The 57,671-nt window shown below is 39.2% G+C and carries 48 protein-coding genes and 17 tRNA genes (1 of these 65 cut by a window edge); 32 read left to right on the plus strand and 33 right to left on the minus strand.

Annotated features, from left to right (window positions below; translation table 11 throughout):
* The 5 genes in view from lnt to miaB are tightly spaced (at most 50 nt apart) and all read right to left on the minus strand, a layout consistent with a single transcriptional unit that may run on beyond the window.
* On the minus strand, window positions 1–1,072 hold the 5' portion of the coding sequence (gene lnt / locus I6E82_RS11665) for an apolipoprotein N-acyltransferase (RefSeq protein WP_197117984.1). Its footprint begins 491 nt before the window's first position; the window shows 1,072 of its 1,563 coding nt (coding positions 1–1,072); its start codon is at window positions 1,070–1,072; its stop codon lies off the left edge, out of view.
* Window positions 1,053–1,937 (minus strand): CNNM family magnesium/cobalt transport protein CorC, encoded by an 885-nt coding sequence (corC, locus tag I6E82_RS11670; RefSeq protein WP_007585597.1) that lies wholly within the window; start codon window positions 1,935–1,937, stop codon window positions 1,053–1,055. The genes lnt and corC overlap by 20 nt, the downstream gene beginning before the upstream one ends.
* Window positions 1,938–1,959: 22 nt before the next feature.
* The gene (gene ybeY, locus I6E82_RS11675; RefSeq protein WP_002958542.1) at window positions 1,960–2,418 is read right to left on the minus strand and encodes an rRNA maturation RNase YbeY; all 459 of its coding nucleotides are present in this window, start codon (window positions 2,416–2,418) and stop codon (window positions 1,960–1,962) included.
* Between the two features lie 4 nt (window positions 2,419–2,422).
* Entirely contained in the window at window positions 2,423–3,481 is a 1,059-nt protein-coding gene (locus I6E82_RS11680; RefSeq protein ID WP_007585598.1) for a PhoH family protein, read from the minus strand.
* Window positions 3,482–3,531: 50 nt separating this feature from the next.
* Window positions 3,532–4,980 (minus strand): tRNA (N6-isopentenyl adenosine(37)-C2)-methylthiotransferase MiaB, encoded by a 1,449-nt coding sequence (miaB, locus tag I6E82_RS11685; RefSeq protein ID WP_101216148.1) that lies wholly within the window; start codon window positions 4,978–4,980, stop codon window positions 3,532–3,534.
* A gap of 169 nt (window positions 4,981–5,149) precedes the next feature.
* On the opposite strand from miaB, the gene I6E82_RS11690 reads away from it, so the two are divergent.
* A complete protein-coding gene (locus I6E82_RS11690; protein ID WP_197117985.1) occupies window positions 5,150–6,406 on the plus strand; it encodes an FAD-dependent monooxygenase in 1,257 nt (418 codons plus the stop codon).
* Between the two features lie 154 nt (window positions 6,407–6,560).
* A complete protein-coding gene (locus tag I6E82_RS11695) occupies window positions 6,561–8,144 on the plus strand; it encodes a putative bifunctional diguanylate cyclase/phosphodiesterase (protein WP_007585601.1) in 1,584 nt (527 codons plus the stop codon).
* Window positions 8,145–8,185: 41 nt separating this feature from the next.
* On the opposite strand, the gene I6E82_RS11700 is transcribed toward I6E82_RS11695, so the two are convergent.
* From I6E82_RS11700 to lolB, 16 genes are all read right to left on the minus strand, one after another.
* Window positions 8,186–8,260: transfer RNA gene (locus I6E82_RS11700), tRNA-Gln, on the minus strand.
* 39 nt (window positions 8,261–8,299) lie between these two features.
* Window positions 8,300–8,384, minus strand: a tRNA-Leu gene (locus tag I6E82_RS11705).
* A 71-nt stretch (window positions 8,385–8,455) separates the two neighbouring features.
* A tRNA-Gln gene (locus I6E82_RS11710) sits at window positions 8,456–8,530 on the minus strand.
* Window positions 8,531–8,568: 38 nt separating this feature from the next.
* Window positions 8,569–8,653 (minus strand) — tRNA-Leu (locus I6E82_RS11715).
* A 71-nt stretch (window positions 8,654–8,724) separates the two neighbouring features.
* Window positions 8,725–8,799 (minus strand) — tRNA-Gln (locus I6E82_RS11720).
* A gap of 38 nt (window positions 8,800–8,837) precedes the next feature.
* A tRNA-Leu gene (locus tag I6E82_RS11725) sits at window positions 8,838–8,922 on the minus strand.
* A 90-nt stretch (window positions 8,923–9,012) separates the two neighbouring features.
* Window positions 9,013–9,089 (minus strand) — tRNA-Met (locus I6E82_RS11730).
* Window positions 9,090–9,094: 5 nt separating this feature from the next.
* Window positions 9,095–9,169: transfer RNA gene (locus I6E82_RS11735), tRNA-Gln, on the minus strand.
* A 39-nt stretch (window positions 9,170–9,208) separates the two neighbouring features.
* Window positions 9,209–9,293, minus strand: a tRNA-Leu gene (locus I6E82_RS11740).
* A gap of 47 nt (window positions 9,294–9,340) precedes the next feature.
* Window positions 9,341–9,417, minus strand: a tRNA-Met gene (locus I6E82_RS11745).
* 332 nt (window positions 9,418–9,749) lie between these two features.
* The gene (gene ychF / locus I6E82_RS11750; protein WP_007583951.1) at window positions 9,750–10,841 is read right to left on the minus strand and encodes a redox-regulated ATPase YchF; all 1,092 of its coding nucleotides are present in this window, start codon (window positions 10,839–10,841) and stop codon (window positions 9,750–9,752) included.
* 53 nt (window positions 10,842–10,894) lie between these two features.
* Window positions 10,895–11,479 (minus strand): aminoacyl-tRNA hydrolase, encoded by a 585-nt coding sequence (gene pth / locus I6E82_RS11755; RefSeq protein ID WP_007583954.1) that lies wholly within the window; start codon window positions 11,477–11,479, stop codon window positions 10,895–10,897.
* Between the two features lie 19 nt (window positions 11,480–11,498).
* On the minus strand, window positions 11,499–12,110 hold the full coding sequence (locus I6E82_RS11760; RefSeq protein ID WP_008171830.1) for a 50S ribosomal protein L25/general stress protein Ctc: 612 nt from the start codon (window positions 12,108–12,110) through the stop codon (window positions 11,499–11,501).
* A gap of 149 nt (window positions 12,111–12,259) precedes the next feature.
* Entirely contained in the window at window positions 12,260–13,207 is a 948-nt protein-coding gene (locus I6E82_RS11765) for a ribose-phosphate pyrophosphokinase (RefSeq protein ID WP_007583957.1), read from the minus strand.
* A gap of 88 nt (window positions 13,208–13,295) precedes the next feature.
* On the minus strand, window positions 13,296–14,153 hold the full coding sequence (gene ispE / locus I6E82_RS11770; protein WP_169061439.1) for a 4-(cytidine 5'-diphospho)-2-C-methyl-D-erythritol kinase: 858 nt from the start codon (window positions 14,151–14,153) through the stop codon (window positions 13,296–13,298).
* 2 nt (window positions 14,154–14,155) lie between these two features.
* Entirely contained in the window at window positions 14,156–14,743 is a 588-nt protein-coding gene (gene lolB / locus I6E82_RS11775) for a lipoprotein insertase outer membrane protein LolB (RefSeq protein ID WP_101164113.1), read from the minus strand.
* Window positions 14,744–14,826: 83 nt separating this feature from the next.
* On the opposite strand from lolB, the gene hemA reads away from it, so the two are divergent.
* From hemA to I6E82_RS11845, 14 genes are all read left to right on the plus strand, one after another.
* Complete coding sequence (gene hemA, locus I6E82_RS11780) at window positions 14,827–16,083, plus strand: glutamyl-tRNA reductase (RefSeq protein WP_010554718.1); 1,257 nt, start codon at window positions 14,827–14,829, stop codon at window positions 16,081–16,083.
* Window positions 16,084–16,090: 7 nt separating this feature from the next.
* Window positions 16,091–17,176: a peptide chain release factor 1 gene (gene prfA, locus I6E82_RS11785; protein ID WP_007583962.1), complete on the plus strand. Its 1,086-nt coding sequence runs from the start codon at window positions 16,091–16,093 to the stop codon at window positions 17,174–17,176.
* 2 nt (window positions 17,177–17,178) lie between these two features.
* Window positions 17,179–18,018, plus strand: a complete 840-nt coding sequence (prmC, locus tag I6E82_RS11790; RefSeq protein WP_010554719.1) for a peptide chain release factor N(5)-glutamine methyltransferase — start codon at window positions 17,179–17,181, stop codon at window positions 18,016–18,018.
* A 54-nt stretch (window positions 18,019–18,072) separates the two neighbouring features.
* On the plus strand, window positions 18,073–19,617 hold the full coding sequence (locus tag I6E82_RS11795; protein ID WP_197117986.1) for a response regulator: 1,545 nt from the start codon (window positions 18,073–18,075) through the stop codon (window positions 19,615–19,617).
* Window positions 19,618–19,646: 29 nt separating this feature from the next.
* Window positions 19,647–20,021 carry a SirB2 family protein gene (locus tag I6E82_RS11800; protein WP_007583965.1) on the plus strand — a complete coding sequence of 125 codons (375 nt, stop codon included), beginning with the start codon at window positions 19,647–19,649 and terminating at the stop codon, window positions 20,019–20,021.
* A 149-nt stretch (window positions 20,022–20,170) separates the two neighbouring features.
* Window positions 20,171–20,998, plus strand: coding sequence for a tetratricopeptide repeat protein (locus I6E82_RS11805; RefSeq protein WP_007583966.1), 828 nt, complete (start codon window positions 20,171–20,173; stop codon window positions 20,996–20,998).
* A gap of 14 nt (window positions 20,999–21,012) precedes the next feature.
* A complete protein-coding gene (locus I6E82_RS11810; RefSeq protein WP_007583967.1) occupies window positions 21,013–22,266 on the plus strand; it encodes a DUF819 family protein in 1,254 nt (417 codons plus the stop codon).
* Between the two features lie 9 nt (window positions 22,267–22,275).
* Window positions 22,276–23,130, plus strand: coding sequence for a 3-deoxy-8-phosphooctulonate synthase (kdsA, locus tag I6E82_RS11815; RefSeq protein ID WP_007583968.1), 855 nt, complete (start codon window positions 22,276–22,278; stop codon window positions 23,128–23,130).
* 121 nt (window positions 23,131–23,251) lie between these two features.
* On the plus strand, window positions 23,252–24,154 hold the full coding sequence (locus tag I6E82_RS11820; protein WP_002958561.1) for a transcriptional regulator GcvA: 903 nt from the start codon (window positions 23,252–23,254) through the stop codon (window positions 24,152–24,154).
* A 2-nt stretch (window positions 24,155–24,156) separates the two neighbouring features.
* A complete protein-coding gene (locus I6E82_RS11825; protein ID WP_197117987.1) occupies window positions 24,157–24,792 on the plus strand; it encodes an alpha/beta family hydrolase in 636 nt (211 codons plus the stop codon).
* A 19-nt stretch (window positions 24,793–24,811) separates the two neighbouring features.
* Entirely contained in the window at window positions 24,812–25,180 is a 369-nt protein-coding gene (locus I6E82_RS11830; RefSeq protein ID WP_024591610.1) for a DUF423 domain-containing protein, read from the plus strand.
* 17 nt (window positions 25,181–25,197) lie between these two features.
* Window positions 25,198–26,283, plus strand: a complete 1,086-nt coding sequence (rlmM, locus tag I6E82_RS11835) for a 23S rRNA (cytidine(2498)-2'-O)-methyltransferase RlmM (protein WP_007583974.1) — start codon at window positions 25,198–25,200, stop codon at window positions 26,281–26,283.
* A gap of 16 nt (window positions 26,284–26,299) precedes the next feature.
* Window positions 26,300–29,608, plus strand: coding sequence for a PKD domain-containing protein (locus I6E82_RS11840; protein ID WP_197117988.1), 3,309 nt, complete (start codon window positions 26,300–26,302; stop codon window positions 29,606–29,608).
* A 1-nt stretch (window position 29,609) separates the two neighbouring features.
* Window positions 29,610–30,131, plus strand: a complete 522-nt coding sequence (locus tag I6E82_RS11845; protein WP_197117989.1) for a hypothetical protein — start codon at window positions 29,610–29,612, stop codon at window positions 30,129–30,131.
* A 72-nt stretch (window positions 30,132–30,203) separates the two neighbouring features.
* Here I6E82_RS11845 and cysZ read toward each other — a convergent pair whose 3' ends face one another.
* A complete protein-coding gene (gene cysZ, locus I6E82_RS11850) occupies window positions 30,204–30,914 on the minus strand; it encodes a sulfate transporter CysZ (protein WP_010554723.1) in 711 nt (236 codons plus the stop codon).
* 313 nt (window positions 30,915–31,227) lie between these two features.
* Between cysZ and I6E82_RS11855 the strand changes: the two genes are divergently transcribed.
* From I6E82_RS11855 to speB, 6 genes are all read left to right on the plus strand, one after another.
* On the plus strand, window positions 31,228–33,480 hold the full coding sequence (locus I6E82_RS11855) for a sensor domain-containing phosphodiesterase (protein WP_024591606.1): 2,253 nt from the start codon (window positions 31,228–31,230) through the stop codon (window positions 33,478–33,480).
* 346 nt (window positions 33,481–33,826) lie between these two features.
* Complete coding sequence (locus I6E82_RS11860; RefSeq protein WP_024591605.1) at window positions 33,827–34,288, plus strand: GNAT family N-acetyltransferase; 462 nt, start codon at window positions 33,827–33,829, stop codon at window positions 34,286–34,288.
* A 233-nt stretch (window positions 34,289–34,521) separates the two neighbouring features.
* Complete coding sequence (locus I6E82_RS11865) at window positions 34,522–35,391, plus strand: MYG1 family protein (RefSeq protein ID WP_024591604.1); 870 nt, start codon at window positions 34,522–34,524, stop codon at window positions 35,389–35,391.
* A gap of 77 nt (window positions 35,392–35,468) precedes the next feature.
* Window positions 35,469–35,801, plus strand: a complete 333-nt coding sequence (locus I6E82_RS11870; RefSeq protein ID WP_007378102.1) for a YnfA family protein — start codon at window positions 35,469–35,471, stop codon at window positions 35,799–35,801.
* 672 nt (window positions 35,802–36,473) lie between these two features.
* Window positions 36,474–38,387, plus strand: a complete 1,914-nt coding sequence (gene speA, locus I6E82_RS11875) for a biosynthetic arginine decarboxylase (RefSeq protein WP_197101623.1) — start codon at window positions 36,474–36,476, stop codon at window positions 38,385–38,387.
* Window positions 38,388–38,390: 3 nt separating this feature from the next.
* Window positions 38,391–39,314 carry an agmatinase gene (speB, locus tag I6E82_RS11880; RefSeq protein WP_007583987.1) on the plus strand — a complete coding sequence of 308 codons (924 nt, stop codon included), beginning with the start codon at window positions 38,391–38,393 and terminating at the stop codon, window positions 39,312–39,314.
* A 55-nt stretch (window positions 39,315–39,369) separates the two neighbouring features.
* On the opposite strand, the gene I6E82_RS11885 is transcribed toward speB, so the two are convergent.
* Genes I6E82_RS11885 through I6E82_RS11895 form a run of 3 tightly spaced genes read right to left on the minus strand, consistent with a single transcriptional unit; the run spans window position 39,370 to window position 41,896 of the window.
* Window positions 39,370–39,768: a DoxX-like family protein gene (locus tag I6E82_RS11885; protein WP_197117990.1), complete on the minus strand. Its 399-nt coding sequence runs from the start codon at window positions 39,766–39,768 to the stop codon at window positions 39,370–39,372.
* The gene (locus I6E82_RS11890; RefSeq protein WP_010555376.1) at window positions 39,755–40,777 is read right to left on the minus strand and encodes a M48 family metallopeptidase; all 1,023 of its coding nucleotides are present in this window, start codon (window positions 40,775–40,777) and stop codon (window positions 39,755–39,757) included. The genes I6E82_RS11885 and I6E82_RS11890 overlap by 14 nt, the downstream gene beginning before the upstream one ends.
* Window positions 40,778–40,786: 9 nt before the next feature.
* Window positions 40,787–41,896, minus strand: coding sequence for a YjgN family protein (locus I6E82_RS11895; RefSeq protein ID WP_197117991.1), 1,110 nt, complete (start codon window positions 41,894–41,896; stop codon window positions 40,787–40,789).
* Window positions 41,897–42,290: 394 nt separating this feature from the next.
* Here I6E82_RS11895 and I6E82_RS11900 point away from each other — a divergent pair, with 394 nt between their 5' ends.
* The 10 genes from I6E82_RS11900 to msrB all read left to right on the plus strand — a co-directional run bounded on the left by I6E82_RS11900 (window position 42,291) and on the right by msrB (window position 54,184).
* The gene (locus I6E82_RS11900; RefSeq protein WP_008171772.1) at window positions 42,291–42,494 is read left to right on the plus strand and encodes a DUF1656 domain-containing protein; all 204 of its coding nucleotides are present in this window, start codon (window positions 42,291–42,293) and stop codon (window positions 42,492–42,494) included.
* Window positions 42,495–42,499: 5 nt separating this feature from the next.
* Entirely contained in the window at window positions 42,500–43,360 is an 861-nt protein-coding gene (locus I6E82_RS11905) for an efflux RND transporter periplasmic adaptor subunit (protein WP_165721408.1), read from the plus strand.
* Window positions 43,361–43,370: 10 nt separating this feature from the next.
* Window positions 43,371–45,407 carry an FUSC family protein gene (locus I6E82_RS11910; RefSeq protein WP_197117992.1) on the plus strand — a complete coding sequence of 679 codons (2,037 nt, stop codon included), beginning with the start codon at window positions 43,371–43,373 and terminating at the stop codon, window positions 45,405–45,407.
* 75 nt (window positions 45,408–45,482) lie between these two features.
* On the plus strand, window positions 45,483–46,214 hold the full coding sequence (locus tag I6E82_RS11915; RefSeq protein ID WP_024591598.1) for an RNA methyltransferase: 732 nt from the start codon (window positions 45,483–45,485) through the stop codon (window positions 46,212–46,214).
* A gap of 68 nt (window positions 46,215–46,282) precedes the next feature.
* A complete protein-coding gene (locus tag I6E82_RS11920; protein WP_197117993.1) occupies window positions 46,283–49,684 on the plus strand; it encodes a chromosome segregation SMC family protein in 3,402 nt (1,133 codons plus the stop codon).
* Between the two features lie 73 nt (window positions 49,685–49,757).
* Window positions 49,758–50,525: a cell division protein ZipA gene (gene zipA / locus I6E82_RS11925; protein WP_007584012.1), complete on the plus strand. Its 768-nt coding sequence runs from the start codon at window positions 49,758–49,760 to the stop codon at window positions 50,523–50,525.
* 80 nt (window positions 50,526–50,605) lie between these two features.
* Window positions 50,606–52,624, plus strand: a complete 2,019-nt coding sequence (gene ligA, locus I6E82_RS11930) for an NAD-dependent DNA ligase LigA (protein WP_197117994.1) — start codon at window positions 50,606–50,608, stop codon at window positions 52,622–52,624.
* A gap of 10 nt (window positions 52,625–52,634) precedes the next feature.
* The gene (locus I6E82_RS11935) at window positions 52,635–53,153 is read left to right on the plus strand and encodes a DUF2919 domain-containing protein (RefSeq protein WP_007584017.1); all 519 of its coding nucleotides are present in this window, start codon (window positions 52,635–52,637) and stop codon (window positions 53,151–53,153) included.
* Between the two features lie 2 nt (window positions 53,154–53,155).
* Window positions 53,156–53,596, plus strand: coding sequence for a hypothetical protein (locus I6E82_RS11940; RefSeq protein ID WP_197117995.1), 441 nt, complete (start codon window positions 53,156–53,158; stop codon window positions 53,594–53,596).
* Window positions 53,597–53,743: 147 nt separating this feature from the next.
* Window positions 53,744–54,184 carry a peptide-methionine (R)-S-oxide reductase MsrB gene (msrB, locus tag I6E82_RS11945; protein WP_197117996.1) on the plus strand — a complete coding sequence of 147 codons (441 nt, stop codon included), beginning with the start codon at window positions 53,744–53,746 and terminating at the stop codon, window positions 54,182–54,184.
* Window positions 54,185–54,188: 4 nt separating this feature from the next.
* On the opposite strand, the gene I6E82_RS11950 is transcribed toward msrB, so the two are convergent.
* From I6E82_RS11950 to I6E82_RS11985, 8 genes are all read right to left on the minus strand, one after another.
* Window positions 54,189–55,835 (minus strand): tetratricopeptide repeat-containing response regulator, encoded by a 1,647-nt coding sequence (locus tag I6E82_RS11950; RefSeq protein WP_197117997.1) that lies wholly within the window; start codon window positions 55,833–55,835, stop codon window positions 54,189–54,191.
* Between the two features lie 508 nt (window positions 55,836–56,343).
* Window positions 56,344–56,419: transfer RNA gene (locus I6E82_RS11955), tRNA-Val, on the minus strand.
* 62 nt (window positions 56,420–56,481) lie between these two features.
* Window positions 56,482–56,557 (minus strand) — tRNA-Val (locus I6E82_RS11960).
* A gap of 32 nt (window positions 56,558–56,589) precedes the next feature.
* Window positions 56,590–56,665: transfer RNA gene (locus I6E82_RS11965), tRNA-Val, on the minus strand.
* A gap of 49 nt (window positions 56,666–56,714) precedes the next feature.
* A tRNA-Val gene (locus tag I6E82_RS11970) sits at window positions 56,715–56,790 on the minus strand.
* A 153-nt stretch (window positions 56,791–56,943) separates the two neighbouring features.
* Window positions 56,944–57,019: transfer RNA gene (locus I6E82_RS11975), tRNA-Val, on the minus strand.
* A gap of 160 nt (window positions 57,020–57,179) precedes the next feature.
* A tRNA-Val gene (locus I6E82_RS11980) sits at window positions 57,180–57,255 on the minus strand.
* Between the two features lie 153 nt (window positions 57,256–57,408).
* A tRNA-Val gene (locus I6E82_RS11985) sits at window positions 57,409–57,484 on the minus strand.
* Window positions 57,485–57,671: the final 187 nt, after the last annotated feature.

A 57,671-nucleotide genomic window follows, 5' to 3' on the forward strand; every position in this document is an offset into this window, starting at 1 on the left:
GTAAATCTTGAAACGGTACAAATTCGCCAATAGGTAATAGCTGGTGTTTTTGATAGCGGTTTTTATCAAGGTAATGATAATGCCCGTGCTCGTCGCCGCGTTCTTTATTACCAACCACAATAAGCGTATTGAATATGTTTTTGGTGTCTCGCTGGTAGTCAACAATACCGGTTACAAGGGCGGTTTTATTAAACGAGGCAGCACTGTCTAAATTGGCTAGATAGGAATCAGCAAGCATTTCTATTTCAGGCACTGCGGCTTCGGGCCATACTATTAAGTCGGCATCCCAATGTGGGCGTGTCAGGTCTTGGTATTTGCTCATTGTGGTCCAAAACTCACTTGGCTCAAAGCGCAGGTGTTGCTGTATGTTGCCTTGTACGAGCAATACTGACATGTTTTTATCTGTGTAATGAATACTGCCAGTGGTGTTTGCACCTGTAAAAATAAGCGCAACAGCTGTAGCAGTAACCGCCGGGGTTTTAAAATCTTTTTGGGTAAGTTTATATAGTGCAAAGCCAATAGCGATACACACGAGGGTTAAGCCAAACTCGCCAATATAAGGGGCAAGCAGCCTTAAAGGTCCGTCGGTTTGCGTGTAGCCAAAACTTAACCACGGGAAACCGGTAAGTACGGTGCCACGTAAATACTCACTAACTGCAAAGCAGGCAATTAGTAATGCGCCAAAGCTTTTAGGACCAGTGGCAAAGCGTGTAGTTGCCCAAAAGGCAAGTGCGGGAAATAACGCTAAATAGGCGCACAAAAATGCCATTAACGAGAGTGACGCTATAAGCGGCATACCGCCAAAGGTGGCAATAGAAACATGTACCCAGCTTATACCAGCACCAAACCAGCCTAGGCCAAATATAAAGCCATATTTAGCAGCGGTTTTTGCGTGTGCTTTACCGGTATTATTGGGATTAACGCAAAAAATTATGGCACCAAGGCTAATAAATACAATGGGCCAAATTTCAAAGGGAGCATAGCCAAAAGTTAAAACAAGGCCCGCAACGAGTGCGAGCCATGCTTTTTTATCTTTTGCTAATAGGGTAAGTCTAGTTAGCAGTTTCTTCACTGTCGTTATCATCAGCCTTAGGAACGGTGACTTGCAGTTGCAAAATACGACGATTATCGGCGTTGGTTACTTTAAATTGGTAACCTTCTATGTCAATCGTTTCACCACGGCTTGGCATATGGCCAAATGCGTGCAGTACAGTTCCGCCAATAGTATCGGCTTCGTCTGTGCTGTAGCCTGTTTTAAAATGCTCGTTAAAGTCATCTACAGGTGTGAGTGCTTGCACTACGTGAACATGTTTAGCAAGTCGACGAATATCTTGATGTTCTTCTTCTTCGTCGTGCTCATCTTCGATTTCGCCAACAATTATTTCAAGAATATCTTCAATCGTTACTAAGCCCGATACGCCGCCGTATTCGTCAATAACAACAGCCATATGGTAGCGTTGCTGACGGAATTCGTTTAGCAATGTATCAACACGTTTGCTCTCAGGTACTACCATTGCTGGGCGTAAATAATCGCGTATTGATGGTAAATGCTCGTCTTTATTTAAGATCAGTGGCAATAAATCTTTAGCGAGTAAAAAACCTTCTACATGGTCTTTGTCTTCAATCACCACAGGAAAACGTGAGTGAGTTGAGTCAACCATCATTGGAATTAGCTCTTCAAGCGGGCTGTCGATCTCAAGAGTGATCATTTGTGAGCGCGGAACCATTATGTCTCGCACTTTAAGCTCAGACACGCCAAGCACACCTTCTATCATCTCTTTTGTTTCAGGATCGATTACGTCTCGTTCTTGCGCATCGGCAATAACTTCGACCAGCTCTTCTCTATTCTGGGGTTCCCCTTGCAACATTTGGGCTATTCTGCCCAACCACGTTTTGCCAGAAGAACCCTGGCTAGATTGCGAGTTACCGTCGCTCATTGCGTCTAATTGCTCCGTTAATTTAAATATCGTCCCGGTATGGGTCTGCTATGTTTAGCTCTGCAAGTAATTGCTTTTCGATGCTTTCCATCTCTAAAGCATCGTCACTCTTTATATGGTCAAATCCAAGCAAATGCAAGCATCCGTGAATAACCATGTGAGCAAAGTGGTCATGAAATGACTTCTCTTGCTCAATTGCTTCAGCTAATACAATGGCTGGGCAAATAATTAAATCACCAACCAAGGGAATATCTATTCCTGGTGGTGCTTCAAATTCGAACGACAGTACGTTGGTCGGTTTATTTTTACCGCGATAGTCGTTATTAAGTTGTTGCGATTGCGCTTCGTCGCTAATAACGATACTGAGTTCTGACTCGTCACGGTATTGGCTAAGGGCTTTGTCAGCCCACAGTGCAAATTGCTCTTCGCTTGGGAGGTTGTCAAACTCACAGGCTATTTGTAAATCAAGTTCGGTTGTCAAAGTATTACTCTTTAGTAGTAGGCTGTTGAAGAGCAGCGAGTGCGTCTTTTGCATTTTGCTTTTCAATGCGCTTTAGTCGCTCGCTTTCGTCGTTTCGCTCGTAGGCTTCAACTATGCGTGCTACAACAGGGTGGCGTACTACGTCTTGGGCTTTAAAGTAGTTAAAGCTAATTTCGTTTACGCCATCAAGTACTTCCATTGCATGGCGAAGGCCTGAGCGTGTTCCACGAGGTAAATCGACCTGTGTTATATCGCCTGTAATAACCGCTTTTGAGTTAAACCCTATACGGGTTAAAAACATTTTCATTTGCTCGGCGGTGGTATTTTGGCTTTCATCTAAAATAATAAAGGCATCGTTTAAAGTACGTCCGCGCATGTAAGCAAGCGGAGCGACTTCAATGATATTTTTTTCGATGAGCTTTTCTACTTTTTCAAAACCTAGCATTTCAAAAAGAGCATCGTAAAGAGGGCGCAGGTATGGGTCTATTTTTTGACTTAAATCGCCTGGTAAAAAGCCAAGCTTTTCGCCCGCTTCTACAGCAGGGCGCGTTAATAATATGCGGCGTATTTCTTGGCGCTCAAGGGCGTCAACGGCGGCAGCAACTGCAAGGTAGGTTTTACCAGTACCAGCAGGGCCAATACCAAAGGTAATGTCGTGGTTTAAAATATTAGCCACATAAACACCTTGGTTATCGTTACGTGGTTTAATAACACCACGGCGCGTTTTAATCACCATTTCTTTGCCGTAAGCGCTGCTTGATGCGTCTTGCTCTAGGGCTTTTGATTCGGTAATAGCTAAATGAACGGCTTCGGGTTCTATTTCGCCTAAAACACCACGAACTGGCTGAGTATCAACATAAAGGTTTTTTAAGATTTCTACAGCGCCGGCGCAGTTGTGTAGTTTACCGGTTACTTTAAAAAAGTTGTCACGGTGAATTATTTCAACAGCCAGGTGGCGTTCAATTTGTTTGATGTTTTCGTCAAACGGGCCACATAAAGAAGAAAGGCGTTTGTTATCGGCAGGTTCTAAATAAATCTCTAATGTTTTTAACTGATTACTCAAAATTGCTTCCTATAGTACTGCGCCAGCGTTAACTGGCGCTAATAGTATGACTAAGGAACGAAAGAAGCTACGCCAATTTCGTTAACAGTGTCTGGTTTTGGCTCTGCAGCTGCAGCTTTAGTTAAAATAGCTGAAGGCGCGATTTCACGTCGTAAGTTCATTTCTGATTCTGTACGAATTAAGTCACCACGTAAAGAGTTAGGTAGTGCTTCGGTAATACGTACGTCAACAAACTGTCCGATCACTGTGTGCGGGCCAACAAAATTTACTACACGGTTATTTTCGGTACGGCCACGTAATTCCATTGGGTTCTTTTTAGAAGGACCTTCAACAAGTATACGTTGCTCTGTATCGAACATTTGACGGCTAATTTGCTGCGCCATTTGTGTAATACGGTTTTGTAGTAAGTATAAGCGTTCTTTTTTCTCTTGCTCTGTTACGTCATCTGGTAAATCTGCCGCTGGCGTACCTGGGCGTGCACTGTAAATAAAGCTAAAGCTCATATCAAAACCAATGTCGCTAATAAGCTTCATGGTTGCTTCAAAGTCTTCTTTACTTTCGCCTGGGAAACCAATAATGAAATCTGACGACATGCTTAAGTTAGGACGAATTTTGCGTAACTTACGAATTGTCGATTTGTATTCAATTGCCGTATGGCCACGTTTCATTAGGTTTAATATACGGTCTGAACCACTTTGTACTGGTAGGTGTAAGTGATCTACAAGCTCTGGTACATCAGCGTAAACGTCAATGATGTCTGGCGTAAATTCTACCGGGTGCGATGTGGTGTAACGAATACGGTCAATACCATCAATAGCAGCAATAAGACGAATTAAATCAGAGAAGTAACATATTTCGCCATCGTGTGTGTCGCCGCGGTATGCGTTTACGTTTTGGCCTAGTAGGTTTACTTCACGTACGTTTTGCTCAGCAAGTTGTGCAATTTCAAGTAGTACGTCATCTACTGGGCGGCTAACTTCTTCGCCGCGAGTATACGGTACAACACAAAAAGTACAGTATTTAGAACAGCCTTCCATAATTGATACAAACGCAGATGGGCCATCCGCTTTTGGCTCTGGCAGGCGGTCAAACTTTTCAATCTCTGGGAATGAAATATCAACAACCGATGAGCCTTTGTTGCCTTGCACTTGTTTAATCATTTCTGGTAAACGATGCAATGTTTGCGGGCCAAAAATAACATCTACAAATGGTGCGCGTTGGCGAATAGAGTCACCTTCTTGTGAGGCAACACAACCACCTACACCAATTATTAAGTCTGGCTTGTCGTCTTTTAACAACTTCCAACGACCTAACTGGTGAAATACTTTTTCTTGTGCTTTTTCACGAATTGAACAGGTGTTAAGTAAGATTACGTCGGCATCTGTTGCATCATCAGTTAGCTGGTAGCCGTTGGTGGCATCTAAAAGTTCAGCCATTTTCTGAGAGTCGTATTCGTTCATCTGACAACCCCAGGTTTTAATATGCAGCTTTTTGCTCATTGAAATATTGCCTCGTGTTCAATTCGATAGTGGCACAAAAATGTGCTAGAAACAGGATTAAGGAGCAAGCATGCTCACTTAAAGGAGGCGTATTTTAGCTGGATACCCGCCCAGATCCAAGTATAGTTTTCATGTTTGTGATCTCAAATCAATACAGGGCGAGTTTAATGTGCTGTTAGGGATATCCTCTGGTATAAAACAAATTAATTTTGATACAATCAAAACAGACTCAAGTAATAATAAAATGATGAAAAACATGACCAAAAATAATGTGATAGTGGTTGGCGGGGGCATGGTTGGCGCGGCTATGGCGATAAAGCTGGCTCAGCAAGGCTTTGGCGTGCGCATAATTGAAAAACACCTAATAGACCCATCGCACATTCTTAGTAGCGATAAAGTGGATATTAGAGTGTCTGCTATTAATCGTTTTTCAGAAAATTTACTTGATGAATTAGGGGCAATGCCTCTTTTAAGGCAAAACCGCATAGCACCTTATCAACAATTAGAGGCTTTTGAGCGCGGTGGTGACAATTTATTATTTGATTGCGCCGACATAAACACGACACATTTAGGCCACTTGATTGAAAATAGTTTAATTCAAGCAAGCTTGTGGCAGCAATTTGGGCATTATAAGATTGAGGTTATTGAGCAATCATTGCCGGTAACTAAAATAGAGCAAACGGATGATTTAATTACGCTTGTGTATGGTGATCAAACCTATACGGCTGATTTAGTAATTGCCGCCGATGGTGGGCAATCGCAGCTGCGCGATAAGGCGAATATTGGTATTACGGGTTGGCAGTACCAACAGCATTGCATGGGGGTGTTAATTAAACTCGATGCACCGCAACAAATTAAAACATGGCAACAGTTTACACCAAGTGGGCCGTTAGCATTTTTACCAATGCAGGCACCGTACGCTAATTTAATTTGGTACGACGATGCAAATACATTGCAAGCATTTAAAGGGCTAAGCCCAACTCAGTTAAAAACGCACATACTGAATAAATTCCCAGAACTTGCTGGAGACTTTGAAATACAAACCCATGCAGTATTTCCGCTTACTCGCCAACATGCTAATAATTATTCGCAAGGGCGCATGGTTTTAGTGGGCGATGCAGCGCATACAATTAACCCACTTGCAGGGCAGGGCGTTAATTTAGGTTTTCAGGACGTAGTGGCACTTGCTGAGGTTTTAAACGAAGCAGGAGATATAGGTTGCCCACTAAAACTTAAAGAATACGAGCGAGCTCGCCGCAGGGCTAATTTATTAATGATGAGCATGATGGACGCGTGTTACTTTGGGTTTTCTAATCAAATTACGCCACTTAAATGGGCACGCAGCCAGTTTTTAAAAATGGCTAATAATACGGGGCCGATAAAAAACTGGGTTTTAAAATACGCAATTAGTGGTGATTTAGGCTAAATTTAAAGTAGATATTAGAAAGGCTCATTTATGAGCCTTTTTTTATGTCTGTTTTTAAGTCAGCAAATAGTGACTCGGCTATATTGAACACGGTTTTAATTTAACTGGTGTTACATCACTAAATCGCAATTTAATAACTTTAAAGAGCCTGTGTGTGGATAATTTTTTTACAGTAATAATTATTTTAGGTGCGCTACTGCTTGTTGCTAGCTTAAAAACAACCGTTAAAGTTTGCAAAAAAACATCGCAAAGAGCATGGAGTGTACTGCTATGCGCTATTATTTTTTTTATTATAGGGTATTGGTGGATACTCTATTATTTTTCAAACCACGACATTGCACCCGTCGTTATGAATATGGTGGCTATGTTGTTACTTGGCGGTGGTGGGTTTGTTTTTTTAGTTATTAAACTGAGCTTAAAAAGTATTCTTAAAATAGAGCAAGCAACGCAGTATCAAAAATATCAAACTGAGCACGATAACTTAACAACTCTACCTAACCGCGATAAATTTTTTAAATCTTTAAGTAAACAAGTTGAATATCCTTCCCCATTTTCACTATTTTATATCGACTTAAATAACTTTAAACAAATTAATGATGCGTTTGGGCATCAGTGTGGTGACCAACTCTTGGCTGCATTTGCCAATAAACTAAATAAAGAATTATGCGGCATTGCTAAGTTATATCGAATAGGTGGCGATGAGTTTGCTTTTTTATTGCATACCGATACAGATGAAAGCATGAATTATTGTGTAAACATTATAAACTCAGCCGTCAAAAGTCCGTTTTGTACGAATGAGCAAATGGTTAAAATACAATTAAGTATAGGCGTAAGCCGTTTTCCTGATGATAGCCGATTGCCCGATCAGCTATTAAAAAAAGCTGACTTGGCACTGCATGAAGCTAAAAAAACATTTCAACCTTTGGTAAATTACTCATCTGCAATAGGTAAACGAGCTGAGGACTTTTTTGATTTATCAGCCAAAATTAAAGTGGCATTACATAAAGATGAGTTTGAGCTTTATTTACAACCCATAATGGACTCTAAAGATCTGCAATTACATGGCCTAGAAGCGCTTATCCGATGGCCGCAAGATGATGGTAGCTTTATTAGTCCAGAAAAGTTTATAACCGTAGCTGAGCGTACAGGGCTTATTTTTCCTTTATCGAAATGGGTTGTACAAGAAGCCGTTAATCATATTAGAAAGCTCAAGCTATTTGGTTTCACCGGTACTATACATGTCAATTTATCGACTAAAGATATTGAAAGCAGCGAGTTTTACGATTTTATAATTAGTTTACTCGCAACCGACCCTACATTAAGCGACTCGTTAATTTTTGAAATTACAGAAGGTGCAATGATGACAAATATACCGGCTGCTAGAAAAATGATGCAACAGTTGAGTATGCGCGGGTTTAAATTTAGTGTTGATGACTTTGGTACTGGCTTTTCGTCACTGTCATTATTAAGAGAGCTGCCAATCAATCAAATAAAAATTGATCAGTCGTTTGTCAAAGATATGCTTACTAACTCGCCTGATTACGCCATTGTAGAATCTACATTGTTTTTAGCGAGTCGATTAAATTGCGATGTAGTTGCTGAAGGAATAGAAACTAAAGAGGTAGAACAGGCGTTGTTGAGTCTTAACTGTGATTATTTACAAGGGTATTTATATAGCAAACCAATAAATATAGATGAATTTATAAATGTTTATTTAAGTGCAGAAAAAGTAAGTTGAATTTAATGAGTATTGAGAAGTTTTAGACAGGGGAGTCAAATTGGCTGGGATACCAGGATTTGAACCTGGGAATGCCAGGATCAAAACCTGGTGCCTTACCGCTTGGCGATATCCCAACTATAAATTTGAATTAGTTTTAGTTCTTAATAAGAACATGGTGCGGAAGGAGAGACTTGAACTCTCACAACCTAAGTTACTGGAACCTAAATCCAGCGCGTCTACCAATTCCGCCACTCCCGCATCACTAAGTTGCTAATTTAAACTCTAAGCTAGAGCAATTCTTTTATCCAACTTTCCTTGGTAGAAGAAGTTGGCTGGGATACCAGGATTTGAACCTGGGAATGCCAGGATCAAAACCTGGTGCCTTACCGCTTGGCGATATCCCAACAAAGAATTCTTTATAATTTTAGTTCTTATAAGAACATGGTGCGGAAAGAGAGACTTGAACTCTCACAACCGAAGTTACTGGAACCTAAATCCAGCGCGTCTACCAATTCCGCCACTCCCGCATCAACAATTTGCCAATTTAAACTCTAAGCTAGAGCAATTCTTTTATCCAACTTTCCTTGGTAGAAGAAGTTGGCTGGGATACCAGGATTTGAACCTGGGAATGCCAGGATCAAAACCTGGTGCCTTACCGCTTGGCGATATCCCAACAAAGAATTAATGATAATTTTATTTCTTATCAAGAAATGGTGCGGAAAGAGAGACTTGAACTCTCACAACCGAAGTTACTGGAACCTAAATCCAGCGCGTCTACCAATTCCGCCACTCCCGCATCGTTTGTACAATAAAGTACAGGTAGTTATTTTAAACTCTTCATTGAGCTGCAATTTAACTCTTGCAGAGCCATTTCTAAAAGAAGAAATGGTGGCTAAGACGGGATTTGAACCTGTGACCCCATCATTATGAGTGATGTGCTCTAACCAGCTGAGCTACTTAGCCATTGTTGGCTGGGATACCAGGATTTGAACCTGGGAATGCCAGGATCAAAACCTGGTGCCTTACCGCTTGGCGATATCCCAACAATAACAATTGATAGTTTTAATTCTTATCAAGAATTATGGTGCGGAAGGAGAGACTTGAACTCTCACATCCTAAGATACTGGAACCTAAATCCAGCGCGTCTACCAATTCCGCCACTCCCGCACACAAGGTAGTTATTTTAAACTCTTCATTGAGCAACAAAAAAATAATGGTGGCTAAGACGGGATTTGAACCTGTGACCCCATCATTATGAGTGATGTGCTCTAACCAGCTGAGCTACTTAGCCATCTTTTTTTGTTAGCACTTCATCGCTGAGTGCGGGGCGTATTATGCTGATATGACCCAAATTCGTCAACACCTTTTTTGCAAAAAAACACTTAACTGTGTTTGTTTGCAGGAAAATTAAGCTAACAGGCTAAAATTTAATAAAAATGCTGTTTTTTTAGCTGCCTTTAAGGCGCGGAATCTTAATTAACCCTGTACTTCTTTAATTAAGCGATATTACAAAGATAGACTAGTTGAGGCTAATTATTATTTTTATAATGCTTAAATACAAAAAAGGCTCGTAAAAACGAGCCTTTAAAAATTATTACCAAGTGAAATTGGTTTAATTTGTACTTATACGTTGAACAAGAAGTTCATTACATCGCCATCTTTAACAATGTACTCTTTACCTTCTTGACGCATCTTACCTGCTTCTTTTGCGCCACTCTCACCTTTAAAGGCAACAAAGTCGTCAAAAGCAATAGTTTGCGCACGGATAAAGCCACGCTCGAAGTCGGTATGGATTTTACCCGCTGCTTGTGGTGCTGTTGCACCTACAGGGATTGTCCATGCGCGTACTTCTTTTACGCCAGCTGTGAAATAAGTTTGTAATTGTAGTAATTCATAACCACCACGAATAACAAGGTTAAGACCTGGCTCTTCTAGACCAAGATCAGCCATAAACTCTAGCTTGTCTTCGTCATCTAGTTCTGAAAGCTCAGACTCGATAGCGGCACATACAGGAACAACAATCGCATCTTCAGCTGCGGCAATAGCACGTACGCGGTCAAGGTATGGGTTATTTTCAAAACCATCTTCAGCAACGTTTGCAATATACATTGTTGGTTTAATCGTTAAGAAGTTAATAGAGCTGATTGCTGCTTTTTCTTCTTTAGTTAGTGCTAGACCACGTAAAGTTAAGCCTTCGTCAAGATGCACTTTTACTTTTTCAAGTACAGCATTTTGCTCTTTAGCGTCTTTATCGCCACCTTTTGCTTTTTTTGAATTACGGAAAAGGGCTTTTTCAGCGCTATCCATATCAGCAAGTACTAACTCAGTGTTGATTACGTCAATATCGTCAGCAGGGTCAATAGTGCCTGCTACGTGGATGATGTTTTCATCTTCAAAACAGCGAACTACGTGGCCAATTGCATCGGTTTCACGAATGTTAGCTAAAAACTGGTTACCAAGGCCTTCACCTTTAGATGCGCCTTTTACTAAGCCAGCAATGTCTACAAATTCCATACTGGTGGTAAGAACTCGTTGAGGATTAACTATTTTAGCAAGTTCGTCTAGACGAGGATCTGGCACAGGTACCACACCTGTATTAGGCTCAATGGTACAAAAAGGAAAGTTAGCGGCTTCAATACCCGCTTTAGTTAGTGCATTGAAAAGCGTTGATTTACCAACGTTAGGCAAGCCAACGATGCCACATTTAAAACCCATAGTAAGATACCTTGTTTAGAATTCGTTTAAACGGTGTACTTGGACCCAAGTTACTAGGGTTTAAACGAATGTAGTCTGTTTTGTGCTTTTAACACACCATCTTTTGCAAGTATTTCCATGCAACGAACTGCTTCATCAACAGCAGCATCCATTTTTTCTTGGTCTGCTTTGGCCGCTTTTCCAAGCACCCAACCAGTAACCATTTCACGATGCCCCGGATGACCTACACCAATGCGCAAGCGCATAAAGTCTTTTTGATTTGCCATTTTTGCAATAATGTCTTTTAAACCATTATGACCGCCATGCCCGCCGCCTTTTTTTAACTTGGCAACGCCTGGGTCTAAATCCAATTCGTCATGGGCAACTAAAATGTCCTCGACAGGGATTTTGAAAAAATTAGCTAAACTACCGACCGCTTTACCACTTAAATTCATGTAAGTAGTGGGGATCAATAATTTGAATTCTTGGCCTTGAATGATCACTTTGCCTGTAAGGCCGTGATATTTAGGATCGTATTTTAGGGTGCAGTTGTAGCGTGCAGCGATTTGCTCGATGAACCAAGCACCTGCATTGTGGCGTGTGTTTGCGTATTCGGGGCCTGGATTAGCCAGGCCCACAAGCATTTGAATAGAATTCAAGGTTGCGAGACCTTAAAAATTATTCTGCTGCTGCAGCGTCGTCTTCAACTGGAGCTGCTTTGTTTGCTTTGATAGTCAGGATAGACTGATCATGGCCTTCGCCTTTACCTAAATCTACAGAGCTAACGCCTTTAGGGAAAGTAAGGTCAGAAATATGAACAGAATCGCCAACAACAAACTTAGAAACATCTACTTCAATGAATTCTGGAAGTGCTTTTGGAAGACACGTAATTTCAACTTCAGTTAACTGGTGAACAACAGTTGCGCCAGCTTTAGTTACAATATCTTCACCGATGAAGTGAAGAGGAACTTTAGTTTGAAATTTATGAGTAGCATCTACACGTTGGAAATCAAGGTGAGTAAGCTTAGGCTTGAATGGGTGACGTTGGATATCTTTTAAGATTACTTCAACAGCTTCGCCATCTACGTTAAGCGTAAGGATATGCGTGTAAAAACCTTCGTCTTCTTGTGCTTTGATCATATCTTTATGAGCAAAAGTAAGAGATAAAGCTTCTTTGTCAGCTCCGTAAAGGATTGCAGGAACTTTGTCTTCGCGACGTAGGCGGCGGCTCGCACCAGTACCAGTTTCTACGCGAAGTTCAGCGTTATATGTATAAGTTTTGTTAGACATGATGTCTCCAGTTATTAAAATGTGTAGGGCCTTTGCGACCAAGGTCCCTAGCCAAAAGGCGCGCTATCATACCACCACGCCCAGACAAAATAAACATCGCTTACAAAAAAAGCGCCAAAAGGCGCTTTTATACTCAGGAATGTTTAATTTTAGTGTTCAAACATCGCTGAGATAGATTCTTCGTTACTAATACGACGAATAGTCTCTGCTAACATGTCAGCAAGCGTAAGTACCTTAATTTTATCAAGGGCTTTAAGCTCGTCAGATAGCGGAATTGAGTCAGTTACAATTACTTCGTCAATCATCGAGTCACGTAAGTTTTCTGCTGCTTTACCTGAAAGAATAGGGTGCGTTGCGTATGCAAATACGCGCTTAGCGCCATGTTCTTTAAGTGCTTCTGCGGCTTTACATAACGTACCACCGGTATCAATCATATCATCTACGATAATACAATCACGACCTTCAACGTCACCAATTATGTGCATTACTTGAGAAACGTTTGCTTGAGGGCGACGTTTATCAATGATTGCTAAATCGGTATCGTTTAGTAGTTTTGCAATTGCACGTGCGCGTACAACACCACCAATATCTGGAGATACAACAACGACGTCTTCAAAGTCGCGTTCTTTCATATCTTCAAGTAATACAGGGCTGCCAAATACGTTGTCTACTGGTACATCAAAGAAGCCTTGGATTTGTTCAGCGTGTAAATCAACCGTAAGAACACGGTCAACACCAACGCTTGATAAGAAATCGGCAACAACTTTAGCGGTAATTGGAACACGGGCAGAACGTACACGACGGTCTTGGCGCGCATAACCAAAATAAGGAATGACGGCAGTAATACGACCTGCAGATGCACGACGTAGAGCATCAACCATAACGATAAGTTCCATTAGGTTATCGTTTGTAGGGGCACAGGTTGATTGCAAGATAAAAACGTCCGAGCCACGAACATTTTCATTTATTTGAACACTGATCTCACCGTCGCTAAAACGGCCAACAACAGCATCGCCTAATTCAATATATAAACGTTTTGCAACTTTTTGAGCTAACTCAGGTGTTGCGTTACCAGCGAAGAGCTTCATGTCAGGCACGGTAGGGTTCCTCAGGCACTGAATATTTGGACTAACGGGCAATGATAAATACCACTGCGAGTTAACTTATGATTACTTGTACGTTACTTCATTGATCGAATATGGCGGTTAACTCCGTATGAGCAGGTGAGACATTTGCGCTTGAAGCCACAAAACCCTGCCAAGTATGGGGGAGATTTTCAAGTACATCTTGTGCTTGAACTTGACTAGCAAATTCGACAAAACAACATGAACCTGTTCCGGTCATCTTCGACGGTGCGTATTTTAGCAACCACTGGAGGGTTTTTTCAACCTCGGGGCAAAGCTTTTTAACTAAAGGCTCACAATCGTTGGTTAAAGTATGGTGTTTCCAATCGCCTATTATTTTTGGTGTGTCGCGTTTTAAATCTGGATGTGTAAATATTTTTGCGGTACTTACATGTTGGTTTGGGTGTACAACGCAGTACCATTTTTGTTCAAGTTCTACCTGGTGTAATTTCTCACCAATACCATGCGCTATGGCGCTTTGCCCTTGTATGAACACCGGAACATCAGCCCCTAATTTAAGTCCTAATTGGGCTAGAATTTCTAAATTTAGTTCTAATTTCCATAATTTATTTAGGGCTAATAAAGTACTTGCGGCGTCGGATGAACCACCTCCAACACCTCCGCCCATCGGTAAGCGTTTAATTAAATTTATTTTTACACCCAAAGAGGTTTTACAGTGTGTTTGTAATAATAAAGCCGCTTTATAGATGAGATTATCATTTAGGGGTATGTCTTTAGTATCACCACCGACAGAAATACCACCGTCTGTTGTTAGCTCAAAATGCAACTCATCACCAAAATTTAAAAAAGTAAATAAGGTTTCTAGTTCATGATAGCCATCTTCTCGGCGAGCATTAATATGTAAAAATAAATTGAGTTTTGCCGGGGCAATAAGTGAAAAAGAGGTTTTGTTATTCATACTTATTTAAACTGCCAATCGTAGAGTTGAATTTTTATTTTTATTTGTTGATGCTTTAACGTCAGTTTAGTTGGTAACCAGTAACCTGCGTTTTGTACGTAAGTGCCGTAATCTATTTGCCATTTCTTGCCTGTATTATCAAACCATAATACTTGCTTTGCACGGCCTAGTTCATCAACGACTAAACTTTGATCGTCAATGGTGCCCTTAAGCCAGTTATCGGCGTTATCAACAGGGAGCGTAAAACCCGTTAAACGCTTTAAAAGCTCTGCAGCATTAGTATCAAAGTACTCATCGCCGTCAAACTCTAATTCAGCACCATTTGCTGTTTGTTTAAGCGACAAAATACGAGTACCAATAAAAGTAGTCAGTATTAAATTATTGGAATTTGTTGTTTGCTGCCAATTTAAGTTTGCAGATTGACGCTCTTCTGGGCTTATAAACGCGAGTTTACCCTCGACCTGCCAAGTTTTTTGAGCAGCTAAACGTGGCTTCCAATCATCATAAAGTGTTGTTTTTGTATCAATTTGATGGGCACAGCCACCTAATAATAAAAAAAACATGAATAAAATCAAATATTGTCGAATCAAATGTTGTTCCTTACTTTCCATATTCCGCTGATTTTTGGTAAAATTACCGCCTTTGAAGTAGGGCTCAGCAATATTTGGCAAATATGACCATAATAGCACTAGGTATAAATCACAAAACCGCATCCGTAGAATTACGTGAAAAAGTGGCTTTTTCGCCTGAGCAAATTTCAGAGGCGTTGCAACAATTAAGTGGCCATGCCGACTTTAATGAAGCGGTTATTGTGTCTACCTGTAATCGAACCGAGATCTATTGTAGCCTCGCTCAGCAAAATTCCCAAACACTGTTAACGTGGCTTGCCAGTTTCCATGGTTTGGATGAACATGAACTGAGCAGCAATATATACTGCCATGAAGGTAATGACGCCATTAACCACTTAATGCGCGTAGCGTGTGGGTTGGATTCTCTTGTGTTAGGCGAGCCGCAAATTTTAGGGCAAATAAAGCAATCGTTTTTTAGTGCTAAAACCCACGATGCAATAGGGGTTACTTTTGATAGGTTGTTTCAAAAAACCTTTTCGGTAGCAAAACAAGTTCGCACTGAAACAAATATAGGCGCAAGTGCCGTGTCGGTTGCATTTGCGGCTGTTAATTTAGCAAAACATATTTATGGCAAGCTTGATCAAACCAATGTGTTATTGATTGGTGCTGGTGAAACCATTGAACTGGTTGCTAAACATTTATATCAAAATGAGCCTAAAAAAATAACGGTAGCTAATAGAACAATTGAACGTGCTCGCAGCCTTGCTGATGAAGTGTCGGCAGATGTTATCGCACTTGCACAGTTACCAGAACGTTTACATGAAGCCGATATAGTCATTAGTTCTACCGCCAGTACTTTACCTATTATTGGTAAAGGGGTGGTTGAGCAAGCGCTTAAGCAGCGCCGTCACAAGCCTATGCTATTTATAGATATTGCGGTTCCGCGCGATATAGAAAGCCAAGTAGGTGAGCTAGATGCTGCCTATTTATATTCCGTTGATGACTTACAAACCATTGTAAGCGAGAATATGGCAGCGCGTGAGCAAGCTGCACAGCAAGCGCAAATAATTATTACTGAACGCACCAAAGAATTTGCAATGTGGATGCGCTCACTCGATTCGGTAGATTTAATCCGCCATTATCGAAATGATGTACAAACAATTAAGTCAGAACTTGTAGAGCGTGCTGTTAGTCAGCTAAATACAGGTAAAGATGCAGAAAAAATTATATTAGAGCTCGCCAATAAATTAACCAATCGCTTAATGCACGCGCCTACCCGTGCAATACAAGACGCAGCGAAAAAAGGTGAAGTGGCGCAGCTAAACCAGTTGAAAAAAATGTTAGGTATTGATCAGGAATAACCGTTAAATGAAAGAGTCTGTTTATAATAAATTAGAAACCTTAGTAGAGCGTTACGAAGAAGTACAAGCGCTACTAAGCGACCCGTCGGTCATTAGTGATCAAAATCGTTTTCGTGGGCTTTCAAAAGAATACTCTGAGCTTGAAGAGATTGTAAAAACGTTTTTAACTTACAAAGAAACGCAAGATGATTTAGCCAGTGCAGAAGAAATGCTTAAAGATTCTGACCCTGAAATGCGTGAAATGGCGCAAGAAGAATATAAAGAAGCTAAAGCACAAATTTTGGTAATTGAAGATCAAATTCAAGTATTAATGTTGCCAAAAGATCCGCGAGATAATAACAACGTGTTTGTTGAAGTACGCGCTGGAACAGGCGGTGATGAAGCGGCTATTTTTGCTGGCGACTTATTCCGTATGTACAGCCGCTATGCAGAAACTAAAAAATGGAAAGTAGAAGTTGTGAGCACCAATGAAGGTGAGCACGGTGGTTACAAAGAAGTTATTGCAAATATTAGTGGCGAAGGCGTTTACGGTCAATTAAAGTTTGAATCAGGTGTACACCGCGTACAACGTGTGCCAGAAACTGAGTCACAAGGGCGAGTTCATACCTCTGCATGTACTGTTGCGGTAATGGCGGAAGTACCAGAGGCAGAAGCGATACAAATTAATACCGCAGATTTAAAAGTTGATACATTTCGTGCATCAGGCGCAGGTGGTCAGCACGTTAATAAAACAGATTCTGCTATTCGACTTACACATATACCTACCGGTGTTGTGGTTGAGTGTCAGGATCAACGTTCACAGCATAAAAACCGTGCTAAAGCGATGTCAGTACTTGCAGCACGTTTGCAACAGGCTGAAGATGAAAAGCGCCATGCGGCAGAAGCATCTGAACGTCGTGACTTAGTAGGTAGTGGCGATCGTTCTGAACGTATCCGTACTTATAACTACCCACAAGGTCGTATTACCGATCACCGTATTAACTTAACACTTTATCGTTTGAATGAAGTGGTAGCGGGTGATTTAAGCTGCGTTATTGACCCATTAATGCAAGAACATCAAGCTGACTTATTAGCGGCTATGGGCGACGAGTAATCGTGAGCCAAACTCTTGAACAAGCTATTGCTGCAGGCGCTAATTTATTAGCACCTAGCAGCGAAAGTGCTAAATTAGACGCACAAGTTTTACTTCTACATATTCTTCAAAAACCTCACAGTTACCTTTTTACTTGGCCAGAGCATGCGCTTAATGCCGAACAACAACAGCAATTTAATACCTTTTGCCAAAGACGTTTAAACGGTGAACCTGTTGCACATATTACGGGGCAACGTGAATTTTGGAGCTTATCGCTTGAAGTTAACGCAACAACTTTAATACCTCGACCAGATACCGAAACGTTAGTAGAACAAGCGCTTGAAGTGGCTGTACCTGCTACAGCTAAAGTGCTTGATTTAGGCACGGGTACTGGTGCAATAGCGCTGGCATTGGGTAGCGAAATGCCTAATTGGCAAATTATTGCAGTAGATAGAGTAAGCGATGCAGTTGCACTGGCTACACGTAACCAGCAGCGATTGGCAATTAATAATGTACACGTTAAGCAAAGCAACTGGTTTAGCGAGTTACATGGTGAGAAATTCAACCTAATTGTTACCAACCCGCCTTATATTGAAAGCAGTGATATACATTTAAATCAGGGCGATGTGCGCTTTGAGCCTTTGTCGGCATTAGTGGCTGATGATTGTGGAATGTCTGATATTAAACAAATAATTACACAATCACGTGACTATTTGTTATCTAGTGGCTATCTTTTAATAGAACACGGTTTTGAGCAAGGTGAAGCTGTTCGTCATTTTTTCAAAAAAATGGCATTTGTGAATATTAAAACAGTAAAAGACTTTGGTGATAATGACCGTGTAACGTTTGCACAGTGGCCCTAAAGAATAATAATTGCCTGCTAGTGCGTTAAATAATGCCATGAAGGAATTTCGACTATGATGGGTGATTTTTTATTTTCAGATGAGCCAGAAGAAGCAATCAATGAGATTGAACTCGGTACCTGGAAAGTATTAATCGTTGATGATGAACCTGAAGTTCATGCTGTTACAAAACTAGCGTTGAGTGATTTTGAGTTTCAAAATAAACGCTTAGAATTTATTAGTGCGTACTCAGGTGCTGAAGCAAAAGAGCTTGTGAAAGAGCATCCAGATGCAGCCATTGTACTACTTGATGTAGTAATGGAGACCGATGATGCCGGTTTGCAAGTTGCTAAGTTTATTCGTGAAGAAGCTAAAAATAATCATATTCGAATTATTTTAAGAACGGGTCAACCTGGTCAAGCACCTGAACGACAAGTAATTATTAATTATGATATTAACGATTACAAATCTAAAACAGAGCTAACGGCTCAAAAGTTATTTACTGTTATTATGTCGAGCCTGCGCTCGTATCGGGATATTATTTCGATTGAGCAGTCACGCGAAGGGCTTGAGAAAATAATTATAGCGTCCCGTGATATTTTTTCTGCGCATTCAATAGAGCACTTTATTGAAGGCGTTATGCAGCAGTTAACTTCTTTACTTGGTATTGCTGATCAAGCTATGTATGCAACTACTTTAGTTGCGCAAAATCCTGAAGCACAAAATAATAAAAAATTAATTGTTTGCTCGGGTACCGGTGACTTTGAAAAAAGTGAAGGTAAAGAGCTCGATGAGGTATTACAAGCTGAACAGTTAAGTGCATGTCATCAGGCGCTTAATGAAAAAAGCATTATTTATAAAGATAACTACTTATTTGCGTATTGTAGCAGTGAGTACAATCATAATTCGATGCTATTTATATCAGGTATTCCAAAGGATTTAACGGATACTCAGCGCCATTTAATTAAGATTTTTTCTCAAAATGTGCAACTTGCGTTTGAAAATGTACAACTTCAGTCTGAAATAGAAGCAACGCAACAAGAGCTTGTTTACAGGTTAAGTGAAGCGGTAGAGCAACGCTCAACAGAAACGGGTAATCATGTTAAGCGTGTAGCACATATTTGTCATATATTGGCACAAGGGTATGGCTTATCTAAGCATGATGCTGATTTAGTAAGGTTGGCGTCGCCTCTTCATGATGTAGGCAAAGTGGGCATTCCTGATGCGGTATTAAATAAACCAGCAAAGTTAGACGCCCAAGAATGGGAAGTGATGAAAACCCATACTGATAAAGGCTATACTATTTTAAAAGACTCGCCGCATGAGATTGTTAGTGCAGGCGCAATTATTGCAAAAGAGCATCATGAAAAATGGGATGGCTCTGGTTACCCACAAGGTTTAAGCGGAAACGCAATTAATGTATTTGGTCGTATAGTTGCACTTGCTGATGTATACGATGCACTTCGCCATAAACGATGCTATAAAGAACCTTGGACACTGCAAAACGTAGTTGATGAAATTAACGCTCAAGAAGGCACACACTTTGAACCAAAATTGGTTGAAGTATTTAACGAGAAGCTTGATGAGTTAGAAGCGGTTCTTAACCGTTTTCCTGATTAAATTTTTATAAAACAGAAGTACAGGGGCATATGGATTATTTAGCAGTAAAGCATTCACACATGGCAATTGCGATGTTGAGTGTGATTTTATTTTATGTTCGCGCATTTTCGCGAATGGGCAGTGGTAAATTAGCAAAAAATAAAGCGGTAATGATTGGTAGTCATAGTATAGATACTTTGCTATTAGTGTCTGCACTTACGCTTATATTTATGGCTAAAATTAACCCGTTTGAACAATATTGGCTATTAGAAAAAATAGTTTTAGTGGTTATATATATTGGTATTGGGGCTAAAAGCGCCAGACAAACTAAAATGACGGCTAAAGTTGCTTACGTTTTAGTTAACACTGCTGTTATTTTAGCGATAGGTTATTTAGCGACGTCTAAATCAGCTTTTTTGCTTTAAGTAATACCTGACTATTTGAGCTTTATAGTTGTTTTATAAAGCTCAAATACGACTCTCTCTCAGAAAGTATTCAAAAACATCTCTATATTGGTATATAGCTTTAAAGTTAGGTAAACTACGCCTTCGTTTTCTAAAATGTTGCAGTATTAATGACTACCCTCGGGTTTGACGAACACGATGAATCTTATCTTGATGATGCTTACGATGAATTTACACCTCCAGCGATTTACCGCTGTATTAAAGCAGAGTCAAAATGGGACCCTCAGATAGATTTAACACCATGTTATGAAACTTTAACTGACTTTGAACAGCAAATTTCAGCGCTGTGTTTAAAAGTGAGTGATGAGCACGATCGCTTCGAAAAATTATTAGATATGTTTTACAGCGATTGGCTATTTAGTGCCTCAGGCTTAAAAGTGCCAGAATACAAATTAAATACATTAAGCTATACGCTTTCTATGCGTAGTGGCTCACCAACAACGCTTGCAATTATACTTTGTCACTTTTTACAACAAGCTAACTTTGATGCAAATCTTAGTCTTACGCTGGGTGATGTTGGTGTTCATGTGGCGATAAGTGATGAAGAGGGCTACATAATTGAGCCAAGCAGCGGGCAACAAAGCTGGTATATCATCCCTGAAAACGCAGATGAAGATGATGGGCAAGAACAAGAGCCTTTAGAGTTAATTTTTGATGACGAAGTATATAAGCTATTTTTAGCTCAGCAAAAATGGTCTTTCATTAGCGAAAATAAATTTGGTCATGCTTTGACCTGTGTAGAGATGCTAATGGAGCTAATAGGCGACGACCCGTATGAGAGACGCGACAGAGGTTACTTATTAAATCAGCTCGGTTGCCCTAAAATGGCACGTGATGATTTACAGTTTTTTGTCGATGAGTGTCCGGACGATCCTGCAATAGAGATTATTCAACACCAAATAGAAGAACTAGAAGATAATAATAAAACGCACCATTAAGAATAGGAATAATTATGGTTGAAACTCAAAGCGCATTAATTACAAATGATGCCGTTGTGCTTGGTTTGCTTGCTATTATTTTGGGGTTTATTTTTAAAACCTCAAACAGTGAGCGTCCAGCTTTAAAACGATTTTATAAATACGTACCTGCTTTACTACTGTGTTACTTTTTACCTTCGTTATTAAATACCTTTGGTATTGTAGATGGTAATAAATCTAATGTTTATTATGTGGCTTCGCGCTACTTACTGCCTGCTTGTTTAATACTGCTTACCATTAGTATTGATTTAAAAGCTATTATTAACTTAGGCCCTAAAGCGCTCATTATGTTTTTAGTGGGTACATTGGGCATTGTTATTGGTGGGCCATTAGCTATTTTAGTCGTGAGTGCATTTGATCCAAGTATTGTTGGTGGTCATGGGCCCGATGCAGTATGGCGCGGTATGACAACCGTTGCGGGTAGCTGGATTGGCGGTGGTGCTAACCAAGCATCAATGAAAGAGATGTTTGAAGTTGGTGGTGATATATTTTCTGTAATGATTACAGTAGATGTAATCGTCGCGAATATTTGGATGGCTGTTTTATTGTTAATGGCAGCAAACCATAAAAAGATTGATGCAGCTACGGGTGCTGATACAAGCGCAATTGAAGATTTAAAAAAACGTGTTGAAGCCTATCACGCTGAACACGCACGTATTCCTACTCTTAACGATTATATGACGCTGCTTGCAATTGCATTTGGTATAACCGGTTTAGCGCATTTTTGTGCTGACTTTTTAGGTCCGTACTTTGGCACGACTTATGAGTGGGCAAAAGAATACAGCTTAAACAGTAAATTCTTTTGGCTAATTGTTATATCAACAACGATTGGCATAGGCTTATCGTTTACTAAAGTTAGACAAATAGAAGCGTTTGGCGCTTCAAAAGTAGCCTCTAGCTTTTTGTATATTTTAGTTGCATCGATTGGTTTGCATATGAATGTAACCGCTATTTTTAATAACCCAGGGTTATTTTTAGTTGGTGCCATTTGGATGTTAGTGCATGCAAGCATAATGTTAGTAGTAGCTAAACTAATTAAAGCACCGTTATTTTATATGGCTGTGGGCTCGCAGGCTAATGTGGGCGGCGCAGCGTCTGCACCTGTTGTAGCATCAGCGTTTCATCCGTCATTAGCGCCTGTTGGTGTTCTGTTAGCTGTACTGGGCTATGGTGTGGGTACTTATATGGCTTATATTTGTGGATTAATGATGCAAGCAGTTGCACCGTAAGGAATTTAAATGAAAGACCAAATTATTAAAATTAATGAAATTGAACTAGCAAACAACAAACCGTTTGTATTGTTTGGTGGTATTAACGTATTAGAATCTCGCGATTTAGCTATGCGTGTTGCAGAGCATTACGTAGAAGTTACGACGAAACTTAATATTCCTTATGTATTTAAAGCGTCATTTGATAAGGCTAACCGTTCTTCAATCAATTCGTACCGTGGTCCGGGTATGGAAGAAGGTTTAAAAATATTTGAAGAGATTAAAAAGACCTTCAACATACCGCTTATTACCGATGTACACGAACCGCATCAAGCAGCACCTGTTGCTGAAGTTGTTGATGTAATTCAGTTACCAGCCTTTTTAGCACGTCAAACAGATTTAGTTGTGGCGATGGCTAAAACAGGTGCAATTATTAACGTGAAAAAACCACAGTTTTTAGCGCCACATGAAATGCGCCATATCATTACTAAATTTAATGAAGCGGGTAATAATAATATCGCACTTTGTGAGCGTGGTTCTAGCTTTGGTTACAACAACCTAGTGGTTGATATGCTGGGTATGGATGACATGAAAGCAATGGCGCCTGTTATTTTTGATGCAACACATGCTCTTCAGCGCCCTGGTGGCCGAGCTGATTCTGCTGATGGTCGTCGTGCACAAGCAGCAGAGCTTGCACGCAGCGGTATGGCGCTGGGTATTGCAGGTTTATTTATTGAGGCGCATCCAAACCCTAACGAAGCTAAATGCGATGGCCCATGTGCGCTAGCGCTTAGTAAGTTAGAAGGATACTTAACGCAAATGAAAGCGGTTGATGATTTAATTAAAAGCTTTGCCCCACTTGATACAAGTGCAAGCGATTTATAATTAAGCATGATGTTTATTAAAAAGCGACTCAGGTCGCTTTTTTTATGCCTTTAATATACACAAACTTATATGATGTATATAATCTCACGCATAAGAAAAACTAATTCTAAGCTTGGTTATTATGTCAAGACGGGTACCTCCATTAAACGCATTAAAAGCCTTTGAAGCGGCTGCGCGTCATTTAAGTTTTACTAAGGCTGCAGAAGAGCTCTATGTAACGCAGGCGGCAGTAAGTCATCAAATAAAAACACTTGAAGAGCATTTAGGTTTAAAGTTGTTTTTACGTAAAAACCGCTCATTATTATTAACTGAAGAAGGCCAAGGCTATTTTTTAGATATAAAAGAGATTTTTACTCAGCTTATTGATGCAACTGAAAAGCTATTAGCCCGTGGTGCTAAGGGCTCATTAACAGTTAGTCTAACACCAAGTTTTGCTATTCAGTGGTTAGTGCCTCGTTTGAGTTTGTTTAATGAGTTACACCCAGAGATAGACGTGCGAATAAAAGCACAAGATCAAGATGAAAACTCACTGACTGATGACGTAGATATTGCTATTTACTATGGAAGAGGTCATTGGAATGGCGTACAAGCGTACAAACTTCATACCGAGTATTTAGTACCACTTTGTAGTCCTATGTTATTAAGCGGATTAAAGCCGCTTGATCAACCTAGTGATTTAGCGCATCACACCTTATTGCATGACACCACACGTAAAAACTGGAAAACGTGGATGAAAACTGCAGGCGTGCGTAACATTCAGGTAAATCAAGGGCCTATATTTAGTCACTCATCAATGGTGTTACAAGCTGCAGTACATGGGCAAGGTGTGGCAATTGGTAATAGTGTATTAGCTAAACCCGACATAGATGCAGGGCGTTTGGTTATTCCGTTTAATCACAGTCTAGAAAGTAAAAATGCATATTACTTAGTGCTTCGCGAATCGCAAACAGAGCTTGGTAAAATAGTTTCGTTTAAAGAGTGGATGCTGAGCTTAGTAGAGCATGAGCAAGAACATGAGTATTAATAATGATTGAATGGTTTAAAAACACCGCACAACCTGCAATTGCACAGTTTATATTTGCGCATGGTGCAGGTGCTGGTAGCGATTCTGACTTTATGCAACATATGGCAAAATTAATAAGCGAGCAAGGTGTTGATGTTGGTTTATTTGATTTTGAATATATGCAAATTGCTAAACAAACTAATAAACGTAGGCCTCCAGAGCGAGCGCCAAAGCTACTTACTCATTATGAGCAAGTGCTTGGGCAGGCGCAGCCAGATTTACCGTTATTTATAGGCGGTAAATCGATGGGCGGACGCATGGCATCAATGCTTGCGTGCAGCACAGAGCAAAGACTTTCGGGTGTTATTGCATTTGGTTATCCATTTCATCCGCCGGGTAAGCCAGAAAAGTTACGCACCGATCATTTTGCTGATATTGTTTGCCCTTTTTTAGTATTACAGGGCGAGCGAGATACATTTGGTACACGTGAAGAACTGCTTACTATGGAAATGCCAAAACAGCCTTTATTCACATGGCTGACTGATGGCGATCATTCATTAAAACCACGTAAAAAAAGTGGCGTAACTGAACTGCAAAATAGAGAAACAGCAGCGTTAAGTGCCGTTGAATTTATTAAGCAACAAGTAGAGATGTGTTAAGACTCGATTAGGGGATTAGATGATTAAATTATTTTTAATGACCGGCAGTATTTTTTGTATGCTCTCGGTTATGTTAGGTGCATTTGCTGCCCATGGTTTAAAAAGCCGTTTATCGGAGTATTCATTAGGGGTTTTTAAAACAGCTGCTGAGTATCAAATGGTGCATGGCCTTGCACTTATTGCGGTGGCTATTTTAATCAAATGGGGCATAAACCTGAGTTGGGCTGGTGGTTTTTTTATAACGGGCACACTACTTTTTAGTGGCAGTTTATATTTACTCGCTCTAACAGATATGAAGTGGCTAGGGCCGATAACACCGCTTGGTGGATTGTGCTTTATTATTGGTTGGATTGTTATTTTAGTGCAAGTCGCACGATTTAAGTTTTAAAGAGTTTAAGGGTTAATATGTCTAGTGTTGTGATTTATTGTCGTAGTGGTTTTGAAAGCGATGCCGCTGCTGAAATAACGTTTCATGCTGCAGAGCAGGGTTTTGCAGGGTATGTAAAAGCAAAGCCAAATACAGGTTATGTTGTTTACGAATGTTTTGAAGCGCATCACAGCGACGAAATAATCAAAAAAGTCGATTTTAAAAATATGGTGTTTGCACGCCAATGGTTTGCCGGTACATTACTTGAAAACATGCCAGTAGAGGACCGTGTAAGTGCAGTAGTTGAAGCTGCTAAAGATTTTACATTGTGCTCAGAACTGCGCGTAGAAACGCCAGATACAAATGAAGGCAAAGAGCTTTTAACGTTCTGTAAAAAAATATCAACGCCGCTTAAAAAAGCCCTCGAAAAACAAAATACAGTACTGCGTGAGCCAAAAGCAAACCGCCCAGTAATGCATGTCATGTTTTTAACAAACAATACGGCTTATGTTGGTTACTCGTATAGCTTTAATAATTCTCCATTTTTCATGGGTATTTTACGCCTTCGTATGCCAAGCGATGCACCGAGTCGTTCAACGTTAAAACTCGACGAAGCGTTTAATGTATTTATTCCTGAGCAACAACGTGAATCACGCGTGGCAGCAGGTATGCGCAGTGTTGATTTAGGTGCATGCCCGGGTGGTTGGACTTATCAGCTTGTACGCCGTGGTATGTTTGTAAGTGCGATTGATAACGGCCCAATGAATGACGATTTAATGCAAACGGGGCAAGTTAAACATTTTAGAGCAGATGGTTTTAAATATCGCCCAGAAAAAAGAAATATTACTTGGTTAGTGTGCGATATGGTGGAAAAACCAACCAAAGTGACTACGCTAATGATTGACTGGGCAGTAAATGCATACGCAAAAGAGTTTATATTTAACTTAAAACTACCTATGAAAAAACGCTTTGATAGTGTTTATGAATGTCTTTCGATGATAAGAAAAGAGCTTGAGAAACATAGCATTAATTACGAGTTACAAGCTAAACATCTCTATCATGATCGTGAGGAAATAACCGTTCATTTAAACGTTACTAAGGTGCCACAAAATTTGTATAGTTAATATGTAGAGGCTAAAAGTGGTAAAAAACAATATTAATAAATGGCTAAGTTTACTTTTTTTATCACTTTTAATCACAGGTTGTGGCGGCGGCGGAGAAGGTAGTGATTCAACTACGCCCTCTGGTAACGCTGCGCCCAGTGTTACGCTCTCTGTTAGTAGTAACGTTATTGTCTCTAACCAATCGTTTACTATTACTGCGCTTGCAAGTGATAGTGACGGGCAAATAGCCAATTATCAATGGCAACAACTTAGTGGTCCTGAATTTACATTTATTGTTAATGGCAATACGCTTACAGCTACTGCACCGAGTGTAACCACTGACACGACCTTTAGTTTTTCAGTTACTGTTACTGATAATTCAGGTGCTACTGCACAACAAGTATTTTCAGGCACTATCACTTCTCAAAATAATGCACCTACAGTTAATATTACAGGCCCAAGTAGTGCACTTGCTAACACACAAGTAAGCTTAGTTGCTAACGCTCAAGATACAGATGGAACCATAAGCACTATTAGTTGGATTCAGTCTGCGGGAGATAATGTTGATTTTAGCCAGTCAGATGGTGTACTTAGTTTTACTGCCCCCAATGTATCTGAAAATACAACGCTAGGCTTTAGCGTAACCGTAACTGACAATGCCGGTAAAAGCGCTCAAGCGAGTAAAACGGTTTTAATTAATCAAGTAAATAGCGCGCCAACAGTCATTGTTACAGGCCCAGAAGAAGCTGAAAAAGATGACAGTGTAACCCTAGTTGCAGATGCACAAGACAGCGATGGTAGTATTAATAACATAACCTGGCAGCAAACAAGTGGCCCTGTAGTTGAATTTACCCAAACAGAAACAAGTATTAGCTTTAATGCGCCCACTGTTGCGCAAAATACCAATGTAACGTTTGTAGTAACTGTTACCGATGACGATAACGCTACAAATAGCGCCCAGAAAATAGTTGTAATATTAGCCCCAAATAATCCACCGGCTGCCGATGATGTAAATATAAATGTGCAATATAACCAAGCCACGGAATTTAGTTTAGTGGTTAGCGACGCTGATAACGATAGCGTACAGATTGACTTTGGTGATGATTTAAATGGAGCGCAAATCAGTGTTATTGATGGCCAAGCCTTACGTTTTAGTTACACACCTCCTGCAAACAGTATCACTCCACAAAGCTATACGTTAACGGCGACAGATACAAAAGACACAACCGAATTTGTACTGAGTGTTACCGTTGTTGATTCAACGCCCGCTACAATTAGTAATGTAACGCCCCAAAATAGTAATGACCCAGTCTTTGTAGATAGCCCTGTTAGCATTACATTTTCAGATATTATGCTCGTGAGTACTTTAGCCGTTAACTCTAGCAGTGGTACTTGTACTGGAAGCGTACAAGTGTCAGCAGATAATTTTACTACTTGCTTGGCCTTAACTATTGAAAGTTTGTCGGGTACTACCAGCGACACAAGTACTTATTTTCATACTGTAAATTTAAGCGCAAGCTTTGATGAAGACACTCAATATATTGTTCGTGTTACAGCTGATTTAGCTAATTTTGATAGCACAACTATTTTGGCGCAAACTGCCACCTCGTTTACAACTTCTAGCCAAGATATAAAAATAACAGAGCTTTCATCTGTGCAATTTAGTAATGACTTACCTTGGATTGAACTTTATAACGGCACCGGTGCGACAGTAAATTTACAAGACTACTCTCTTAAAGCTCGCAGTATTAATATGTCTGATAGTACGTTGAGTGATGAGCAAATATTTACGCTGCCTAATAAAGAGCTTTTAAATGGCGCCTATATTATTTTACAAAGCCGCTTTGGCGATGATTTTTTAGCAAGTGCGTCATTAAATAACACTAAGCTTGTGCTTGTTGGTAGCGCGAATGATCAAATTAGGCCTTATTGGTACATAAATGGTTTTGCAGAATTACTTAATAGTGCGGGTACACAAACTATCGACTTTGTTAAGTTTGGAAATTCAACCCAAGAGCCTGAAACAGCCTCGCAGTGGCAAGGCGAAAATGCTGCACAAATACTGCCAGAGCAGGGCGCCAGCTTAAAGCGTACGCTCGGCGCAACCGATACCAACCAAAATACAGACTGGAACTACTCAGTATTCAATACTCCGGCAGGGCCTAACGATATATCTTGCTCAATAGATGATGATGAAGACGGTATTCCAGATTGCGCAGAGGTAGAGGGGGCAACATTTGGTGGGCTGTCTTTATATGAATGGGGAGCGCGTACTTCACAAAAAGATATATTTATTGAAATAGATTATATGGATAGTAGTGATGTTGGAATAACGCCTCATCGAACTGCACTTGAAAAAATTGTTAGTGTATTTGCAAGTAAAGGCTATACCGTTCATTTTGATGTAGGTGACTTATTTGATCAAAATAGCGATATTGCGCCGCAAAACTTTGATTTAGGTGGCGGAAATGTTGTCCCTTTTAATAGTTATACTCCGTTTGAGTACGATTTAAGTAGCCCTAATTTGTTTGCTTATAAAATGGAATATACCGATATAACCCGCAGACCCATTTTTCATTACTTATTAATGGCAAGTAGTGGAAATGAAGATGGTAGTATTAGTGGGTCGGGTATTGCTGAGATCAGCGGTAATGATTTAATGGTAACTATGGGCGGCTGGGGCTTAACGCTCGATACGCAAATAGCAACCAATGTAACTTATAATTATCAAGCATCAACTATCTTTCATGAGCTAGGCCATAACTTAGGCTTATACCATGGTGGCGATGAAGAGGTTAACTTTAAGCCTAATCATTTAAGCTCTATGAATTATTTATATCAATTAGCGGGTTTATCAACAATAGGTAATAACGAAGGCGATCGTTATTATGAGCGTTTTTATCCCGGCAATGCTAGCTGCGATATTACACCAAATACTAATAGTCATTTAGGCTCTACAGATGATTTTATTATTGATTATTCAAGTGGTAGTTCAGCAGATTTAAATGAGAGCACAATACTTGAAGCACAGGGGCTAAATCGAAATGGCTCACTACCTGTTGATTTTAACTGTAATGCAATTAACACCGAAAGCTTAACCAGCTTTGATACTAACCAAGATAATACAATATCAATACTTAGTGATGTAAATGAGTGGAGCATGCTTAATTTGCAGTTTTATATGCAAAGTGCAGGTAATCGATTTGGCGTGCCAAATACTAATAATAGTAAGGTGTATAATTTACAAAGCTCACCTACTAATATTGAAACGCTGCCCAGTTATATAAAAGAAGCGCAGCCAAGTAGTGCAATTATTGCTGAGTTAAAAGCAATTAAAGAGCATTAATATGAAACTAGGGTTAAGTATTAAGTTTATTGTTTGTAGTAGTTTTTTAAGCTTACTAATAGCGTGTAGCGATACTAACAATGCACGTGAATGGTTACTAAAAAATGACAATTTATATTACAAAAATATAGCTATTGACTGGCGAGTTGAATCAGTAAAGGGCTGTAAGACATGCGTTATAAACCAAGATGTTGTTTATCAGCCTGAAGGCATTAGTAGTTATAATACGTTAATGCAGAGTCAAAATTGGGTGGCGGTACATGAGTTAAGTAAAATCAATGTTATCCGTTTAAAGATGCCAGACCAAACACCTTACTTATTCGTAGAGCGTATAAAAGGGCGAACACTAAAGCTGTTTGATCAGCAGCAAAACTACAGTATAAAAATTGGTGAAGTTACAGCCGTTAATTTTAACAATCAGCGCTTTAGTATTTTGATTAAAAAATTTGAAGAAGTAGATAAACAAAGCGTCGCATTACCAAGGCGTGCATCGCTTGAGTTTATTGTTTTAAAAATAGATTAAAAAAGCACCTTAGGTGCTTTTTTATCTCGGGTGCGGTGTCCTTCGGATATTAAAAAGTCAGCAACCTCTTAATTAACTACGGTATTTTGGTCGATAATTATCGACCCACAAACGTGTTGCACCACACACAGCTACAGGCATAACTATTAAGTTTACAAAGGGTATAGCCGTTAATAACATAACAGCAAAACCAAACCCGTATGATAAACCTTGCTTAGATTTTAAATCGTCTTTCATCTGTTTAAAGCCAATTTTATGGTTATCGAACGCATAGTCTTCGTATTGTACTGCGTACATCCAACAGGTAAACAAAACCCATAGTATTTGGCCAATGACAGGTAAAACCCAAAGTAGTATGAAAAAACCAATAGCGCGAGGAAGGTAATAGCACAGCTTTGTCCACTCACGGGCAAGCATTCTAGGTACATCTTTAACTAATTCGGAAAAACCATCATCGTTAATTTTTTGACCCGTTAAATAAAGCTCAACTTTTTCGCTTAATAAAGCATTGAATGGGGCTGCAATAAAATTAGTGATTATAGTAAATAGCATACTGTAGCTAAATAATACGACTAATACAGCAATTGGCCACATTAGCCATTCAAGCCAGCTTAACCATTCTGGTAGCATGTTACTGATGTAGCTAAAGCTATCACTTAGCCATCCAAATAAGAAAAACAACGAACTACCAAATAGCAGAACATTAATTAAAAGCGGGATAAGTACAAAGCGCTTTAACCCTTTTTGGCTAATTAATTTAAATCCCGAAAAAAAATATTCCATACCTTGTGTGATCTGCACTGTAACCTCAAAAAATATTTACCATTAGTTATAGTATAAATAGCTTAATAATTTTGAACAGTAATTTTAAGTAACAAAGTGTTAGCTTTAATGTTGCGGTTTTGGTTATATAGTAACTACAGGTGTTTAGTAATATGCAATTATGATTAATCAATGTAGACCAGATTAGTTTTTTTATTAATAAAAGAATGAACTTACTAATCATGACTATACTGAACTTTACTACGTAGAAAAAAAGCATCTACCAGAGGCTTTTTGTTGTATCAATATGTATAAATAATGCGAGCAAGTGAAAATGGGTACGGATAGGTTAAAAAAGTTATTATCTCACCAGCAAGGCATTTTATCTAAAATTGCATTAGGGGTACCTTTAAATGAGGTGCTTACTGAAATTTGTTTATCAATAGAGCAGATTATTGATGATGAATCTGCTAGGTGTTCCATTTTATCAGTTAAAGGCCAGCAGCTTTTTCATTGCGCAGCCCCTAATATTCACCCAGAGTACTGTAGTTTGCTTAATGGGGTTCACATAGGGCCAAAAGTGGGCTCTTGTGGTACTGCTGCATTTTCGAAATCGCGCACAATTGTAGAAAATATTGAAATCTCACCGCTATGGGAGGACTTTAAAGCTTTAGCGCTAAAGTTTGATCTTAGGTCATGTTGGTCAACACCTATTTTTTCAACTCAAGCTGATTTGTTAGGCACCTTTGCTATCTATCACAGCACACCTAAAACCCCATCAGAGCAAGATTTAGAATTAATAGATTTTTTTGTGCACTTTTCAAGTATCGCTCTTGAGAAAAGTAACGAATTTGAGAAGGCAAAACAGCTTGTCGTTAATTTACAGCACAGTAATGAAAAATTTAAAGCCTTCACCAAAGTAATGCCCGATCTCATCCTCATTTTAAGTGAAGATGGCACATATACCGATGTTTATGGTACCTCTAATGAGTTACTGCTTGATTCGACCACGGATCTTATTGGTGAAAATGTTAAAGACCTGCTTCCTCAAAAAGATGCGAAGATGATAATGGATGTCATCGAAACAACTCTATCGACTAACGAGATGCAAATTTTTGAATATGAATTAGATGTGCCAAAAGGAAGTATAGTTTTTGAGGGACGAGCTGCCGCTTTAGATCATTACAACCCCAATAGTCCTACAAAAAGACATGTAGTATGGATGGCCAGAGATATTTCAATAAAGAAAAAGGCTGAGCAAGAAGTTCATAAACTCGCCTTTTACGATCCATTAACTAACCTTCCAAATAGAAGAATGCTTAGCGACAGATTAAGCGCGTGTGTAGAGAGTGTTAAGCGTAATAAAAATATAGGGGCATTATTATTTTTAGACCTAGATAACTTTAAGCGTATTAATGACTCGTTAGGGCACAGTGCGGGTGATGAAGTACTTGTAGAGTTATCAAAAAGGTTAAGCGCAATAATAAAAGGCTCAGATACACTGGCCAGAGCGGGTGGTGATGAATTTATTATTTTACTCAAACACATAGGGCAAGATACAAAGCAAGCAATCCTAGAATGTAAAGCCGTTGCTAAAGAAATTCAAAGAGCTTTTCATGATAAGTTTGAAGTGGGCAACCTTGCATTTCAAGTAAGTTGTAGCATAGGTATTTGCCTAATTGATAGCGTAAATGCACAGGCTGACAATATATTAAAATTTGCAGATACTGCTATGTATCGTTCTAAAAATAAAGGAGGTAATAGCAGCAGCTTTTACGATCCAGCCTTGCAAACACTACTTGAAAAGCAAACAGAGCTAGAAACCGACATAGTGAGAGCAATTGCATCTAATGAGTTTTGTGCTTACTTTCAGCCACAAGTTAATACGCAGGGTGATGTTGTTGGTGCTGAAGCACTTATTAGATGGGACCACCCTCAAAGAGGGCTGATAACAGCAAACGAATTTATACCTATTGCAGAGCAATACGGACTTATTCAAAAACTACAAAATATTGTTTTGCATGATATATGTATTTTAATTAACGAGCTTAAAGCAAGCGCTATCATTGACGACTCGTTTAGTGTTTCAATTAATATTAGTCAAAGTCAGTTCAATTCATCAAATTTAAAAGGTGAGCTGTTCAACACTATCAATGAATTTGATATTCGAGCATCACAAATTAAGTTAGAAATAACCGAGTCAATGCTCTCTAGTGATATAGATTATACAATTAGGCAAATGAAAGAGCTCATTGCGGCTGGCTTTTTATTTTCGATTGACGATTTTGGAACTGGATACTCTTGCTTAGCTTACTTAAGTGCGTTTCCTGTTAAAGAATTAAAAATAGATAAAAGCTTTATTGATAAAATTTTAGATAATGAGATTGGCTTTAATATCGCGCAAACAATTATCAGTTTAGGAAAAAGCTTAAACTTAGTGGTCGTTGCAGAAGGCGTAGAAACAATAGAGCAGTATGACTTACTTAAAAAAATGAATATTGACACTATGCAAGGCTACTTAGTTGCAAAGCCGATGGATAAAGAACGTTATTTAAAATGGCATAGTGCTAATAGCAATCCGCAATAATACTTAATCAATTAGAGGGATTAAATCTGGCGGTAACTGTGTTAAAAAATTCTGCCTTGTTATCGACACGATTTTCTTATCTCAAAATAGATCACTTAATTAAGCAAATTTGGTACGGAAATGCTCTCAGAGCTTAATTACTTAAAGGCCAATGTTTAATAATTGGGAATAACCTAACAGAGATTTCCCATATGCTAGGTCACTTTTACTTTTTCTAACTGCTAAAATTCCCCAAACTATATGCTAAATAAGGACTAAAGATTTTTTGGTTAAACAATGCTAAGCTATGCCCGCTTGAATATATTATTTAAAGCTTAATAAACTTATAACAATGAATGGAAGCTTTATGCAGTTAGTCGATTTGAACCCTAATGATCCCGATGTAGTAAATGTATTTGACGATATAGACCGACTTATAAATTCTTTATACCCTGTTGCTACAGCGCAGTCTTTGGAGTTAAACGAATTAACCTTACCTAATGTGTATGCTATTGGTTTAAAAACTGAAGAAGGTATTATCGCTTGTGGTGCGATTGTAGAGAAATTTGATACTCAGCCTTATGGCGAAATAAGACGTTTATATGTAAAACCAAGTCATCGTGGTAAAGGGCTATCAAGACGTATTATGCAGATTTTATTACATCAAGCTGGCGAAAAGAAAATCCCGTTAATACGTTTAGAAACAGGTCCAAAGCAAATAAAATCAATCAATTTATATGAAAATTTAGGCTTTAAACGCTGTAGCAGTTTTGGCTCATATGTAGATAATCCACAAAGTGTATTTATGGAGTTAGGGCTTAGCCAATAAGCTTATTAACGCTACGACATGTTAAAGCTTAATGTGTCGTAAATATCTGGCCTCATTATTACCTTGTAATAAAAGTCATACTCAAACTATTAACTATAAAAGCAGCTTTTATAGTGATGCAAAAAATACTTCACTGTTTTTAACACCTGTCTTCGTATAAAATCTGCCTCGATAATTAGTGACTAACTTACAAAGCGAGAATTTTTATCTTTTCTAAAAGTAGCAATAAACAAATGAGCGAAATAACAGTAGTAACCCACAATGGTAATTTTCATGCAGATGACGTTTTTAGTATTGCGGTACTTAAACATGTTTTGCCAACGTTTAAACTGGTACGTACTCGCGATAAAGCGCTTATAGAGAGTGCCGACTTTGTAATTGATGTAGGTGGCGAATACGACCCTGAAACTAATCGCTTTGATCATCATCAACGCGGTGGTGCAGGCGAGCGAGAAAATGGCATCCCTTTTTCATCATTTGGTTTAGTGTGGAAAAAATACGGCTTAGCGCTGTGTGATGATAACCAAGCCGTGGCTGATAGAGTGGATTCAGGCTTAGTTTCAACCATTGATGCCATTGATTGTGGTCATGTTGAAGGTGTATCAAAAGGAATAAGCTTGAGCCAAACAATCTCAATGTTTAACCCTACGTGGGAAGAAGAGAGTAACTTTGATACCTGTTTTGATGAAGCTGTTGAATTTGCAGCTCGCATGCTCATTCGTTTTATCGCCTCAGCTCACGGTAGTGTAAATGCAAAAGCGATTGTTGCTAAAGCAATTGAAAATGCAGAAGATGCCAGAGTTATAGTGCTTGAAAAATACACACCGTGGAAAAAAACAGTGCATATTTTATCAAGCGATGCGCTATACATGGTTTACCCATCGCATTCTGGGCAATGGATATTACAAACAGTACCCGTTGAGCCTGGCTCGTTTGAAGATAGAAAACCGCTTCCTAAAGCATGGTCAGGTTTATCTGATCAAGCGTTTATAGATGAAACCGGTATTGACGACGCTGTGTTCTGTCACAATGGCTTATTTATAGCGGGCACTAAGTCGTTTGAAAGCACAATGAAACTTGCCACCATGGCGCTTAGCGAATAACAACGCAGATTCATAACGAATACTAAGCATAACAATTTATATAGATTGTTATGCTTGTTATATTAGCGTGGAGCATTATGTTTGAACTAAAAACAATCGCACTTTTTACTATTACAGCCTTAGCAGAAATAGTGGGTTGTTATTTGCCTTACCTTTGGCTTAAGCAAGATAAAAGCATTTTACTTTTAATTCCTGCGGCTTTAAGTTTGGCACTATTTGCATGGTTGCTATCTTTACATCCTACTGCAGCAGGGCGCGTGTATGCAGCTTATGGCGGCGTATATATTTGTGTTGCGCTATTATGGTTATGGGTTGTTGATGGCGTAAAGCTTACTATGTGGGATATTATTGGTGGTTTAGTTGCACTGCTAGGTATGGCTATAATTATGTTCGCACCAAAAAGTGCATAGCTGGCTCATACTCAATAAATAAAAAGCGCCTATTTATAGGGGAAAACACATATAGGCCCTGTCTTGGCTAAAAACCAAATGCACAGCTGCAATTTCTACCTCCAAAGATAAACACACCCTAGTGCTATTTAAAGTCCTATCTCGATTATTTTCAAACTGCCAATAAAATATAACAACTTCAATACGACAGGCAATACCTAACGCTACATATGCGCTAAGCAACTATTGAAGCTGGTGGATGTTATGCTGAGCGTTTTAGAAGTGCAGATTATATTCAATTTTAAAAATGCATAGGTATTACTTAAACACAACACGTTGGCTAAACTATGAGTAATATGAAGCGTGTAGAACACTCGGTTCTAATTCTTCAAAAGCAGATTCTATTATCAAAGTAACTCCAGATTAGTTTTATTGAATAGGGTGATTCATTTTTGCTAATAAAATTTATAATGAGTCATTTAAAAACAGCCATTTTTTACAACTTTTCTTATCTTTAACAATCATCAAAGTCCTATTTTATATACGCTGGAGGGCAATGCGTGATTGGTTGTTTTTTTAACATTAAAAATCACTCGTTACGAGTAAAAATACTTGTTGGACTTAGATCTCTATTTTTCTTTTAATGCGCGGCACTAGCCGAGTCGGCATTAATTAAATAAAAGAGAAAGATAAATGAAAGAAACAACATCACTAGAACAAGCTCGTACGAGCTACAATGTTCGTCATTGGAGCCAAGGTTTTTTTGGTATTAATGATCAAGGTGATGTGTATGTTGCGCCCAAGGCTCATGCACCAGAGCAAACTATTGCATTAACAGATATCGCAAAGCAACTACAAGATAAAGGTTTAAGCTTACCTGCTTTAGTTCGTTTTCCGCAAATTTTACACCATCGTGTACACAGCTTATGCGGCGCATTTAATACTGCGATTGAAAACTATGGTTACCCTAAAGACTACTTATTAGTTTACCCAATAAAAGTAAACCAACAACGTGAAGTGGTTGAAGAAATAGTAGCAAGCCAAGCACAAGTAGAAAAAAAGCAACTTGGTTTAGAAGCAGGCAGCAAGCCTGAACTACTTACGGTATTAGCACTGGCTGAAAAAACCAGCGCTGTTATTGTATGTAATGGCTACAAAGATAAAGAATACGTACGTTTAGCACTTATTGGCGAAAAGCTAGGTCATAAAGTGTATATCGTACTTGAAAAGCTTTCTGAGCTAGACATGGTACTTAGCCAAGCAAAAGAGCTTAACGTAAAACCACGCATTGGTATTCGTGTACGTTTAGCGTCGCAAGGTAAAGGTAAATGGCAAGCGAGTGGCGGCGAAAAATCAAAATTTGGTTTATCTGCATCGCAAGTTTTGCATGTAGTTAATCGTTTAAAAGACGCAGACCAACTTGATTTACTTCAGCTAGTACATTTTCACTTAGGCTCACAAATGGCGAACATTCGTGACGTACGTTTAGGTGTAAGCGAAGCGGCGCGTTTTTACTGTGAGCTACGTAAGTTAGGCGCAGAAATTGATTGCCTTGATGTAGGTGGCGGTTTGGCTGTTGATTACGACGGCACACGCAGCCAGTCGCATAACTCTATGAATTACAGCTTAGCTGAGTACGCAAATAACATTGTGTACACCATTGGTGATACATGTAAGCAATATGAGCAACCAATGCCGACTATTATTTCTGAGTCGGGTCGTGCGCTTACGGCGCATCATGCTGTGCTTATTTCTAATGTTATTGGTACTGAAAGTTACACGCCAGAAGAGTTAGTAGCGCCAGCGGCAGATGCACCCCTGTTATTAAAAAACATGTGGGCATCGTTTGTGCAGTTAACTGATTTAACGGATGACCGTGCATTAATTGAAATCTATCACGACAGTCAAGGCGACTTAGCTGAAGCACATAACCAGTTTGCACTCGGTTTATTAGACTTATCGCAACGTGCATGGGCTGAGCAAATTAATATCCGTATTTGTTATGAACTTAACAAGCACATGGATAATAAAAACCGTTTTCATCGTCCTATTATTGACGAGTTAAACGTACGTCTAGCCGATAAGTTTTTTGTAAACTTTTCGTTATTTCAATCGCTTCCAGACGCATGGGGCATTGATCAAGTGTTTCCGGTATTGCCATTAAGTGGCTTAACTGAAGCACCAAAAAAACGTGCTGTATTACTTGATATAACCTGTGATTCAGACGGTGCACTTGAGCATTACGTAGATGGACAAGGCATTGAAAGCACACTACCTGTACCAGAGTTTAGCGCTGATAAACCTTATTTAATGGGCTTTTTCTTGGTGGGTGCTTATCAAGAAATTTTAGGTGACATGCATAATTTGTTTGGCGATACGCACAGCGCAATTGTTAATATGGATGAGCAAGGCGTTGCAAGTATTACCGAGATAAACCAAGGTGACACTGTTGCCGATATGATGCGCTATGTACATTTAGATGTTGAAAGTTTTCAGCAATCATACGAGCAGTTAGTAAGCACTAAAATTGAAAAACACGAACAGCAAAGCGTTTTAGACGAGTTGCAAAGCGGCCTTGATGGCTACACTTATTTAGAAGAGTTATAAGCAATGTCGACTTTGTTTGGTCACGCAGATCACTCATTGTACTCAAATGGGATGACGTTTTTACGTCGTCCTATGGTGCAAAATATTAATGCAATTGATGCAGACGTAGTCGTTTTAGGCTTACCGTTTGATTTAGCGACATCGGGTCGCCCTGGTGCACGTTTAGGCCCTGATGCGATTCGTCGTGCGTCGGTTCATTTAGCATGGGAAGACACTAAGTACCCATGGACGTTCCCGTTGTTTGAGCGCTTAAAGGTGGCAGACGCAGGGGACTTTACTTACCCCGTTGGCGATCCTGAATATTTTACTGCGCAACTAGAAATGGCTGCTGAGCAAATACTTCGCCAAGGTAAAACGCTATTAGGTTTAGGGGGCGATCACTTTGTGACGCTTCCGCTATTACGCGCTCATGCAAAAATACATGGCAAAATGGCGTTAGTGCACTTTGATGCGCACACCGATACCTATAGCAATGGCTCGCGTTTTGATCACGGCACTATGTTTTATCATGCACCAATGGAAGGGCTGATTGATGTTGAGCACAGTATACAAATAGGTATTCGTACCGACTTTGATCAAAGTAAACATGAGTTTGCTGTGATTGATGCAATGCAAGCCAACGATTTACATGCAAATGATATTGCAGCGCAAATACTTGAACGAGTAGGTGACCTACCTGTTTACTTAACGTTTGATATTGATTGTTTAGACCCTGCGTTTGCGCCTGGTACAGGCACTCCTGTGTGCGGTGGTTTAACGTCAGATAAAGTACTTAAAGTACTGCGTGCGCTAAAAGGCATAAACATGGTAGGTATGGATGTGGTAGAAGTATCACCTTCGTACGACCAAAGTGAGCTTACCGCAATTGCCGCAGCAACCATTGCGAGCGAATTACTGCATTTGTGGACGCATAAAAATAAGTACTAATTTTACAAATTAAATACTACAAAAAAGGGTATGCGCTTGCATACCCTTTTTTTACTTAGAGGTATCGATTATTCAGCAGCTTAATTTCCTTTAACCAAATAACGCTTAGCCCAATAAGAGGCAGGTTAGTAGTTACAGGGTTAAATGCTTCAATAAGCAATTGTGGCTGCATTACAACTACAGCGAGTAGAAGGCCAATTAACGCTAAAATATTTAAAATTACTAGGTGTTTATTTTTATAAAACACAAATAAACACAATCCAAATATAATTTCGCCAACACCCGCCGAACGTGTAATTAAGTCAGACACTTCTGCTGAAAAACCAGCACTGCCAGTCATTAATTTTTCAAGAGGTGCAATATGATAAAGCTTTGGAAAAAAGCCATGATATATCCAACTTAAACTCACTATGTAGCGAGCAAGTTGAATATAACCGCGATTATTTCCTAGCATTGTCAATACGCTCTTGTGCACTTGGGTGGCTAGATAAGTACTCTAAAAAGTCATTTACTTTTTCGAGGTGCTCGTTTTCGCTGGTATGGCTTTCTTGTAGGGCTTCTATTGCATCAGCAAAGTCATTACTCGAATACCCAAGCGACTCTAATTGAGTGAGTGCAAAGGTATCTGCCTCGCGTTCCATATCTCGTGAAAACCCTTGCTGAGCAAATGATGCACCTGTACCTAATGCAACCTCTGCAACCCCTTCTAAATCACCAAATACAACCGCTAGCACAATCGTACTTGCGGCAGATTGTGCTGTAATACGTACGCTATGCTGGTGGACTACATGGCCCATTTCGTGTAGCAATACCGCTTTTAGTGCATTGGGTTTATCGGCAAGTAAATTTGCTAAATCATCTGTGACCACGATACGGCCATGGGGTAGTGCAAACGCGTTAGCACCAAAGCTGTCTGATTTATAAAACGATAATCTATAAACCGATTGATCAAGCGATAACGCATTAAGCATATTTGTAAAATGTGCTTGTACTTTAGTTTGCTGCTCTGCGGGCAGCTCACTTGGGTCAAGCGCAATCTTTTTAATAAGTGTAAAGCTTTGCTCCCCCATTTGTTCCACAACATTACGTGGCAAGGTATCAACACTGTAAACAGCAATGGCCGGTACCGCTTTATAAAGTACTAACCACATAAAAAGTGGTGTAAATATGACTGCGGCTAAAATTGCCCATTTACTTTTTTCAAGACGCTCCATTATGTGATGGTTATTTTCTTTAAATGGCCATCTGTAACTTACATCTTGAGGAATAAAACGACTGCCATCTTCAAAGTTTAGTTCGTCGGCAAGTCCTGCCATCCCCGAACTTAATTTTAGACTTGAGATTGCGTGGCGAGCTATAACGTGTTCATCGTTGATAACTTCAATGTGTGTGTCGCTAATAGTTGCAACACACACTTGATAGTTACTCGATGCGATGGGGAAAAAATGTCCCTTTACATGCATAGTGAGCTCTTAAGTTAGAGAAAGGTCAATATCAAATACGTTTGCAGCTTCTTCAGCAAATGATGATTGCTGTTCTTGCGCGGTATCAATTAGGTTTAATGCACCAGGATAAATAGTGACGTTAGTTACATCAGCGAGCATTTTTGATGTACGTACTTTTGTCCATGGGTATGCAAGGCCTAAAGAAAATACAATAGCCAACATATTAGTTAATAGTAAAACAGCGAAAGGAATTGGTTTTAGCTCTGATTTAAATGTAGCAACGCCTTCAAAATAGCTGTTATCAAAAATGTGATTTCTAATAGCGGCGTGCCATACAGCAGAAACAATGGCAATCATTAGCACATAGGCAATCATCATAAAGATAGGAAGCATAACCATAGCTGCAGAGTTTTCTAAATTTTGTTGGTTTTCAATATCTACTAAGTTGAGGCCAAATAATCCTAAAATCCCCATAAATACCACCATGGTGATAGAGCTCACTACAAAGCAAATAAGCGCTGTTAAGTAATAGGTTTCGCCTTTTAGATTTACAGTAAGCGGTTTGTCGCCATAACTAATATTACTATGTATATAGCTATCAATACGTTTTATAACGTAAGGCATTAATAAATAAAGCGTAAATATGCTTGCAATAGGTAATAGTATAAAGTTAACAAAGGCTTCGCCATAGCTGCCTTTAAAAGCAAAGCGAACATTACGATGGCGGGTCATACGCAGATTAAAACGTAAACCTTGGTTAATAATCCATGGCATTAAAAAGATAAAACCAAAAGCAATAAATAGGCCTAAAATAGGCATAAAGCTAATAGAGAATGTATAAATAAAAAATACAATAACCGCTAAAATCCGACCTTTTAAAATTTGTATTGGCGTTGCTAGGTAGTCAAAACTATGACCATCTATGCGGGTGTGGCCGTAAAAATAGCGATGCGTACGTACTTTAGCCCACGCTGAGTATATGCCAAGCGTAATAACGCTAAGTAATATATTTACAATCCAAATTCCAAAAAACTCACCGCCTTTACCACTAAACTGCACTTTTCCGCTAAAAATTGGTTCAGCAGGCTCATTTATTGGTGGGGTTGTTTCAGATGGGGTAGGGTGTATTGATTCCATTAAAATTATATCCATGTTGTTTTTTTGTTAATTTACCCATTTTTAGTGCAAAATTCAATGTTTATAATTATCTCACCCTTCTGTAAACAGCTATAAATAGGCGTTTTAAGTATTGAGTTAAATACTCTAATACTTTTTTATAAATAAACCTCGCTGGTTTTATTTATTTGGCTGGTACCTGGGAACTTTAGCTTTTTAATATGCGATTTAGCTACTATACATAGTTAATGCTGCTTAAATGTAATGGCATTAATTATGTATTAAGCACACCTACGTACAATTAAGCTAATTGATTTATATGCCAAAATAATAGATTGTAAGAGTAGTGGGGATGTAAATTTATTTAGGTTTTACAGCTTTTATCACCGCTTTAAATAACATTAGGATATTTATTATGTTTCAAGCAGTCGTGTTAGGGGGATTAGAGTTTAGCCCGCTGATTGTTTACTTCCCAATTGCGTTTATTTTAACAGCGCTGACTCGTTTTGCTTTGCATCGACTAGATTGGCATGACCGTATTTGGAAAGTGGCTTGGTTTGAAGTGTCACTATTTGTTTGTTACTTGGCACTGGCCGTCTATTTACTAAGTGGAAGATAAATTGAATGATTAAATATCTGCGTATTACTTTTACTATATTGGTTGTTATAGCTGCGGTTTTTGCTGGGCGTTGGGTATGGACTGACTACATGCATACTCCTTGGACGCGCGACGGTCGCATTCGAGCAGACATAGTTACAATTGCTCCAGACGTGTCGGGTTGGGTGACTGCTTTAAACATTAAAGATGGTCAAAACGTACAAAAAGGCGAAGTACTTTTTAATGTTGATCAAAAGCGTTACCAAGCAGCGCTTGATAAAAGTAAAGCCAATACAGAAAATACGCTATATACATGGGAGCTTGCTAAACATAAATACGAAAGACGTGTTGAGCTAAACACTCAACAGGCAATAAGTGAAGAAACGCTAGAATCAACACGTATCAATACTAAAATTGCTGAGGCAAATTATAACCTAGCTAAAACAGAGCAAACAATTGCGCAATTAAATGTTGATAGAACTAAAATTGTTGCGCCTGCATCGGGGCAAATAATTAATCTGAATTTACGCCAAGGTAACTATGTAGCTCAAGGCACACCTGTGTTTGCTATCGTGCAGTCAGATTCATTTTACGTAACGGGTTACTTTGAAGAGAGTAAAATACCGCTTATTTATCCTGATCAAAAAGCTAAAATAGCGCTTTTAAGCGGTGGTAAGCAATTAACGGGGCATGTAGTGAGTGTAGGTAAAGCAATTGCAAATACGAATACACAAAGTAACGGGCAGCTTTTACCACAAGTACAACAAACATTTAATTGGGTACGTTTATCGCAACGTATTCCTGTTGATATTAAGTTAGATTCATTGCCCGAAGATACACAGTTAAGCGCAGGAATGACCGCCACAATACATCTCGCTACACGTTAAGGGGAAGACAGTGGGCGTTGTATTACAAAATTTGTTTTTTCCTAAAAAACAGGCAATTATTTTTGCGACTAAGGGCGTTATAGCCATGGTAATGGCGCTTACTATTGCTATGTGGCTTAATCTTGAAAGACCTTATTGGGCGTTAGTCTCGGCTATATTTTTGCAATTACGCCCGCAAAGCGGATTAGTTATTGAAAAAGCAATTTGCCAAATAATAGGCACCATAGTGGGTGGTTTATTTGGCATATTGCTTTTAACTCAGTTAATTCTTTACCCTTATTTAGCGCTCGGTGCACTTGCATTATGGTTGGGGGTAAACTCTGCGTTATCGGCAATGGTACGCCAAGCAAACTTTGTTTATGCGTTTGCTATGGCAGGTGTAACAGCCGCTATTATTGTGCTTTTAGTGATGGTTACTCCGGCAATGGTGAGCAGCCAAAGCATATTTGATATTGCACAAGCGCGCGTGAGTGAAATAGTAATAGGCTCGATATGTGCAGGCCTTGTGAGCCATTTGTTTTGGCCTGTAAAAGTTAAACACTTACTGCAAGTACAAGCGAGGTCGGTTATAAACCAAACGTTAGATTATTTAGTAACTGAGCTTGATTCTAAAGGCTCGCACGAAAATCGCCATCAACAAATAGATGGCATTATGGCAACGTTAGGATCTATAAACGAAGACTCTAGCGCAGTAAGGTACGAAGGACCAAAAGGTCCAGGGCGCTCACGTGCTGCAAATCAATTGTCGCAAAAAGTGCTTTCTTTACTGGCTTCAATTCAAATAATTGGTCGCCTGCAACGAAACCACGCAGACCTTATTACTCCCACATTAGACAAATTAATAAGTAAACTTAAACACGTATTCGCGCAAATTAAAGAATCTGACGATTTTGATTACTGCGCCGAACAAGTTAAAACGCTGCGTAAAGAGCTAACCGACTATAGATCAAATACGGTGTGTGATTCGCCATTTGAATCTCACATGCTCAATGTGAGTTTAGAAGTGGCAGCCGACTTAACAATTTTACTACGCGCATACAGAGCTTTAGAACAACGCGATAAAACATTATTAAATGCACCCAGTATGCTTACATATCGCGACCCATTAGCTGGCATTATTGTTGGATTTAGAACTGCTTTGGTGTTTTCTATCGGCGCATTTATTTGGATTAATACAGGTTCTTCAGCTGCATTATTAATTATGATATTACCGGTCATATTTTCGATAATGCTGGCGAGAATACCCTTGGCTATTTTACAGGTTGTAATTAAACGTTTATTGGCAGGTATAATTGTTGCTACTTTTGTAACTATTTTTTATGCGTTAAATTTACTGTCGCAAAGTGGTGGGCAATTAGAAATATTGTTGCTTGTATTAGCTGGTCCGTATTTTTTGGGTTTACTGTTACTCGCTGATCAACAAACGCTGCCATACGGCTTAGGGTTTTGTATTCCATTTACTATTTTGGTTAGACCCAGCACGGATATGAGCCTAGCGTTTTCAATTGATTATACACTTAGTTCTGCAATCGCTATTTTTGCTGGCGTGAGTATTTTATTTTGGATTTTTCAGTTATTTACAGGACCAAGTGTTCAGTTACTTGTTCATCGTGTTTTTAAGGCTACCTATAAAGATTTACTCGAAATAAATACCCATCAAACTCCGAGTATTTGGTACAACCGCCGCATGGCAGATAGGTTAATCCGTTTAACTAATTACGATCAGGGTTCACACTCACGCGCTATTACCGATATGGCTCTTACCGGTCTAAACTTAGGGCATGCTTCAGTGCGATTAAACTCAATTTGCGAAAACCTTGCTGGTGACACAAAGCTAAAATACTTAAATGAGTGGCAACGCACGTTGGCTGATGCATTTATGCTGGCTACCAAAGGTAAGTTTGATGAAAACTTTAAGCAAGCGTCTGATAATCTTTATAACGAATTAGCCGCATCTGTTGGTGATTCAAATCAATTAGAAGCGATAAAAGGGATGTTTATTCGCATTAATCTGACCTTTGAAAGAAGTGCCAGCAAGATAAATTAACCCCATTCGCTGCTTTCGAGTTCAGATGTTATAACGAAATCTGTTATACTTGATGGACAATTTTATGGGGCTGTTATGATTTCAAAAAACCAACTCAAACTTATTCGCCAACTTGGCCAAAAAAAGTACCGAAAGCAATATAATCAATACCTTGTACAAGGTGAAAAAAACGTACTTGAGTTATTAAACAGCCCATTAAATGCGGTTAATATTTTTGCTACAAACGAATTTATAAATGCGTACCAAAGTGAGTATCAGCACGCTAATTTTATTGAAGCGGATGAAGAAACCCTCACTAAAGCGAGCACATTAGTTAGCAATAATGCAGCCATTGCTATTGTTGATATGCCAAAGGCGGCTTTACCACAAGCAAATGGCTTAATACTCGCGCTTGATGGCGTATCAGACCCTGGTAATTTAGGCACTATAATTAGAGTAGCCGATTGGTACGGTATTAAACATATAGTAACTAGCACCGACAGCGCAGACGCTTACAACCCTAAAACAATTAGCGCCACAATGGGCTCGTTTGTAAGGGTATCGGTAAGCCAAGTAGATTTACCTGATTACTTACAGTCTTTAAATTTACCTGTTTACGGTGCTTTTTTAGATGGACAAAGTGTACATAAAACCCAATTTACGGGCTCAGGCGTTTTGCTAATGGGCAGTGAGTCGCATGGTATACGCGAGACATGTGCAAAGTTAGTGACCAATAAAATAACCATTCCCGCTTTTGGTGGTGCAGAGTCACTTAATGTTGCAATGGCGACCGGTATTATTTTAGATAACTTTAAACGACAAGCTTAATCTATTAGTAAATTATGGGTTAAATTGTTTATGACAAATAACAATAATAAATTGGTAATAACAATAAGATGCGCTTAAGCACTATTAAATTAGCGGGCTTTAAATCGTTTGTAGAGCCCACTAAAATTCCATTTCCTGATCAAATGACGTGTGTTGTAGGCCCTAATGGCTGTGGCAAATCTAACGTTATTGATGCAGTACGATGGGTGCTAGGTGAAAGCTCTGCTAAAAACCTGCGTGGCGATGCCATGACCGACGTTATTTTTAATGGCTCAACTAATCGTAAAGCCATATCACAAGCTTCTGTAGAGCTTGTTTTTGATAACGATAAAGGTAGTCCTTCAAACACATTTGCCGACAGAAACCAAATTGCCATTAAACGCTTAGTAACGCGCGACGGGCTATCGCTGTACTTTTTAAATGGCAGTAAATGCCGTAAGCGTGATATTACCGATATATTTTTAGGTACAGGTCTTGGTCCGCGTAGTTACGCAATTATTGAGCAAGGGATGATCTCGCGCTTAATAGAAAGTAAACCACAAGAATTACGCGTATTTTTAGAAGAAGCTGCTGGTGTTTCTAAATACAAAGAGCGCCGCCGCGAAACACAAACACGCATTAAAAGCACCCGCGAAAACCTTGAGCGTTTGTTAGATGTGCGTAAAGAGCTGCAAAGCCAGTTAGATAAATTGGCTGTGCAGTCGGTTGATGCAAAAAAATACCGCGAGTTAAAAGCGCAAGAGCGAACGTTAAAAGGGCAAATTGCGGTTTTAAAATGGCAAAAGTTACATCAGCAACAACTTGAAAAAAGTACTCTAATTAAAAAACTGAACGATCAAATTTCGTTTTTTAAAACTGCTAACTCAGGGCATGACGATGTACTTGCAAGCTTAGAAGGGCAAGTACAAGCTCAGCAAGATAAACTAAGCGATGCACAACATCAGCAACATGTAATACACACCGAGCTTACCCGCGCTGAGCAACAGCAAATAAATGTAAAGCAACAAACTCAAACGCTTAAACAAAATTTAATTAAATTACAGCAACGCCAAACCCATAGCACTGAAGTTAAAACGCAGCAGCAAATTGTGTGCGAGCAACTAAATGAAACCCTGCAAGAGGCAAGTGAAAACGCGTTAATGTGCGAAGAGCAAGTAAGGAAGTTAACGCATGAGCTTGAGGAATTATTAGCGCTGAAGCAGCGCCACAATACACACTGGCAAACTTTGTGTGAGCAACAGCAGCAACTTAATAATAATGCGCAACTGCATAGCAGTCACATTAAACAAACTCAGCAGCAAATAAGCCACGTTAACGAGCAAATTGATCAGTTAAATGCGCAGCTTACTGACTTACAAAGTAGCGATGTAGAACAACAATTAACGCAGCAAACACAGCAAACACAAACATTAACCCAAGAACTTGCCGCTAAACAAACAGCGCACACGCAGTGCAGTGCTCAGCTTGAAGTGCAAAATGAGCGTGTTAATAACTCACAAAAGCAATATTCGACGCTTACTCAAACAATAAATGAGTTAAAAGCCAGTATAACGGGGCTTAAAAGTACATTAGGGCTTGATGAAGAAAGTGAAAGTACTAATGGTTTGTTTAATCAGCTAAGTGTTAAAGAAGGCTTTGAGCCCTTAATAGAGCAAGCACTTAAATCGCTAGAGCACTTAAATGTAAGTGAGCAGCAAGCTGATAATAGTGTGTGGCCAATTAGTGGTAAGCACATTGCTGAAAATAGCTTAGCGGCATTCATAACAAGCGGCGTGTACCCAGATCATTTAACGCGCATTGCTTATAGCGAGAGCGGTGATCTAACGCTCTTAAAAGATGCTTATTATACAGCCGTTATGGATAAAAACGGTGCTTTATATGGTCGTAACTGGCATGTAAGTGCCGATCGAAATGCCGAAAACTCATTGCTTTTAAAACATAAGCAGTTGCAGGATAAAGCTCAGCAGTTAACCAATGCCGAGGATGAGCTAAAACAAGTAACACACACTCGTGATGAACATACAGCTGATCAAATAAAGTTAATTAACGAGCAAAGCGAGCTAAAAGAAGCCATACATGAGCTTGCGCAAAATATAGCAGTAGCCGGTACACGCAGCGATATGCTTAAACAGCAAGTAGCGCACTTTAAGCTGCAACTAGAAAAGCTACAGCAACAAAAACAGCAATTAACCACCCAGCTTTTGCAATTAAATACCGTGCTTGATGAGCAAACAGAGCAATTTGAAGTGTTAAATGAGCAGCAACTCAACTTAACGGATGAGTTAGACGCTGCAAATAGCCTGCGCTCACAAAGTGATAAAAGTTATAGCGAAGCATTAAGCATGCTTGAGCAATATAAAACGCAAGCGCATAAGGCAACGCTCTCAGAGCAAAAGGCACGCAGTGAATGGCAGTTAAGCCAAACCAAATTGAGCCATGCAGAGCAAGAGCACGTTAGTGCATCTGAAGGTGCACAAGAATTACTCAATGAAATAGAAGAACTGCTTATACCAGAGCAAGAGCTTAGCGATAAAATAACGCAGTTTTTAGTACAGCATCAAAAAGGTGAGCAGGCCCTGGTAATGCTACAAAAAGAATTAGCTCACGCTAAAGAAAGTTTAAATAGCAAGCAAGCAAGTCTTAAAAACTCACAAGGTGAGCTGGTGGGCTTGCAAGAGCAGCATCAAAAGCTAACAATTGAAGAGCAAAGCTTACTAATAAAAGCGCAAGTTGCGCTCGAACCATTAGAAGAGCTAAAGCAAAGCTTAAAAGCAATACTTGATGAATTACCTGATTCATTGAATTTAAGTGCAGCGCAAAATCAGTTAACCGGATTTACTAATCAGTTAGATAAATTAGGTGCAGTAAACTTAGCGGCAATAGAAGAGTTTGATTTAGCTAAAGCTCGTAGTGATTATCTTGATAATCAATTAGATGATTTAACAAAAGCGTTAAGTACCCTTGAAGGTGCAATTCGTAAAATTGATAGTGAGACCAAAACACGCTTTAAAGCGACGTTCGATCAAGTTAACGAAGACTTTGCAGAGCTATTTCCTAAAGTTTTTGGTGGTGGTAGTGCGTATTTAGAATTAACCAGTGACGATTTACTCGAAAGTGGTGTTAGTATAATGGCAAGACCACCGGGTAAGAAAAATTCAACAATTCATTTGTTAAGTGGTGGAGAAAAAGCGCTGACCGCATTATCATTAGTGTTTTCTATATTCAGGCTCAATCCAGCTCCTTTCTGTATGCTGGACGAAGTAGATGCACCATTGGATGATGCCAACGTTGTGCGTTTTTGCCGTTTGGTTGAAGAAATGTCACAATCAGTGCAGTTTATTTATATTAGTCATAATAAAATTGCGATGGAAATGGCTGGTAGATTAACCGGTGTTACTATGGCAGAACCTGGCGTATCGCGTATGGTTGCTGTAGATATAGAGCAGGCTGTGCAACTTGCACATGCATAAATTTTTATAACAAGTGTATTATTTTTAATTAATATACAGGTTTTAGGCATATCAAATAATAAAAGGTGAGGGGATGGCCGAACAATTAAGATGGGTTTTAATCATTATCAGTGTAGTTGTCATTGGTGGTTTATTAATACATGGATTGTGGTCTGTGAGAAAAAAAGACCGCCCAGAAGTATCTGATAACGAGCGGGTTGAACCATTACAAGAAAGCGCATCAGCTTCATCTAAACCGTTTCGAACTGAGGCTGAGCCAAAAGAGCCAATGCAAAACGAACGTGATGAGCCACAGTTTGGCGAGCTTAACTTTGATGCAAATGAGCCGCAAATAGATACAAGCGTGCCAGAAGTGCCGATTGAAGATGACCTAGAAATAGTTGATGACCTAGAAGCAAAAGAGCAAAGCGCTGAAGAAGCACCTGCCCAAATGTCTGACTTTGTTATTGTACATATTCAAATGCCAGAAGAGCTTAGTATGCAGGGCAGTAAATTATTGCCAGCAGTTAACACTTTAGGTTTTAAATATTCTGAGGAAGGCTTTTTTAATCGCCATTTAGATCCGGCTGGTCAAGGCCCTGTTTTATTTAGATTAGTAAATATGTACAACCCAGGTACGTTTGATATTGATAATATGGAACAGTTTAGTACCGCAGGGGTAAGCTTATTTATGACGTTACCGTGCGACGGCGATGGTCTAGCTGCATTTAATATGTTGCACAGCGCAGCTAAAAAGTTAGCGGATGAATTTGGTGCGCAAATTTTAGATGCTGAGCGAAATGAAATGACAGTAGATCGCGTAAGACAATATGTTGAGCAGGTTCGTTCTTTTTCAGCGTAAATAACGCATATATTATATTTTTATAAGCCACTGGACGGTGAATCGTCAAAGTGGCTTTTTTTATGTTTATTGAGGTTTAAATGTCTAGCAGCATTAGTGAGCAAGTTAATCATCTTCGTACTACATTAGAGCAACACAACTATAATTATTATGTGCTCGACACCCCCAGTATTCCTGATTCTGAATACGATAGGTTATTACGCGAACTAAGCGCACTTGAAACCGAGCATCCTGAATTTTTAACCGCCGACTCACCTACACAAAAAGTAGGCGGTGCAGCACTTAGTAAATTTGAACAAGTAGCGCACCAAGTACCCATGCTCTCACTTGATAACGCCTTTAGTGAAGAAGAATTCACTGCGTTTAATCGCCGTATAAAAGAGCGTTTAATGAGTACTGATGAGCTTACTTTTTGTTGTGAGCCAAAACTTGATGGTTTAGCTGTATCAATTATTTATCGTGATGGTGTGCTTGTACAAGCAGCGACTCGAGGTGATGGTTTTACCGGTGAAAACATTACTCAAAATGTAAAAACAATTCGTAATGTACCGCTTAAGTTACGTGGCGATTATCCGAAAGAGCTTGAAGTGCGCGGCGAAGTATTTATGGATAGCGCAGGTTTTGACAAACTAAATACTGAAGCAGAAAAGCGTGGCGATAAAGTATTTGTTAACCCACGTAATGCAGCAGCCGGTAGCTTACGACAACTCGACTCTAAAATTACCGCTAAGCGCCCACTCATGTTTTACGCATATAGCACTGGGCTTGTTGCCGATGGCAATATTCCCCAGGATCATTATCAGCAATTAGAAAAGTTGACTGATTGGGGTTTACCTCTGTGCCCAGAAACAAAATTAGTTGAAGGTCCAAAAGCCGCGCTTGAGTACTACAGCGATATTTTAACGCGCCGTGGTGAGCTTAAATATGAAATTGATGGCGTAGTAATAAAAATAAATAAAAAGACCTTACAAGAGCGTTTAGGCTTTGTGGCACGTGCTCCTCGTTGGGCTATTGCGTATAAGTTTCCGGCGCAAGAGGAAATAACCCAACTACTTGATGTTGATTTTCAAGTCGGTCGTACTGGCGCCATTACACCTGTTGCACGTTTGAAGCCTGTTTTTGTGGGTGGCGTTACCGTATCAAATGCAACGCTTCATAACAGTGATGAAGTTGCACGTTTAGGCGTAAAAGTAGGCGATACAGTTATTATTCGCCGTGCTGGAGACGTAATCCCACAAATAACACAAGTTGTACTTGAACGCAGACCTGATGATGCCAGAGATATCGAATTCCCGACGACTTGCCCAATCTGTGATTCTCATGTTGAAAAGGTTGAAGGCGAAGCTGTAGCCCGTTGTACGGGTGGACTTGTATGTCCTGCACAGCGTAAGCAAGCTATTAAGCACTTTGCTTCGCGCAAAGCGCTGGATATAGATGGTCTTGGCGATAAGATTGTTGATCAGTTAGTCGATAGAGAACTTATAAAAACGCCTGCTGATTTGTTTATTTTAAAACAGGGGCATTTTGAGTCACTTGAACGTATGGGACCTAAGTCAGCTAAAAACTTAGTAACAGCACTTGAAGAGGCTAAAGGCACTACGCTTGCTAAGTTTTTATATTCATTAGGTATTCGAGAAGCCGGGGAGGCGACAGCACAAAATTTAGCTAATCACTTTCTAACCCTTGAAAATGTAATAAATGCCAGCATTGATAGTTTAACGCAAGTAAGTGATGTAGGCGAAATAGTAGCTGCTCATGTTCGTGGTTTTTTTGATGAAGAGCATAATTTAGCAATTGTTAATGCGCTGATAGATCAAGGTGTAAACTGGCCAGCGTTGAGCGCACCTTCTGAGGAAGAACAGCCGCTCGCAGGGCTTACATATGTACTTACAGGTACGCTTAATACACTTAATCGCAATGATGCAAAAGCACGATTACAACAACTTGGTGCCAAGGTGTCTGGTAGCGTATCGGCTAAAACAGATGCGTTAGTGGCGGGTGAAAAAGCAGGTTCAAAACTAACAAAAGCACAAGACCTAGGCATAGACATACTAACTGAAGATGAATTAATTGAGTTGCTTATAAAGCATAACGGTTAGGAAAATGACAATGAGCCGATATGGGCCAGAATACTGGGATAAGTACGGAAGTTACCGTACGCCTATTGCATTTCATTTAAGTGTGCTTGTGTTATTACGCAGTTATTTTATTTGGGTTATTGCGGCTTTAAGCCGCAGGCCTGAACTAGATTTGATGTCGTTATTTTTTAAAAATAAAAATGATTTTTTTATCGCAATAACGATTGGAAGTATTGCAATAATACCGACTATTTTATTTTGTTTACGCAGACCACGAGATTCACACAGTGCAAGCAACAGGTTAGCAAGAATATGGCGACATATGCGCTGGCCTCTTATTTTATGTGCAGTTGTTGATTTAACATGGTTAAGTGTTCAAGCAGCGCATAGCCATTATCGATTTTCATCATTTTTAGCAGTACAAATGATGATTGTTTTATGGGTATTATGGTATTTGGTGAAAAGCCGCTATTTAACTGTTTTCTTTAATGATTGGCCTGAGCCGACAGAAAAGGCATCAGAAGAAAAAAAGCGACTTAAAAGGGATTAGTTGTGGACGCCGTAAATAAAAAAATAGCGATAGCTATATCGATAATAGGGTTAGTGCTTATTATTTTAATGATTAGCACTGAGCTTTTAGAGTTTATGTGGTTTAAAGCGTTATTTGGGTTATGGGTATTTGTTTTTTGCTCAAGCGTTTATAGGCTAACGCCTCTATTTAAATCAAGAAACAGGTTAGAGGATTTTATTCAGCGAGACGCCCAACACTTATTACTTTTTAGTTTGATGGGATTTTTTGATAAAAAGCACGGTCCAGATTGGTTAGTTATTGAAAGTATAAATCGTATAATGACTAAGGATGACGAGCTAATAATTTACAGTAATAACGAGCGCAAAATGAGTGTTAGTTTACCTGCAAAAAAAGCAGAGCTAGATAGTTTTATTAAACGAATACTTACCGACTCAGAAAAACAAAATATTACCTTTAGCTAAGGAAGTTACCTTTAAGATTGAACGAGTTTTAGTCTTAAACGGTCAACACTCTTTAGCTGATCTTTAGTGTATTAAATAACGTAATAATTAGCCGTACTTTTTATGACTTTATAAAGTGTAGCTAATCAACTATTCAATGAGGCTATTATGTTGAAGTGGAATGATGTTATTAACTTTGCCACCAATGGCAATCCTACCCCAAGTAAAAAAGTAGTCAAAACTGACGAGCAGTGGCGGATGCAACTATCAGAAGATGAATACTACGTAACACGTAAAAAGGGAACAGAGCGCCCAGGTAGCTCGGGTAGTTGTACATTACTCGAACCTGGCAAGTATGAGTGTATTTGTTGTGATAATCTATTGTTTGATGCTGATGAGAAGTTTGATAGTGGTACTGGTTGGCCGTCATTTACGCAACCTGCGACAATTGAAGCGATTGGCTATGTAAGCGATACAAGTCATGGTATGGAGCGCATAGAGGTGGTTTGTAACGTGTGCGATTCGCACTTAGGTCATATTTTTCCAGATGGTCCATTACCAACGGGTTTACGTTATTGCGTTAATGCCGCATCAATGAAAAAGCTCTAATATTTTATTTACTAGCGCTTTGAATATCTAAATTCATTTCTTTTGCTATGTGCAAAATCTTATCTAAACGCTGCGTCTGATCTGCTTGTAATTTAGTTTTATCAAGAAGGGCGTAGCACCTTCTAGCAAGATCCATATTAAATGAGCTGCCAGATTGCTTAGTTGAATCAAATAGACACTGTAATAAATTAAGTGCGATACTTTGATTACGAGGCATGACTCTAAATGCTTGTGTAAAAGCTTCCAGCGCAGTATTTAACTGCCCTTTATTAAATTGATTAACGGCATGGTTATTCAGCTCTTTCGGACCCATTTTAATATCGCGTCGCTCACTTTGTTGCTGCTGAATATAACGCAAGTAAGTTGTGTCGCTAACTGCGGGATGTCTTTCACAGTGGCTGATTATTTGAGTAAATAAAGTTTGCGCCTTCTGATGAAATCCCAGTTCATGAAATGCTTTTGCTTTATCAAGTGCGCCATCAACCGATCGGATATGAGTATCGTCATCATCAAGTTGTTCAATTAGCTTTTTCGCTTTTTGATGCTCGTCTTTTAAGTAATGGAGTCGTGCATTAAGTACATCAATTTGAGCTTGATTTGTATTATTAGGAAACTGTTTTTTTAAATCATTAATGTACTGATTGGTTTGCCTAGAAATTCGTTGAATTTGATCGGTTTGATCAGTCGTTAGCGCAAAGTCGATACCTGCACGTGCTGCATTCAAATATACATCGGGGTGGTCGTGTATTGAGTGTTTTGCAAAGGTGGCTATATCTTTTTGAGTTAAATAGCTTTTTTCGTAGTCATGATTAATTAGCGACACATTACTTAGCGATTTTTGGCGTGTGATATTTCGCGGTGCAATTTCTGCAGCTTGGCTTAAAAAGCTTTGTGCTAGCTCAAATTGATTTAGCTTTATTTCTAATCTGCCCAACAAATCAAGGGCTACTAAACGAGTTTCTTGGCGCTCTAACATTGTTTTGAGCATTCGCTGCGCCAAAATATGTTCGTTATTCGCTATAAGTGCTTCTACTAAGCCTACTTTTGCCCAAGCAAATTTTTGAATGTCGAGAACAGATTTAAAAAAGTCTTTTGCATCTTGAGCGCGCTTTAAGCGAAGTAAGGCATCACCTTTTAAGCGAAGTAGGATAGGGCTGTAATTATTATTTTTTTTATCCAGAGCGGTATCAATAAACTTAATAGCTTTTGAATCGTTACCATCATCAATTAATGAATACACTGTTTGTAAGTCGTGTTTACGCTTTAAGATTCGTTCAATGCGTATTTTAAGCTCTTGTACTGTAAAAGGTTTAACTAAAAAGTCATCAGGTTGCAGCTCAAGAACACTATGAACGAGTGAGCCACTTGTTTCTGCTGAGATAAAAATAAAGCCAGTCGAGCTTTTTATGAGTTGCTTTACACGTAGCTCTTCATAAAGCTGGTAGCCATCTTGGTGTTTATTTAAGTTGAATGAGCAAACGATTAGATCAAATTCTTCACTTAAACACTGCTCTTTTGCAGAATTTGCATGATCAGCAAAGCGCAACTGCCGAAAGCCAAGCCTTTCTAACGATTGTTTCATATAGCTTTGAGCAAGTGGTTGCTCTTCTACTATAAGTATTTTGGCTTTTGAATAGATCTTAGTTGGCATTGGCTTAAGCGTAATTGTATTTAACACAGACTATAATCAACAGTTTAACTCCTTACAAGGGAATTTAAATGATAGCTGTATTTATTAGGTACTTAACTTTGCCTAATACGTTTATCTAACTACGAAGGTACTGAGCCGAATAACATAATTAAAAACTAAATAAGTAAAATTGATAACGCTATATTTGATGAGTGCTTTGATATGGAAATTTAGATTTAAATAAAAATATGAAATGTATTTAAGGTAAAAAGAGGAGTTAAACGTATTTAATATGGGAAAAGAGTTATTACTAGATAAGTTGTCTGATGGTATTTATATGTGGTGGGTGATTACTTGGCTTGATACCAGTGACCCTCGCCATTATTTGTAAAGGGTGGCGATGCTCTTTTTCTTACGGCTAAGTTAATTACATACGATTTATATATTGAGTTTTTATAAAGTTCTTAAATGTATTTAATATGCGAAGAAAGAGTTATTACTAGAGAGGTTGTCTGATGGTATTTATATGTGGTGGGTGATACTGGACTTGAACCAGTGACCCTCGCCTTGTAAGGGCGATGCTCTCCCAACTGAGCTAATCACCCACATATAATAGGTATGCCTGTTATTTAATTCTTTATTATCAAATTAACCGCTTGATGTAATTTGGTGGGTGATACTGGACTTGAACCAGTGACCCTCGCCTTGTAAGGGCGATGCTCTCCCAACTGAGCTAATCACCCAAATTACATTTTAATATGCACCATTCTAGGAATGGTGGGTCGTACTGGACTTGAACCAGTGACCCTCGCCTTGTAAGGGCGATGCTCTCCCAACTGAGCTAACGACCCATATTAAATTTTAAAACGCGACTATTAACATAATAATAGGCTTTATATGTGGTGGGTGATACTGGACTTGAACCAGTGACCCTCGCCTTGTAAGGGCGATGCTCTCCCAACTGAGCTAATCACCCACATATAAATTAAAACGCTACTATTGAAATAAATAGTACTGGACTTTAACCAGTGAACCTCGCCGTTACTTGTAAATAGCGGTGATGCTCTCTTTTTTCTAACTGAGCTAACGACCCATTTAGATTTTCTTGTAATATGCACCATTCTAAGAATGGTGGGTCGTACTGGACTTGAACCAGTGACCCTCGCCTTGTAAGGGCGATGCTCTCCCAACTGAGCTAACGACCCATATTACATGCTACTACCTATATAGATAGTACTGGACTTTAACCAGTGAACTTCGCCATCTTTTATAAAAGGCGGTGATGCTCTTTTTTCTTGTAACTGAGCTAACGACCCATATTACAATTTTAAAACACGACTATTATATAATAATAGGTTTTATATGTGGTGGGTGATACTGGACTTGAACCAGTGACCCTCGCCTTGTAAGGGCGATGCTCTCCCAACTGAGCTAATCACCCACATATAAATTAAAACGCTACTATTAAAATAAATAGTACTGGACTTTAACCAGTGAACTTTGCCGTTACTTGTAAGTAGCGGTAATGCTCTCTATTTTCTAATTGAGCTTAGGACCCATATAGAATTTAGATGTGAACACTTTAATTAAAAAGTGGTGGGTGATACTGGACTTGAACCAGTGACCCTCGCCTTGTAAGGGCGATGCTCTCCCAACTGAGCTAATCACCCACATCTAAACAACATTGCATTGCTGCGTTGTTGTGGGGCGCTATTATAGATAGAGTTGGAAATGTGTCAACACTTGAATGATAAAAATGTGCTGAATGAAGGTTTTATAAACAATAGGATATGGTTGAAGTCTATTTTATCATCAAATTTGATATTGCAGTTCAATTAAGCACCTAATAAGCTCCTA

Origin of the sequence: Pseudoalteromonas sp. NZS11 (assembly GCF_015864765.1) — a bacterium.
GTDB classification, from domain to species: Bacteria; Pseudomonadota; Gammaproteobacteria; order Enterobacterales; family Alteromonadaceae; genus Pseudoalteromonas; species Pseudoalteromonas arctica.

Excerpts from the sequence above, each read along its gene's own strand:
- corC (WP_007585597.1), bottom strand. The coding sequence starts at position 1,937 with ATGAGCGACGGTAACTCGCAATCTAGCCAGGGTTCTTCTGGCAAAACG.
- miaB (WP_101216148.1), bottom strand. The coding sequence starts at position 4,980 with ATGAGCAAAAAGCTGCATATTAAAACCTGGGGTTGTCAGATGAACGAA.
- ychF (WP_007583951.1), bottom strand. The coding sequence starts at position 10,841 with ATGGGTTTTAAATGTGGCATCGTTGGCTTGCCTAACGTTGGTAAATCA.
- I6E82_RS11760 (WP_008171830.1), bottom strand. The coding sequence starts at position 12,110 with ATGTCTAACAAAACTTATACATATAACGCTGAACTTCGCGTAGAAACT.
- ispE (WP_169061439.1), bottom strand. The coding sequence starts at position 14,153 with ATGAATAACAAAACCTCTTTTTCACTTATTGCCCCGGCAAAACTCAAT.
- hemA (WP_010554718.1), top strand. The coding sequence starts at position 14,827 with ATGACCATAATAGCACTAGGTATAAATCACAAAACCGCATCCGTAGAA.
- prfA (WP_007583962.1), top strand. The coding sequence starts at position 16,091 with ATGAAAGAGTCTGTTTATAATAAATTAGAAACCTTAGTAGAGCGTTAC.
- I6E82_RS11795 (WP_197117986.1), top strand. The coding sequence starts at position 18,073 with ATGATGGGTGATTTTTTATTTTCAGATGAGCCAGAAGAAGCAATCAAT.
- I6E82_RS11800 (WP_007583965.1), top strand. The coding sequence starts at position 19,647 with ATGGATTATTTAGCAGTAAAGCATTCACACATGGCAATTGCGATGTTG.
- I6E82_RS11805 (WP_007583966.1), top strand. The coding sequence starts at position 20,171 with ATGACTACCCTCGGGTTTGACGAACACGATGAATCTTATCTTGATGAT.
- I6E82_RS11810 (WP_007583967.1), top strand. The coding sequence starts at position 21,013 with ATGGTTGAAACTCAAAGCGCATTAATTACAAATGATGCCGTTGTGCTT.
- kdsA (WP_007583968.1), top strand. The coding sequence starts at position 22,276 with ATGAAAGACCAAATTATTAAAATTAATGAAATTGAACTAGCAAACAAC.
- I6E82_RS11820 (WP_002958561.1), top strand. The coding sequence starts at position 23,252 with ATGTCAAGACGGGTACCTCCATTAAACGCATTAAAAGCCTTTGAAGCG.
- I6E82_RS11825 (WP_197117987.1), top strand. The coding sequence starts at position 24,157 with ATGATTGAATGGTTTAAAAACACCGCACAACCTGCAATTGCACAGTTT.
- I6E82_RS11830 (WP_024591610.1), top strand. The coding sequence starts at position 24,812 with ATGATTAAATTATTTTTAATGACCGGCAGTATTTTTTGTATGCTCTCG.
- rlmM (WP_007583974.1), top strand. The coding sequence starts at position 25,198 with ATGTCTAGTGTTGTGATTTATTGTCGTAGTGGTTTTGAAAGCGATGCC.
- I6E82_RS11845 (WP_197117989.1), top strand. The coding sequence starts at position 29,610 with ATGAAACTAGGGTTAAGTATTAAGTTTATTGTTTGTAGTAGTTTTTTA.
- cysZ (WP_010554723.1), bottom strand. The coding sequence starts at position 30,914 with ATGGAATATTTTTTTTCGGGATTTAAATTAATTAGCCAAAAAGGGTTA.
- I6E82_RS11855 (WP_024591606.1), top strand. The coding sequence starts at position 31,228 with ATGGGTACGGATAGGTTAAAAAAGTTATTATCTCACCAGCAAGGCATT.
- I6E82_RS11860 (WP_024591605.1), top strand. The coding sequence starts at position 33,827 with ATGCAGTTAGTCGATTTGAACCCTAATGATCCCGATGTAGTAAATGTA.
- I6E82_RS11865 (WP_024591604.1), top strand. The coding sequence starts at position 34,522 with ATGAGCGAAATAACAGTAGTAACCCACAATGGTAATTTTCATGCAGAT.
- I6E82_RS11870 (WP_007378102.1), top strand. The coding sequence starts at position 35,469 with ATGTTTGAACTAAAAACAATCGCACTTTTTACTATTACAGCCTTAGCA.
- speA (WP_197101623.1), top strand. The coding sequence starts at position 36,474 with ATGAAAGAAACAACATCACTAGAACAAGCTCGTACGAGCTACAATGTT.
- speB (WP_007583987.1), top strand. The coding sequence starts at position 38,391 with ATGTCGACTTTGTTTGGTCACGCAGATCACTCATTGTACTCAAATGGG.
- I6E82_RS11885 (WP_197117990.1), bottom strand. The coding sequence starts at position 39,768 with ATGCTAGGAAATAATCGCGGTTATATTCAACTTGCTCGCTACATAGTG.
- I6E82_RS11890 (WP_010555376.1), bottom strand. The coding sequence starts at position 40,777 with ATGCATGTAAAGGGACATTTTTTCCCCATCGCATCGAGTAACTATCAA.
- I6E82_RS11895 (WP_197117991.1), bottom strand. The coding sequence starts at position 41,896 with ATGGAATCAATACACCCTACCCCATCTGAAACAACCCCACCAATAAAT.
- I6E82_RS11900 (WP_008171772.1), top strand. The coding sequence starts at position 42,291 with ATGTTTCAAGCAGTCGTGTTAGGGGGATTAGAGTTTAGCCCGCTGATT.
- I6E82_RS11905 (WP_165721408.1), top strand. The coding sequence starts at position 42,500 with ATGATTAAATATCTGCGTATTACTTTTACTATATTGGTTGTTATAGCT.
- I6E82_RS11915 (WP_024591598.1), top strand. The coding sequence starts at position 45,483 with ATGATTTCAAAAAACCAACTCAAACTTATTCGCCAACTTGGCCAAAAA.
- I6E82_RS11920 (WP_197117993.1), top strand. The coding sequence starts at position 46,283 with ATGCGCTTAAGCACTATTAAATTAGCGGGCTTTAAATCGTTTGTAGAG.
- zipA (WP_007584012.1), top strand. The coding sequence starts at position 49,758 with ATGGCCGAACAATTAAGATGGGTTTTAATCATTATCAGTGTAGTTGTC.
- ligA (WP_197117994.1), top strand. The coding sequence starts at position 50,606 with ATGTCTAGCAGCATTAGTGAGCAAGTTAATCATCTTCGTACTACATTA.
- I6E82_RS11935 (WP_007584017.1), top strand. The coding sequence starts at position 52,635 with ATGAGCCGATATGGGCCAGAATACTGGGATAAGTACGGAAGTTACCGT.
- msrB (WP_197117996.1), top strand. The coding sequence starts at position 53,744 with ATGTTGAAGTGGAATGATGTTATTAACTTTGCCACCAATGGCAATCCT.
- I6E82_RS11950 (WP_197117997.1), bottom strand. The coding sequence starts at position 55,835 with ATGCCAACTAAGATCTATTCAAAAGCCAAAATACTTATAGTAGAAGAG.